This is a genomic window from Williamsia sp. Y712 (assembly GCF_059445525.1).
This window is the reverse complement of the sequence record NZ_JCAIUN010000004.1, coordinates 1-57671: the sequence shown is the minus strand read 5'-3', so window position 1 is coordinate 57671 and position 57671 is coordinate 1. Positions and strand designations below refer to the sequence as shown.

Genomic DNA, 57671 nt, shown 5'->3' with positions numbered 1-57671 from the left:
CGGATGTGGGAGGCATGGGCCAGAATGTTACAGATATTCCAGTTCTTGTAAAGTGTGTATGTGGCGATTGATGTGCATGGCGACAGCGACTCGAGCCGGGCGCGGATCCTTCGGGCGACGGCGACGGTGCTTGCCCGGATGGGTCCGAGTCGGTTGAACATGTCCGAGGTCGCGACGGCTGCGAAGGTATCGCGGCCCACGCTCTACCGGTACTTCCCATCGAAGGAAGCGCTGCTCGATGCGCTCGGTCAGCACGAGCAGGAGCGGGTACGTGCAGCCGTGGCGGCCGCGGTGGACGGATTGAGCGGCCGCGAACGACTCGAGGCGCTGTTGCGGTACATGGTCGAGTCCCACAACTCCTATCCGCTCCGAAACCTCATCCTCATCGAGCCCGAGCATGAGTTGGGCGAGATCGAACGGGTGTTACCTGTTGTGCAGCAATGGATTGCACCGGAGTTCCCGGGCGCCGATGGTGCCACGATCGCAGGCGCGATCGCGCGTATCGCGATTTGCCACTACCTTTTTCCCTCCGACGACAACGGTGTGTCGTTTCTCGCCCAGCTGCGTCAGGTCGCCGGACTCGGCAACTGAGACCGCAGACCAGCGCGGCTCATGCGTCAGATGTGGTCAGAGCCAATGATTTCTGCGGAACGTGCGCCATAGGGCGGTGCAGACGCCGACGAGGAAGGCCAGCACGATGAAGTAACTGTATTTCCACTGCAGCTCGGGGATGTTCTCGAAGTTCATCCCGTAGATGCCTGCGACCATCGTCGGCACCGATGCGATCGCAACCCAGGCCGATATCTTGCGCATGTCGGTGTTCTGCTGGATGCCGACCTTGGCCCCGGCCGCATCGATGAGCGACGTCAGCACCTCGTCGTAGCTGGCGATCTGTTCGTTGACGCTGCTGTGGTGATCTTGGACATCGCGGAAGTATCGGCGCACTTCCTTGGGCACCAGCTTGTCCTCGGAGCCGGTCAGGCGGCGCAGTGCCACGTCGAGTGGATCGACCGCCCGCCGCAGTTCCATCACCTCCCGCTTGAGGAGATACACCGGTTCGATCTCGACCCGGCGGCCGGGCGAGAAGATGGTCTCTTCCATTGCGTCGACGTCGACCTCGATGCGTGCCGTGACGTCGATATAGGTGTCGATCACGTGGTCGGCCACCGCGTGCATCACCGCGCTGGGTCCCAGTACGAGCAGTTCGGGACGCGCTTCGAGATGTTTGCGGACCCCAGCCAATCCGGTGTGATCGCCGTGGCGGACCGTGATGACGAAGTCGGGGCCCGATATCACCATGATCTCGCCCGTTTCGACGACTTCGTTGGAGACCTGAAGTGTTTCGTGTTCAAGATATTTCACGGTTTTGAGCACCAGGAACAGGATGTTGTCGTACTGCTCCAGTTTGGGGCGCTGGTGCGCCAGGACCGCATCTTCCACAACGAGTTCGTGAAGCCCGAAAGCCTCTGCAACACTTTCCATCTGGCGGTTGTCGGGAGCGTGCAGGCCGACCCAGACATAGCCTCGACCGGTTGTCCGGACCTCTTTGAGGGCGCCGGAGAAGGTGCGCATACCGGGCAGGCGGTGACCGTCCACGTACACCGCGCAGTCGACGACCGCGCGAGATGGTGGAATCGGCACCGGCGCCGAGACTTTCGGTTCGACGACGCCGGGGCGAAGATGTGGCCGCGAGGGCATGACAGCCTCCTTCGTTGCTGGTGTCGAACCCGATTCGACCCCCCGAAGATCGTACGCCCTCCACACCACCGGGCATCGCCACCGGCCAAGGGTTACGAATCAGGTCAGAGACTGTGGGCCCCGGGCTTCGACACCACGCTCCACCTGGCGATGTCGAATACGCTCGTGGCGATCGCGGATCCGTCCGGACAGGTGTCGCCGTTGCACTCGCCGGTCGGTCATCGTTCGCCGACGATGCCGGCTGGCAGGCGCCGGTGCCGCTCGGGGCCCGCGGCTCGCCGGATTCCGTGCGCGACCTCATCGTCGCAGGCCGGTGACTTGAATCGATCGAAATGTTGCCTGATGCTCACGATCCGGAGGTCCTGGGGTGTGAGCCCGGTCATCTGAAGTAGCGTTGTCGCCGTGACCGAGCCCCGGGGCGTCGAATCGCCCGTAAATGATGACAGTGCAGCAACAACGATCACCCGCGAGGAGATCTTTGCCGGCCATGAAGGCGGCAAATTGTCGGTGAACATCACCGCACCTCTCGATTCGAAGAAGGCGTTGTCCATTGCGTACACACCCGGCGTCGCCGAGGTGTCGCGTGCGATTGCGGCCGACCCCGAATTGGCGCGCCGCTACACCTGGACCAACCGCCTGGTGGCAGTGGTCAGTGATGGCAGCGCCGTACTCGGGCTCGGTGACATCGGCCCGCTGGCCTCGTTGCCCGTGATGGAGGGCAAGTCTGCCCTGTTCAAGAACTTCGCAGGCCTCGATTCGATCCCGCTGGTGCTGAGCACGAACGACCCCGACGAAATCGTCGAAACCCTGGTTCGGTTGCGGCATTCATTCGGCGCGGTGAACCTCGAGGACATCTCTGCGCCCCGCTGCTTCGAGATCGAGAAGCGGGTCATCGAGGCTCTCGACTGCCCGGTGATGCACGACGATCAGCACGGCACCGCGATTGTGGTCCTGGCCGCGCTCAAGGCTGCGACCAAGCTGCTCGGCAAGCCCCGTGGCTCGCTGAAGATCGTGATCTCCGGTGCCGGTGCTGCCGGTGTGGCCTGCACCAACATACTGCTGGCCGACGGCATAGCCGACGTCACCGTGATCGACAGCAAGGGCATCGTGCACGCCGGACGCACCGACCTCAACGACGTGAAGGCCGAGCTGGCCTCGCGTACCAATCCGGATCGGCGCACCGGATCGTTGTCGGATGCGTTGGTCGGTGCCGATGTCTTCGTGGGCGTCAGCGCGGGCAAGGTGCCCGAAGCCGCGCTGGCCACCATGAACTCCGACGCGATCATCTTCGCCCTGTCGAACCCCGATCCCGAGGTCCATCCCGAGATCGCGGCGAAATATGCGGCGGTGGTGGCCACCGGTCGCAGCGACTTCCCCAACCAGATCAACAACGTGCTTGCGTTCCCCGGCGTGTTCCGGGGTGCGCTCGATGCCGGTGCCCGGCGTATCACCGAGGCGATGAAACTCGCTGCCGCCGACGCGATCGTCGAGGTGCTCGGCGACGATCTGTCGGCGCAGATGATCGTGCCCAGCCCGCTGGATCCACGGGTCGCACCGGCAGTCGCCGCCGCAGTTGCCCGGGTCGCCGCTGAGTGAGTGCTCTCATGAACCGCAGGGTTCGGCGGATGTTGCCGGCGTTGGTGCTGGCAGGTGCGCTGATCCTCGCGGGATGTTCAGAACCCGGCCCGACGGCGCAGCCTTTGGTCACCGGGTCGACCCCGGACACGCCGAGCCGCGTGGTGACCGCCATCTATGCCGGGGCTCTGCAGAACGCGGGCGCCGACGTCTCCGACGATCATCCGGTGGGTGATTACGCTGAGCTGTTGGCCGGGATGGACGAGCGTTCGGTCGACCTGATGCCGGCCTGGTCGGGGGAGTTGCTCGGCCAACTCAATCCCGGTGCCACCGGTCGCAGTACCGAAGACGTTTACAACGAGTTGAATCAGGCACTACCGCAGGGTGTTTCGGTGGGTGATGCGACGTCGGTGCAGGACAAGACGCTCGTGTACGTCTCGGCGGAACTGGCCACCACGGCCGACGTCGACGAACTCTCCGATTGTGGTCGGCTCCCGGCCGGTCTGCCGCTGGTGGCCGTGACCGAGCCCGACCCGGTCACGCTGACCGAGTTGGGCAGTGCCGGTTGTGCTTTCACATCACCGGTGGTGCTCGGTGTCGAGGCGGCCATCGCGGAGGTCGCGGCAGGCCGGGCTGCGGGACTGTTCTCGGCGCTGGGCGTCGTCGGCGACGATTCCGGGCTGCAGGCTCTGGCCGATACCACCGACACGTTGCGCGCCCAGGATCTGGTGCCGGTCTTCCGAACCGCGGCCCTGGACCGCGACCTGTTCCGCGCGATGAACAAGGTTGCCGGAGAGCTGACCACCGCCGACCTCACCACGATGGCGGAGCAGGTCGACGGCGGCGCCGAGGTGTCGGCTGTCGCCGGTCGCTGGCTGGCCGAACACAGCAGCTGACCCCGACCGCTATATCTCGACGTCCGCACTGGTCCGGGTCAGGTGCCTGGCCAGGAAGTCGCCGAGGTCGGCGACGGCTGCTGCGGCAGCGGGCATCAGGGGCGCGGCCACGTGACCGACGTGCCAGAGCCGGCCCAGATCGCTCAGCGTTGTATCGACGCCGGCGGCCTCGAGATCGGCGGCGAACTCGGTGACCTGCTGCAGCAACATCTCCGGCCTGCCGACCTGGATCAGCGTCGGCGGTAGCTGCGTGAGGTCGCCGCGCGCCGGTGCATACCTGGGATCGGCGGGATCGCCGTCGCCGAGGTACATTTCGGCGCTTCGGCTGGCCCAGGCGGCATTGACGACGATGTCGGTGCCGTTGTCGTCCTGCCGTGCCGCGGGATCAACCCACGGCGAGATCAATCCCAGCGCGGCCGGACGTAGTCCGTGCTCGTCGATCAGCACTCGTGCGGTCGCCACGCTCAATCCGCCGCCTGCGGAGTCGCCTGCGATGGCGATGGACTCGGGTTCGTATCCGCGCGTCACCAGATCGCGGAATGCAGCCACCGCGTCGTCGACTGCTGCCGGGCACGGATGTTCCGGCGCCAGGCGGTAGTCCAGGACATAGACCTCGGCCCGGACGGCCGCCGCCAAACTGGTTGTCAGGCCGCGATGGGACCTCGGCGAGCCGGTGACGTAGGCCCCGCCGTGGAGGTAGAGGATCGCCTGGGCGTGCTGGGTGGGCCCGACGGTGATCCGCTCGGCAGGCAGGCCGCCCAGAACGATCTTGCGGATCACCTGATCGGCGACCGGAGGTATCAGCAATGCGCTGGCATCGAGCATCCGTCGTTGAACGGTGGGCGTCAACCGTGCATTCAAGGCCAGTCGGAAGACGGGTTTGAACAGACGTTCGCTGAGTGGAATCGACAGGGCCAGAGAAGGACTCATCGCTCGATCACAGCACCGACGACGGGTCGTGCGGGACCTTTTCCGGCTTCGGTGCAACCCGGCCTGCGAACTTGGAGATCACCACTTCGTACAGTGAACCGCCGGTACGGACCAGGACGTCGATGATTTTCGCATCGGCACCGACCAGCACGCGGGGACGGTTCTTCTCGATCGCGGCGATGATGATCTCGGCGGCGCGCGGTGAGGTGGTCCGGGCCAACTTCTTGTCGAAGAACTCGGCGGCAGTGCGCTGATCGTGACCCTCGGACACCGTCGAGTTGCGCGCGATGGCGGTCTTGATGCCGCCGGGATGCACGCACGTGACCTGCACCGGATGCCCGGCGATCCGCATCTCCTGGTAGAGCGACTCGGTGAATCCGCGTACCGCGAACTTTGCTGCGTTGTAGGCGCTTTGGCCCGGCATCGCCAGGATCCCGAACAATGACGAGGTGTTCACGATGTGGCCGTCGCCCGACGCGATGAGGTGGGGTAGGAACGCCTTGGTGCCGTTGACCACGCCCCAGAAGTCGATGTCCATCACGCGTTCGTACTGCTTGAACTCGGTGATCTCCACTTCGCCGTGATGGGCGATGCCAGCGTTGTTGATGACCAGGTTTACCTTGCCGAAATGCGCCGCGACGGTATCGGCGTATTCGAGGACGGCCTCACGTTCGGCGACATTGAGCAGCTGCGAATGAACCTGCGCGCCGCGAGCTTTCAGGAGCTGTTCGGTCTCATCGAGTCCGGACGGGTTGACGTCGCTGATCGCCACGAGCGCGCCCTTGGCCGCCAGTTGCAGCGCCAGGTCTCGGCCCATGCCTGATCCGGCCCCGGTCACCACGGCAACCTTGCCTTTGAAGTCCTTCACGATGTCACCGTTTCTGTTGCGGGTCGGGAGGGTTCGGCCACTGCTCCGGTGTGAGCCCCGGTGGCGACACTGGAAGTGTCGTATGCGGCCAGATCGAACTTACGCGTGATGCGGCGGTAGTTGAACGTGAATCCCGGCCACAGCGTGGTGATGTTGCCGAAGGCGTCCTTGTACCAACTGGCGCAACCGCCGGTCTCCCAGACGCTGGACTTCAGGTTCTTCTGGATGCCGACGTTGTAGTCGTGCTGTACATCGGATCGGACCTCGACGCGGGCGATGTCGTACTTGCGTTGCAGCTTGAGGTAGTCGACGAGATAGTTCAGCTGCGACTCGATCATGTAGACCATCGAGGTGTGGCCCAGGCCCGTCGAGGGACCCACCATCAAGAACAGGTTGGGGAACCCGTGCACGGTGGTGCCCTTGTACGCATTCATCCCGGTCGCATCCCAGACCTCGGTGAGGCTGGCGCCGTCCTTGCCGATGATGTGCTCGAAGGCGGGGGAGTCCGTGACATGGAAGCCGGTCGCGACGACAATCGCGTCGACGTCCCTGGCGACCCCGTCGGCGGTGATGATCCCGGTGGCGGTGACCTCTTTGATCGGGTCGGTGACCAGGTCGACGTTCTTCTGGCCCAGCGCCGGGTAATAGGTGTTCGACAGCAGGATGCGCTTGCATCCGACCTTCCAGTCCGGCGTCACCGCGGCGCGTAATTTTCGGTCGGAGATCCCACGCGCGATGTTCCGCTTGCCGATGATCTTGGCAGGGGCGAGCACGTTGGGGGCATGTGTCAGGCCGAAGGAGACCAGCTCGTGCGAGGCGTAGATGCCGCCCCTGGCGGCCTTCTGGAACCCGGGAATGTGCTTGAACGCCCAGTTCTCGGCGCCCGAGTACGGGCGATCCGCGCGCGGCAGCACCCATGGCGCGGTGCGTTGGTAGACGTCGAGTCGGCCGACCTCCTTGGCCAATTCCGGAATGATCTGGATGGCCGAGGCGCCGGTACCGATGACCGCGACCCTTTTGCCCGCGAGGTCGTAATCGTGGTTCCACTGCGCGGAGTGGAAGACCTCGCCGGTGAAGTCGGCGATGCCCTTGATGTCTGGGAGTTTGGGTTCGCAGAGCGGTCCGACGCCGGCGATCACAAACGTCGCGCGGTATTCACCGGAGGAGGTGGTGATGGCCCACTGGCCGGCCGGCTCGTCCCAGGTGATGCTGGTGACCTCGGTGTTCCAATGCGTGTTCGGTTCCAGGTTGTGTTCGGCTGCGACCGCGTTGATGTAGCGGTGGATCTCGGGCTGCCGGGAGAACGAGCGGCTCCACGTCGGATTGAGTGCAAACGAGTACGAGTAGAGGTGTGAGGGCACATCGCAGGCGGCACCGGGGTAGGTGTTGTCGCGCCAGGTGCCGCCGAAATTGCTTCCGCGATCGAGGATCACGAAGTCGTCGATACCCTGTTGCCGCAGCTTGATCGCGGCGCCGAGTCCGGAGAAGCCCGCGCCGATGATGGCGATCTTTACAACGTTCATGGGTACGAACTTACCCACTACTGACCAAGTGTCAATAGGGACGGGGCCAGATGATGGCGCTTATTGACGATAAGTCAGTAAGATGAGGACTCATGACCACCGCCCGCCGCACCCGAATGAGTCCGCAGGCCCGACGCGATCAACTGATCGAACACGGATTGCAGATGCTCTCCGACCGAGCGCTGGACCAGGTGTCGGTCGAGGAGGTGGCCGAGGCCGCCGGCGTCTCGCGGGCCCTGTTGTTCCACTATTTCGAGTCCAAACAGGATTTCCTGGTGGCGCTGACGACCACGCAGAGTCAGCGGATGCTCGAACGTACCGAACCGGATCTGAGCCTGGGAGATCCTGTCGCGATCGCCCGCGCATCCCTCGCCGCGTTCATCGACTACGTCTCGGCGAACAGGTCGGCCTATCTGGCGATCCTGCAAGGTGTCGGCGCCTCGGATCCGGCGATGCGCAAGGTTGCCGACGACACCCGTGCGGTCATGGCCGAGCGTGTTCTCGGTTTGGCCGACCTGCTGGAGTTGCAGCGCACACCGATCCTCGAATTGGCGGTGCACGGCTGGGTCACGTTCAGTGAACAGGTCACCGTTCGCTGGCTACTCGATGACACCGGGGTCACCCGCGAGACCCTCATCGAACTGATCACGCAAGCCCTGCCGCTTCTGGCGATGACTGCCGGAACCCTGGACACTGTCGGCGACCAGCCCCAGATACCCACCCCCGGATACCAATAATGTGCCCTTCTGGCGACTGAAAGCCCTGGTGGGCGCCGCCAAAAGGGCACATTATCGGGGGTTGGATCAGGCGAACGCGGTATCCACGATCTCCTGCTGCTCGACGGCATGGACCTTCGACGAGCCCGATGACGGTGCGGACATCGCGCGACGTGAGACGCGACGCAATCCGCTGAAGTACTCAGGCAGCATCTCCGGCAGCGTCAGGCCGAAGTACGGCCACGCACCCTGGTTCTTCGGCTCTTCCTGGACCCAGAACACTTCCTTCATGTTCGGGTACTGCTCGAGCGCGTTCTTGAGGCGCTTGTGCGGAACCGGGTAGAGCTGCTCGATCCGGACGATCGCGATGTCGTCGCGATTGTCCTTGGCCTTGCGTGCGGCCAGCTCGTAGTAGAGCTTGCCCGACACCAGCAACACCCGCTCGACCTTGCTGCGATCGCCGCCGCCGTCGAAGGCCGGATCGTCGATGACCGAGCGGAACTTGCCGTCCGTGAACTCGGAGATCGGGGAGACCGCTGCCTTGTTGCGCAGCATCGACTTCGGGGTGAAGACGACCAGTGGCCTGCTGATCCCGTCGAGGACGTGGCGCCGCAACAGGTGGAAGTAGCTGGCCGGAGTCGACGGCAGTGCGACGGTCATCGAACCCTCGGCGCACAACTGTAGGAACCGCTCGATGCGGCCCGAGGTGTGGTCTGGACCCTGACCCTCGTGGCCGTGCGGGAGCAGCAGGACCACGTCGGAGGTCTGGCCCCACTTGGCCTCACCTGACGAGATGAACTCGTCGATGATCGACTGCGCGCCGTTCACGAAGTCACCGAACTGGGCTTCCCACAGCACAAGTGCGTCGGGATCGCCAACGGAGTAGCCGTATTCGAATCCGACGACCGCGTACTCACTCAGCGAGGAGTCGTAGACGAGGAACTGGCCGGGGTTGTCCGGGTTGGTCTCGGCGACCGTACGCAGTGGCGTGTACTCGTCGCCGGTCTCCCGGTCGATGAGCACCGAGTGCCGCTGGGTGAACGTGCCACGACGGGAATCCTGGCCCGACAGGCGGACCGTGCGGCCCTCCTCGACGAGTGAACCGAAGGCGAGCAGTTCGCCGAACGCCCAGTCGACGTTGCCGTTGCGCGACATGTCCTGGCGCTTCTTGAGCACCGGCTGGACCCTCTGATGGACGGTGAAGCCCTCGGGCACGTTGGCGAAGGCGTCGCCGATCCGTTCCACGGTCTCTTTGCTGACCTTGGTCTCCAGTTTCACCGGGAGAGCCTGATCGGATTCGACGGACGGGCTCGGCGTGGCCTGGTACTTCTCGAGTTCGCGAACCTCGTTGAAGACCCGTTCGAGCTGACCCTGGTAGTCGCGCAGGGCGTCTTCGGCCTCTTTGAGCGAGATGTCACCGCGACCGATGAGAGCTTCGGTGTAGCTCTTGCGGACGCTGCGCTTGGTGTCGATCACGTCGTACATGGCCGGTTGGGTCATCGAGGGATCGTCACCCTCGTTGTGACCGCGGCGGCGGTAGCACACGAGGTCGATGATGACGTCCTTGTTGAACTTCTGCCGGTAGTCGACGGCCAGCTTGGCCACCCACACGCAGGCTTCGGGGTCGTCGCCGTTGACGTGGAAGATCGGCGCACCGATCATCTTCGCGACGTCGGTGCAGTACTCCGACGAACGCGACGATTCCGGTGCGGTGGTGAAGCCGACCTGGTTGTTGACCACGATGTGGATCGTGCCGCCGGTGCGGTACCCGGGGAGCATGGCCAGGTTGAGGGTCTCGGCGACCACACCCTGGCCTGCGAACGCGGCATCACCGTGCAGCATCAGGGGCAGAACGGTGAACTCTTCTTCGCCGCCCTTGTTGTGCAGGTCCTGCTTGGCGCGGACCAGTCCCTCGAGCACCGGGTCGACGGCCTCGAGATGTGACGGGTTGGCGGTCAGCGAGACGAGGATCTCGTTGTCGCCGAACATCTGGTAGTACTTGCCCTCGGCACCGAGGTGGTACTTCACGTCGCCCGAACCGTGGGCCTGTGACGGATTCAGGTTGCCCTCGAACTCGGTGAAGATCTTCGAGTACGGCTTGCCGACGATGTTGGCCAGCACGTTCAGACGGCCGCGGTGCGGCATGCCGACGACGACCTCGTCGAGCGCGTACTCGGCGCTCTGGTCGATGACACCGTCCATCATCGGGATGACGGCTTCGGCACCTTCCAGTGAGAAGCGCTTCTGACCGACGTACTTGGTCTGAAGGAACGTCTCGAAAGCCTCGGCGGCATTGAGCTTCGACAGGATGTACTTCTGCTCGGCCACCGGCGGCTTGACGTGCTTGATCTCGACCCGGTCCTGCAGCCACTGCTGCTGTTCGGGTTCGAGGATGTGCGTGTACTCGACTCCGACGTGGCGGCAGTACGAATCGCGCAGGATCGACAAGATGTCGCGCAGCTTCATCTTGTTCTCGCCGTGGAATCCGCCGACCTTGAAGCTGCGATCGAGATCCCACAGCGTCAGGCCGTAGGTCAGGACGTTCAGGTCGGGGTGGGAGGCGCGCGCATCCGAATCGAGCATCAGCGGATCGATGTCGGCCATCAGGTGGCCCCGATTGCGGTATGCCGCAATCAGTTCCAGTACCCGTGCATTCTTGTCGACTTCACCTTCGGAGATGTCGCGACGCCACCGGATCGGCTCGTACGGGATGTGCAGCGTCGTGAAGATCTCGTCGAAGAAATCGTCGGACAGCAGCAACTGGTGGATCGTCCGCAAGAAGTCGCCGGACTCGGCGCCCTGGATGATGCGGTGATCGTAGGTCGAGGTCAGCGTCATCAGCTTGCCGACGCCCATCTCGGCGATGCGCTCGTCGCTGGCGCCCTGGAACTCGGCGGGGTACTCCATCGCGCCTGCGCCGATGATGGCGCCCTGGCCCTTCATCAAACGGGGGACCGAATGCACGGTGCCGATGGTGCCGGGGTTGGTGAGCGAGATGGTCACTCCGGCGAAGTCGTCGCCGGCGAGTTTGCCTTCGCGGGCGCGGCGGACGATGTCCTCATACGCGGCATGGAACTCGGCGAAGTTCATGTTCTCGCAGCGCTTGATGGCAGCAACCACCAGCATGCGCGACCCGCCCTTGCCGGGTAGATCGATGGCCAGGCCGAGGTTGGTATTCGCGGGTGAGACGATGTTCGGCTTGCCGTCGACCTCGGCGAAGTGCCGGTTCAGGTTGGGGAACGACTTGATGGCCTGCACGATCGCATAACCCAGGATGTGGGTGAACGAGATCTTGCCGCCGCGGGTACGGGCGAGATGGTTGTTGATGACCGTCCGGTTGTCGATCATCAGCTTCGCCGGAATCGCACGCACACTGGTGGCGGTCGGGATCTGCAACGACGCCGACATGTTCTTGGCAACGGTGGCCGCTGCGCCGCGCAACACCTGAGAGGAAACCTCGGTGGTGGCCGGGGCGGTCGGCTTCTTCGCGGTGGTCTTCTTCGAGACGGTCGCGTCCTTGGTTGGCGTAGGTGACTTCGCCTTGGCCGGAGCCTTGGTCGCGTCTGCCTTTGCCGCAGGCGCGGGGGTGGCCTTTGCCGTAGATGCGGTGGTGGCGTTGGATCCGTCGCGGCTGGTCTCTGACTGACCTGCCGCGGCCTTGCTCGCGGGCGTCGAATCGACTGCCGGCTTACCCGAGCCCGATCCTTCGGATGCGGAGGTGTCGGATGCGGTGGCGGGCGTGGCCTTCGCCGTGTCACCGGTGTTTGTCTTTGTTCCGTTGGCCTCGGCTGCATAGTTCGTCAAGAACTCATGCCAGCTCGGATCAACCGAGGTCGGGTCTTTTTGGAAGCGCTGGTACATTTCCTCAACCAGCCACTCGTTCTGTCCGAAGTCTGAAATCGAACTGCTGCTCACGGCAGTATCTCGCCTCAATTCGTTGATTGGCCGGCGTGCGTTTCCGACCTACGTGCGTTTGCGAAGTCCCAGATAACAAGGTTAGACCCCACTGGTCTGCGAGGCTATGCCGGTTGGCTGCCTTCGTGGCGTGGGTCACTTCGTCCGATCTCATCCGGTGTGATACCAGCGGTCCACAGAGCCCTGTACTGCCCGTTCAACAACAGCAGATCCCGATGTGTTCCGAGCTCTACGATCTGACCGCCGGACACCACCGCGATGCGATCCGCGCGAGCCGCGGTGGCCAACCGGTGGGCGACGATCACCGACGTCCGAGACCCGGTGAGGTGTCGCCCCGCGGCCAGTACCCGGCGTTCGGTCGACTGGTCGAGGGTGGCGGTGGCCTCGTCGAGCAGCAGCAGGTCGGGATCGACCAGCTCGGCGCGGGCCAGCGCGATCAGCTGTCGCTGACCTGACGACAGGCCCTTTCCGCGTTCCCCGATCGGATGGTTCATCGCCCCCGGCAGACCCGCGATCATCGACAGTGCGCCGACGGCCGCGGCCGCCGCGGCGATCTCGTCATGGGTCGCATCGGGTTTGCCATAGGCGATGTTGTCGGCAACGGTCCCGGTGAACAGGTGCGGCTCCTGCGGCACCACGCCGAGCCGGGACCGGTAGTAGCTCAGCCGGAAGTCCCGGATGTCGGTGCCGTCCATCCGGACCGAACCGGTGGTGGGGTCGTAGAAGCGGGCGAGCAATTTGACGATGGTGGATTTACCCGCGCCGGTCTCACCGACCAGTGCCAGTGACGTCCCGGCCGGTAGATCGAGGTCGACCCTCGACAGGGCGTCACGTGTTGCACCGGCATAGCGGAACGTCACTCCTCGCAGTTCGGTGTGGCCCTCGAAGCCGCCGGGCGGTGGTGGGATCGTCTCGGCTGGTCCGCCGTCACGTGACCCGAAGCTGTCCGGACACTGCACACTGCTGCGGGTCGCCAGCAGATCGGAAATTCGGCGGAGGCCGACCAATGCCTGCTGATAGCCGTCGAACACCTGGGACAACTGCTGAACGGGACCGAACAACATGCCGAGGTAAAGGACAAACGCGACAAGGGTGCCGGGGCTGGTCTCGCCGCGTGCCACCTGATGTGCTCCGACCGCGATGACGCCTGCGGTGGCCAGGTCCGCCATCAGCGTGATGAACGGGAAGTAGATCGAGATCGCTTGCTGCGAGACCATCCGGGCCCGCACATAGGTTGCCGCCCGGGTGGTGAACCGGGCCATCGCGAAGCCCTCGTGGCGGTAGGCCTGCGTGGTGCGAACGCCGCCCACGTTCTCCTGGAAATCGGCGTTGACCTCGCTGATCAGCTCCCGGGATCGGGTATACGCACGGGAGCTGATCCGGCGGAAGACGATCGTCGCGATGATGATCGGCGGGAAGACCACCAGCATGAGCAGGCCCAGCGACAGGTCGGTGAGCACAACCGCCACCCCGACCCCGACGATCGTCAGGGTGCTCACGATCGCCGACGACAGTCCGGTCTGCAGGAACGTCGAGAGCGCGTCGACGTCGGTGGTCATCCGCGTCATGATGCGCCCGGACAACTCCCGCTCGTAGTAGTCCAGTCCGAGGCGCTGCAGGTGGGCGTAACTGCGGACGCGCAGCGCGTAGAGGACACGCTCGCCACTGCGTGCGGTGATCACGGTCATCACCGCGGCGGCGACAAATCCGACGGCGACCGCACCGAGCCCAAGGCCGGTGGCAATCCAGATCCGGCTTGACTGATCGTCCGTTGCGCCGTCGATCCCGAACCGGGCGATCGTCGGGAACGCCAGGCCGATCAGGGTGTCGACCGAGATGCAGACCACCACCGCGGCCAGCAGCCATCGAACCGGCCGCAACAACTGGCGAAGCGAGAAGTCGGGACGGTCCCGGCGGATCTCGGCGTCGTCGGTGGGCGGCGATTCGTCCGCGGGCGGCAATGCGGCCACGGAATCGAGGAGTTCGGGTGTGGCGGGCATGGCGCCGAGCGCGCCCGCGATTCCGCCGCCGCCGCCGCGACCCCGGCCGCCGATCGCGTTGGTGACGGTGCGGGTCGGTTCGAGCGCATCCGGCGCGTCGGCCGGCCATAGGGCCGCGGTGTCGACGGTGGGATCGTCGAACGCAGGACCGTCGAGCGCGGGATCGGCGGGATCCGTGTCGGTCGCGAGCTCACCGTCGAGGGTGTCGAGGTCGGTGGTCATCAAAGCCCGGAACTCGGGGCACCGCTGTGTCAGTTCGGCGTCGGTGCCGATGTCGATGATCCGGCCACCGTCGAGCACCGCCACCCGGTCGGCCAGGGACAGGGTCGATCGTCGGTGGGCCAGCAGCAGCATGGTCCGGGTGGAGGTGCGCAGATGGGCAAAGATCTTTGCCTCGGTCTGGGCGTCGACCGCTGACGTGGCGTCGTCGAGGATCAGGACGCGGGGATCGGCATACAGGGCACGGGCCAACGCGATCCGCTGCCGCTGGCCACCGGACAAGGTGAGGCCGCGTTCACCGACGATGCTCCGGAAACCGTCTTCGAGTGCAGTAACGAAACCGGTGGCCTGTGCCTGTGAAGCGGCGTCGACGATGCCCGCCGGTATGGGACCGTCCTCGTCGAACTTGCCGACGTGGGCGTTCGGCGCGATGTTCGCGGCAACGGTGTCGGAATACAGGAAGGGTTCGTCGAACACCACGCCGACCGCACCCCGTAGTTCCTCGGTCGCGATGGTGTCGAGGTCGTAGGCGCTGGGCAACCGGGGGATATGGGACCCTCCGGTCCCGGGGTGCGATGTCAGTTCCACCGAACCCGAGTCGGGTCGGTAGAACCGGTCGGCGAGCATGGCCAGCGTCGATTTGCCGGAGCCCGGGGCCCCGACCACCGCGACGACCTCGCCGGGCGCGATGGTCAGATCGAGATCACGCAGGACCGGTTGGGTGGCGCCGGGATAGGTGAATGTGACGTCGCGGAGCTCGAGTCCGAGTGTGCCCTCCGGCAGCAGACCGGTTGCCGCCAAGCCGGGATCTGCCGGCTGATCGATCACGCCGTACACCCGCTCGACGGCCGCGCGGGCCAGCTGTGCGGAGACGATGAGGGACGTCAGGACGCGGGCCAATCCGGTCATGGTCGTGACGTAGGTGGCAAACGCCAGGAAGGTGCCGATCGAGATGGACCCGGTCATCGTCAGGTAGCCACCGAGCGCGATGATCGCGACCATGCCCAGCTGTGGCACCGCGGCCAACGCCGGCGCGAAACGGGCGTTGATCTTCGCGGCCCGCAGGCGCAGCGAGTAGAGGCGCCGCCCGTATCCGACGAGTTCGTCGACGGCGCGATCCTCTTGACCGAAACCCTTCACCACCCGCACGCCGGTGACCGTCTCTTCGACATGCTGCGCCAGATCCGCGGCGGCCTGCTGCGCCGACCACGTCGCCGCGAACATCCGTTTGCGGCTGTTGAAGGCGATGACGGCGACGCAAGGGATGACCAGGAGCGCGACAACGGTCAGCAGCGGCGACAGATAGAACATCACACCGATGGCAAGGACCACCTGGAGTGCGGCTCCCAGCGACAGCGGGACCATCGCGAGCAGACCCTGCACGAGTTGTAGGTCGGTGATGGACCGGGACACGACCTGGCCGGTGCGGATCTGGTCCTGTGCGCCACCATCGGTCCGCAGCACCGAATCCAGGACCGAGAGCCGCAGCGAGTTCTGCACCTTCAACGACAGCTTGCCTGCGGTCAGCCTGCGGCCGTACTGGCATCCGTACCGGACAAATGCCAGGACCACCATCACCAGTGCGATCGCGCCGATCGTGTAGCCGTGATGGGCGACCCCGGTTGCCTCGTCGATCGCAGCCCTCGTCAACAGCGGGAGAGCGAGATCGATCATGACGGCCAGTGCGGTGACGGCCAGGGTGATCGCAACGAGCCGTCGGTGGCGGCCGCACTCGCCGGTCAGACGTCGGATCCAACCGGACCCGGGGGATGCAGTGTGTGGTCGGGTCAACTAGCGCTCGGCCCATCGCCGGAGGCCGGGAACTGGGGAGTGCCCACGGCGTTCTGGGGATTGCCCACGGCGTACAGGGGGACATTGGGATCGCGAACCGGCCAGTAGGGCGGTGGTGGCCCGAAGACCTGCCGTGAGTTGTTCACGATGATCCTGCCCAGTGCACGGTTGCCCACGCCGCCGACGAGCGCACCCAGGCCGGCGGGGAGCAGTTTGCCTGCCGCCAGCGGCAGCTTCTGGAGTGCGTACTTCTTGAAGTAGGTGCGGATCAGCTTCTGATTGAGCGTGCGCAGCACCGGCGCGGGGATGAATCCGCCGAACACCCTGGCCATGGTTCCCGACTTGGCGCCCAGCGAATCCCGGACCACCGCGAGTCCGGACTCGCCAAGGGCCACGGTCAACACCAGGGCCTTGCGGCGTTCCCGATCATCGATCGGGACCCCGTGAACCTCGGCGATCGCCAGCGACAACAGCGCTGACGCCTCGATGAAGAAGGCGGTTTCGGCGCCGAGTGAGGCGAGGGACACCATCGTTCCGATGCCGGGGAACGCGGCGGCCGCACCCACCGCACCACCGGATCCGGTGACCGCGAGCAGGAATCGGTTTTCGAGACGCTCGATGATCTGCGCGGGTGACTCCTGTGGATGCTCGCGCCGAAGGTGATGGATGTATTTCGTGACCGCCGGTGCCTGTAGGTGCTGGGCGTGATCGACGAGGGAGTCGATCATGCCCTCGGTCTTGCGGGTTGCGCCGATCGCGTTGCCGTTGCCGATCGACGAAAGTTGTTTCTTTGCCACGTCTTTTCAGGCTCCTTGTCCGGCGGGAACGCGTTCGGTGGCCAGGGGCGGTGGTGGCGGGGTGCCATCACCGAACGGGCGACCACCGAGTTGTTCGCGGTGATGACTGCTTCGCCAGCCGGACAGGTCGGGCCCGCGAGGCACGATCCGGCTGGGATTGATGTCGCTGTGGACGATGTAGTAGTGCTGCTTTATCTGGGTGAAGTCGACGGTGTCTCCGAAACCGGGGGTCTGGAACAGGTCGCGGGCGTACGCCCAGAGCACCGGCATCTCGCTGAGCTTGGAGCGGTTGCACTTGAAATGGCCGTGGTAGACGGAGTCGAAGCGGACGAGTGTCGTGAACAGTCGGATGTCGGCCTCGGTGATGGTCTCGCCCACCAGATAACGCTGTCCGCGCAGGCGCTCCGACAAGTCGTCGAGGCGTGCGAACAACTGGTCGTAGGCCTTGTCGTAGCTGTCCTGGCTGCCGGCGAATCCGGCCCGGTACACCCCGTTGTTCACGTCGGTGAAGATCACGTCGATCACCTCGTCGATCTCGGCGCGCAGGTTCACCGGATACAGGTCGGGTGCACCTTCGCGGTGGAAATCGACCCACTCGGTGGAGAAGTCGAGCGTCATCTGCCGATACTCGTTGGTGACCACGGCCCCCGTCGGGATATCCACGATTGCGGGCACGGTGATACCACGCGGGTAATCGGGATAGCGGGTGAGATAGGCCTGCTTGAGGCGATGGATCTTCAGGACCGGATCGATGCCACCGGGGTCGAGATCGAACGTCCAACTGTCGGAGTCATGGGTGGGCCCGCACATGCCCATCGACAACGCCTGCTCCAATCCGAGCAGCCGGCGCACGATGATCGCACGATTGGCCCAGGGACAGGCGCGGGCGACGACCAGGCGATAGCGGCCGGCCTCGACCGGGTATGTCTTGCCCGCGGGTCCGATCCCATCGCGGGTGATCCGGTCGTCGATGTAGTTGGTGTCGCGCACGAACTCCTGGCCGGCGGTCACGTAGCCATCGCTCACGTGGCCATCGGGCACATTCCCGTCGGAGGAACTCTGATCGGAGGTACTCGCCTGAGTGCTCATCGTTTTCCAGACTAGCCGTCCGAAAAAGTCTGGGCACGAGCTCTCGGTCGCGGTATATTCCGCACGGAGTATTCGGCGCCGAATAATGGTCTGGGGTATCTGTATGGACGCGCGACCAGGGGTGGCAACCGCCGCGTTGACGCCGATGGGTGTCATGGTCCTCGGGCTCCTCGTCGAACAACCGATGCACCCCTATGAGATGTTGCAGACGCTTCGGGCGCGCAAGGAAGAACGGTTCGCAAAACTGCGGCCGGGTTCGCTCTACCACACCGTTGATCGGCTCTGCTGTCGAAACCTGTTGCAGGTCAGCGATGTTCATCGAGACGGGAACCGGCCGCAGCGAACGGTCTACGCGATAACGGGGGAGGGGCGGAAGGCGTTGGAGAGTGCGCTGGCATCCATGCTGCGCACTCCGGTCGAGGAGTATCCCGCGCTCTATCTGGCTCTGTCAGAAGCCCACACCCTGGGCCGGGACGAGGTTGTGGCGCTGCTCGACGAACGTCTGACGATCATGCGTACCGAGCTGTCGGACACCGCGGCAGCAATGTCCGAAGCTCTCGGACAGGGGCACCCAGAGATGTTCCTGCTCGACGTCGGGTGCCGACGAGCAGTCCTCGATGCCCAGATCGGCTGGCTGGAGCAGCTGCGCACGCGGCTCGCGACCGGTGAATTGATGTGGCTGCCGGAGTACTTGGAACTGCGAAACGCCGACCCGCAGCAGGGTCACACAGATATCACCGGGCTGATCGCCCGGTCAGGGAACGAGGTAAGCAGTGAGTAGTCCCACCGCGGAGACCGACGCGCCGATCACCACCAGGCCATGGCTGGCGCTGGGCGCGTTGTGCATCGGTTTCTTCATGATCTTGGTCGACATGACCATCGTTGCCGTTGCCCAGCCGGCCATTCAGCAGGCCCTGGACACCGACGTCAACGGCGTCATCTGGGTCTCGAGCGCCTATCTGCTTACCTATGCGGTGCCCATGCTCCTCGCCGGCCGACTCGGTGATCGCTTCGGACCCAAGCGGATCTACCAGCTCGGGCTGATCGTCTTCACGCTGGCGAGCATCCTGTGTGGCCTGGCGCAGTCGATCGAGGTCTTGATCATCGCCCGCGGGCTCCAAGGCGTGGGAGCGGCGCTGATCACCCCGCAGACCATGGCCCTGATCACCCGGATGTTCCCGGCCGACAAACGCGGTGCGGCGATGGGCGTGTGGGGCACGGTGGCAGGCGTGGCGACGCTGGTCGGCCCACTCGCAGGCGGAATCCTGGTCGATGGTCTGGGCTGGGAGTGGATCTTCTTCGTCAATGTGCCGGTCGGCGCGATCGGATTGGTGCTGGCCTGGAAGCTGGTGCCCACGGTGCCGACCAGCAAACGCAACTTCGATCTGATCGGTGTCGGACTCAGCGGTGTGGGTCTGGCTGCTCTGGTGTTCGCGATCCAGGACGGCGAAAAGTACGACTGGGCCGGGTGGATCTGTGCCCTGATCGGCGTCGGTCTGGTGTTGATCGCCTTGTTTGTCTACTGGCAGCACAAGATGGTGACGCTCCGACCTGGCTCCCAACCGCTGGTCCCGCTGAATCTCTTCCGTGATCGCAATTTCTCGCTGGCGAGTCTGGGCATCGCGACGATGGGCTTCGCGACCGCGGGCATGATGGTCCCGCTGATGTACTACTTGCAGCTCGTCGGTGGTCTGTCCCCGACCGAATCGGCGGTGTTGACGATTCCGATGGCGGTCCTGACCGGTGTTCTGGCCCCGATCGTCGGGCAACAGGTCGACCGGATCCATCCCCGGTACATCATCACCACGGCCTTCCTTCTCAACGCGATCGCGATCGGCTGGATCGCCGTCCTCGCGACCCCGACCACCCCGATCTGGCAGTTGCTGCTGCCGGTGAGCCTGATGGGTATCGCGAGCTCCGGTATCTGGGCGCCGCTGGCTGCAACCGCCACTCGGAATCTGCCGATGAGCAGTGCCGGAGCAGGTTCCGGCGTCTACAACACCACGCGCCTGATCGGTTCGGTGCTCGGCAGTGCGGCTGTGGGAGCCCTGATCCAGACGCGTCTGGCAGCGGAACTGCCGCAGTTCGGTGGCAACTCGATGGATGACGTGACCGGGCGTCTGCCCGAGCAGGTGCGCGATGGTTTCGCGACCGCCATGGGCCAGACCCTGTTGCTGCCCGCGGCCGCATTGCTTCTGGGTGTGGTCGCGGCGCTGTTCTTTGCCCGACCTCGGCATATGAGCGCAGCGGGCATTCCGGATCCGACCCCGCCGACGCAGGGTGAGGCAAAGCTGGCCGACATCCCCGCGAGCGATGGCGTTTGACGGAGTTGCGCGGGCGGGATGTACTGGGCGACATGCACAGTGACGTCCCGGGTCCGCGCCGTCTGTCCGTCGAGGATCGCCGCGCACAGTTGGTGGAGAGCGCCCTGGCACTGGCCGATCGCGGTGGAATGAGCGCGGTGACCGTGCGCGGTGTCGCCGAAGAGGCCAAAGTCTCACTGGGCGTTGTGCATTACTGTTTCGACGACAAAGAGCAGCTGGTCGCGGCGATGATCGAGAAGGTGATCACCGAACAACTCGCAGCGCTGATCGGTTCGATTCCGACCGGCAACCTCGAGACCGGCCGAGATGCGTTGCGCACCTGGGTCGAGGAGGCGCTCACCGGGGTGTGGCGTCGCGCCGCGGAGTTTCCGGATCGCTGGCTGCTGATGATCGAATCGATGCTGTTCTCGCTGCGTCAGCCGAGCGGTTCGGCGTCCGCGGGTCAGGCGTTGGTACAACATCAGACCGCCGAGAAGTACGGCCGCGCTTATCTATCGGAGATCGGCGAGCGCTGTCAGATGAAGTGGGACATCGACGAGCGAACCCTGGTTCGGTCTGCATTGCAGATGCTTTTCGGAACCGTCCAATGGTGGCTGGTCGATCGCGACGATGCCGCTGCGCGCAGGTCACTCTCGCTCGTGGCCGGCCTGATAGCCGATTCCGCATCACCCAGATAGGACATACGGCAACAAAAGACGTATGACATCACGGTGGTCAGCCAGCCACCGACACCGCGATGGTGTGCAGGCCGGTGGCGCCGTCCGGAACCGAAGGCGTTTTGGCTTCGATCTGCGGCTGCCCGTCACCGTCGACGGCGCGGACGGTCAGTTGATGTTTGCCGGGTTCGGCGTTCCAGTCCCACTTCCACAGCCGCCAGGCGTCGATCAGGTCCGGCGCCAATACCTCGGCATCGTTCCAGGGGCCGTCGTCGACCCGGACCTGGACGGCGCTGATACCCCGGCCCTGTGCCCAGGCGACGCCGCCAACCGTCACCGGGCCGGCCGCCACCGATGAGTTGGGCCGAGGAACGTCGATGCGCGAACTTGTTTTGATCGGACCCTTTTCGGCCCAACCGAGGGTTGTCCAGTAGGACCTGGCCCGGTCGAATCGTGTCACCTCGAGCGAGACCACCCATTTGGTCGCCGAGACGTATCCATAAAGTCCCGGGACGACCATGCGCACCGGGTAACCTTGCTCCACCGGAAGCGGTTGGCCGTTCATACCGACCGCGAGCATCGCGTCTCGGTTGTCGGTCAGTGCGGTCAGGGGTGTTCCGGCCGTCCATCCGTCCGCACTGGTGGACAGAACCATGTCGGCGTCGTCCGCCGGTCCGGCCAGGGTCAGCAGATCGCGGATGCGGTAACCGGTCCAGGTGGCGTTGCCGACCAGATCTCCACCAACGCTGTTCGACACACATGTCAGCGTCACCACGGCGTCGAACGGGGTGTGGTCGCGGCGCAGTTGATCGAGATCGATGCGGACCTCGCGGTCGACCATCCCGTGAATCCGCAGTGACCACGAATCGCTCTTCACCTGGGGCACCGTGAGCGCGGTGTCGATCCGATAGAAGTCCTTGTTGGGCGTGATGAACGGGGTGACGTCCTTGAGTTCCGGGGCGAGGGTGGTCACCGTGTTGGTGGCCGACGGCACCTCGAATGCAGCACGATCGGCGCCGACCGAGCCCGTGCTGCGCCACAACGCCGCGCCGCCGAGGCCGGTGACCGCGACCGCACCACCCACGACGGAGGCGCCGACGAGGAACTGGCGCCGTTCGAGGTCCCGTGCTTCGACTTCCGGTGGTTCAACCGCCGCCGGGTCGAGATGTGAACGGGTGTCGGTCGACTGATCGAACTGGGGCGCCTGCGCTGTTGCGGCGCTGTTGATGCCGGGTTGAATGCGGTTCATGAGGACATGCAGCCCGACCATCCCGACAGCAACGCCGACCAGTGTGGGCAGCGCCCAGGTCCACACCGCGGTCGGCCGGTCCAGCGCGGCGCCGATCCCGATCGCGCCGATCACACCGAAGATCACCAGTCCGGTAGGCGGCCGCCTCGACTCTGCGAACCCGGCGAGCGCCGCGATGATCGCCATGATCACGGCGATCGAGACGAGGAGCACCGGTTTGTCGGCGGTACCGAATGTGTCGATGGCCCATTCACGCATCGACGCAGGCGCGTCGTCGATGACGGCGGAACCGACTGCGTGAAGCGGCGCGGCGCCGCGGTCGACCGCGAGCGCGCACAGGTAGCCGACGCCGACGCCGAGGGCGGCGCACAGGACTCCGCTGACCATCGCTGCGAGCGCACGTTCACGTGGTGAGAAGGGCATGCCGATCAGTATCCTCGCGCCGATCCCCGTCTGTCGCCGACGAATTGCATCGCTGGGTTCGAACAACGCCTCGAAGACCTGGAATTGCTGACGACTGTCGTACGATATGGCCTTTGCTTCGGGGGCTTGTAGGGGAGGAACGCTTATGTTGCCAGGGGTGGTTCCCACGCGGGCCGATCGAATACGTGACGTCATCGCGGTGGTTGCGCTGCTGGTGTCATTGGTTCTGGACTGGAACGCGGACTCGATCGCGTTGCTCCGGGTGGATGCGGCGCTCATCACCGGGATCTCGATGTTGTCGTTGTTGTTGCCGGCGGCGAGCCGGCGGGGTCTGTTCGGGCCCACCTGGTCGCCGGCTCGGTTGCGCGTGGCGAAATTGATCGCCGGTGTGCCGTATCTGGCGCTGGTCGCGGTGTACCTGTTCTGGGACACCTCCAGTCGGTGGATCGAAGTGTCCTACGGCAGTACGGGTTTGGGGCCCGCAGTGTGGGTCGGTTTGGCGGGAGCGGTGTTGGCGGCTCAACCGCGAGAGTCGGATCTGTTCGATGTGTGTCCCGGCTCGCCCTCGCGGGTGGGTCTGCACGCCCGGTTGCTGCTGATCTGTCTCGGGGTTCTGTTCGCCATCTCGTCCGTCGCAGGCGCGGCGACGTCGGTGTTCCGTTTCGTCGACGGTATCGATGCGGTCGCCGGATTCCGCGTCGGCGTGCTGAACCCGCTCGTCGATGCGATTGCGGCGCTGGTCTGGCTGGTCATCATCGGGCGGTTGATCTGGTCTGCTGCGGTGGGTAAACCGGCTGCCGGACTGGCACTTTTGCTACCGGCCTGGGCGGTCGCCGGATGGGCGGTGATGGTCTCACTGCCGGGTCTGCCATATCTGTCGGTGGATACCGTGCAGTTGAGTTACCTCGGGTTGGGCCTGCTCGGCGGGATCGGTGCCGCGGCGCTGTCACCGTCGCTGCCCACCCGCCCGGCGGTGACCCAGGCGCAGTATTATTTGCCGCCGCTGGGGTTGGTTGCCGCGATCTCGGCGTTGTGGATTGCTCTGTCGGTGGTTCGGCTGACGCTGTATTCCGCGTCGGCCGCGACCCTCGGCGCACTGTTGTTCTTCACGATTGCACTAGCCGGCGCGGTGCTCACCCGAGATCGATTGGCGAGCAACGCCGCCGACCAGCGCAATACGCTGCTGGTGCTGGCGGCAACCCTGTTCGTGTGTGGTCTCGCAGTCTTGCTGCTGATGAGCCTTCGGGTCGACTGGAACCAGCCCGCGCCGATGGCGTTGTGGCTCAACGCGTTTGTCGTACCGGCATTCATCATCTGGCGAGAAGTGCTCGCGCCTGCGATGGTGGGCCCTGGTGACAACGTCAACGAAGACGTCGACGAAGACGTCGGCGAACGTGCACGCGAACACTCGGGAAGCGTCTGACAGGTTCGGCCGCGCTCCGGACCCTCGCCTCGGGTATCAACGACGAACCCGGTTCAGAGCGGATCACAGTACGGGTACGAGGTGACCGGTGGCACCCGTGTCATCGTGTTGTCGGTGGCAGGGAAGGTGACGGTAGAGGGATGCGCGCTGGTGATCGGTCGGTGACGCACCGCGGTAGGTCCAAGGCTCTGTCGTAGTGCCCTCGTAGGATCGTCGCAGTTGCCGACGAACCGAGAGGAGTCACCTGTGAGTGTCGCGCTTCCACTGTTCGAGCCCGCCACCGAGGTGACGTTCATCCATACCGCCGACTGGCAGTTGGGCATGACCCGGCATTTCCTCAAGGGTGATGCGCAGGCGCGGTACACCGCTGCGCGCCAAGAGGCGATCGGCCGTATCGGGCAGTTGGCGTCGCAACACAATGCTGAGTTCGTCCTGGTGTGCGGTGATGTGTTCGAGGACCGGCAGGTCTCGTCCCGCGTGATCCGGCAGAGCCTCGACGAACTGTCGCAGGTGCCCGTCCCGGTGTATCTGCTGCCGGGCAACCACGATCCGATGGATGCATCGAGTATCTACAGCTCCAGGGTCTTCACCGAGCACCTGCCACCCAACGTGCACGTGTTGGGGACGCCCGGCCCGGTGCAGGTACGGCCCGGGATCCGGATCATCGCGGCGCCCTGGACCACCAAGGTGCCCTTGTCGGATCTGCTGGCCAGGCAGGTGGGCGGATTGACGCCCAGCGACGACATCCGAATTGTCGCCGGGCACGGTCGCGTCGACTACTTCGCACCCGACTCCGACGACCCCACCCTCATCGGTGTGGCCGACCTAGAGCGGGCGATCGACGACGGACTGATCGACTATGTGGCACTGGGGGATCGGCACTCGGCCACCGATGTGGGCCGGACCGGTCGCATCTGGTACTCCGGTGCCCAAGAGGTCACCAACTACGACCACAGGGAGACCGATCCCGGGCAGGCGCTCGTGGTGACGCTCAGTCGCGGCGCCGGTCTGCCCGGCCACGACCCCGACGCCGGCCCGCAATCGGTGACGGTGACGCCACACCCGGTGGGGCAATGGTCTTTTCGGACGATCGAGCACGACGTGAACGGTGCCGACGACATCGCCGACCTGCGTCGCCGGCTGGACGCGATCGACAACAAGACGCGCACCGTTGTCCAACTGGCACTGTGTGGTGCGGTCACCATCACGCAGCGAGCTGAACTCGACGAGATGCTCGAGCAGTTCGCCGACCGTTTTGCCGCCCAGACATTCTGGGCGTTGAAACACGACCTGGTGATCCGGCCCGCGCCGGACGATTTCGACCAGCTGGCACTGAGCGGGTTCATCGGCGACGCCGTTGCCGAATTGTCGAGCGCTGCCGGCGGCACCGATCCGGACGCGGTCACAGCGCAAGAGGCCCTGGCTTTGCTTTTCCGGTTGGCCGGGGATCGACGGTGAAGCTGCATCGGCTGCGGCTCAGCAACTTTCGCGGCATCACCGATCGTGAAATCCACTTCGCCGCCGTGGGTGTGACGGTGGTCGAGGGCGCCAACGAGGCAGGCAAGTCATCGATGATCGAGGCGTTGGACCTGTTGCTGGAGATTCGTTCGGACAGCAAGAGCACCCGGGTGCGTGCGGTCGCTCCGGCCGGTGTCGATGCCGGCAGCCTCGTGGAGGCCGATATCAGCTGTGGCCCTTACCGATTCACGTACACCAAACAATACAACCGGGCAGCCCGTACCGAGCTGGTCATCCACGAACCGGCGCCGGAGCAACTCAGCGGACGGACCGCTCACGACAAGGTGTCCGAAATCCTTGATGGTGCCGTCGACATGGGATTGTTCAAGGCACTGCGGCTGATGCAGGCCGCCGATCCGAGTGTCGGTGATCTCAGTGGGAGTTCGGCGTTGTCGCGCGCACTCGATGCCGCCGGTGGTTCGCCCGGTTCCGACGTGGACGGCAGCGACGACAACTCGATCCTGATCGAGCGGGTACGCACCGAATACGAACGATACTTCACCGCCGCGCAAGGGCGGCCGTCCCGCGAATTGGCCGCAGCGACTGCGGATCTGGAGGTCGCAGAGGTTCGGCACGCCGAAATGGTCGCGGTGATGGCCGAGATCGCCAAGGATGCGGGCCGGCTCGACTCGCTCACCGACTCTCGCCGGGAGGTCGCCAACGCCGTCGAACTGGCAACGGTCGAGTTGGCGGCGCTCAGTGCCGAACGCGAGCAGGCCGCCGGACTACAGGACCGCCAGCACGATGCGCAACAGACGGTGCGTCTGGTCGGCCAAGAACTCGCGCTACTCGACCGTGACCTGGCGGCCCGTGCCGAGATCGATCGGCAGATCGCCGACCGCGACAGCGGGATCGAGGAGTCCGACCGGGCGCTCGAAGGTCTGCGCGAGAAGCTTGCCGACTGCGTCCGCGAGGTCGAGGTGACGGATGGGCGTCTCGATGCCGCCCGCCGCCGTGACGTGGAGGCGACCGAGCACGTGGCCGCTGCCCGTGCGAGCGCCCGCCTCGAGAGCGCACGTGCGCGCCACCGTGAACTCATCGGAATCCTGGAACGCGTGGACCAGGTGCACGCCGGATTGGCGCGCTGTCGCCGCGACGTGGCCGCGGTGGCGTACGGCAGCAACGAGATACCGGTTGCCGAGTCGCTCGCAAGCGACGTCACCGTTGCTCGCGCGAACGCAGAGCTCGCTGCCGCGACGATGTCGGTGACCCGGCTGGGCGAGGCTGTCGTCGATGTCGTCGGGCATGCAGATCCCAACGGCCAGGGCACTGTCGATACCGAGTTCGCGGTCACCGGCGAGACCGTTGTCGAAGTGGCCGGTGTGGTCCGGGTGGTGGTCTCGCCCGCAGCCGGGTCCGCGACGCTCTCGCATCGCGTGACCCAGGCCGAGCGGGCGCTGGCGGGGTTCTTGTCCGAGCGCGGTGTCGAAGACGTGGCGGAGTTACGGGCGCTTGTACGGCGACGTGAGCGGGCAGAGAGCGCCGCCGAGGCTCAGCAGGCGCAGCTTGCCGGGATCCTCGGCGACCGTGATGAAGTGGCCCTGCGCGCCGAATGCGCCGAACTCGGCGAGCGTGTGGGTGCGTCCAGTGGTGGATCCGATGATGTTCTCGACGTGACAGAGGTCGAGCAGGCATCGAATCTGGCAGCTGCCGCTGTGTCCCGGTTGTCCGAGACGGCCTCCGAGTTACGCAGCCGCCGAGGCGGTCTCGACGCCGAACTGCGCAGGCTGGGGGACAACGCATCAGAACTCCGCAGGCAACGTGACGAACTGCAGACGCAGCGCGCCGAGCTCAGTGATGCCGCAGATGATGCAGACCTGTCGCGCAGGCGCGCCGATCTCGTCGATCGGTTGGCCGACGCGAAGCAGGTGCTGGTGCAGATCGACGCGCAGATCGCGGAAGCCGATCTGGAGAGCCTCGAGATGCAGTACTCGAACAAGGCTGCGGTGGTCGAGCAGGGCAGGCCCAAGCTCAGAGCGTTGGGCGACGAGATCAATGAGCTCCGGGCCCGCATCGATATCCGGCGCGACGACGGCAAGCTCGATCAGTTGCACCGCGCTGCAACCGAATTGGAGAGCGCGCAGGCCGAACACCAACGCGTCTGGGCGCGGGCAAGTGCCGTCGCCCTGCTGATGCAGACATTGGAACGGCACCGCGACAACACGCGGCGCCGGTACGTTGCCCCATTTGCCGATCAGATCCTGCGGCTCGGAAAAGTGGTGTTCGGCCCGACATTGCAGATAGGTGTGGACGAGGATCTGCGCATCACCACGCGGACCCTCGATGGTGTGACCGTCGACCATGAGTCGTTGTCCGGGGGAGCGAAGGAGCAACTCGGCATCATCAGTCGTCTTGCCTGCGCGATGCTGGTCGATCCGGTCGACGGCGTACCGGTGATCATCGACGACGCGCTCGGATACACAGATCCCGGCCGCTTGGCGGGCATGGCCGCAGTGCTCGGGTATGCCGGCAAGCAGACCCAGGTCATCGTCCTGACCTGCACGCCTGCCCGCTACTCCGGAGTTGGCGGTGCGCAACTGGTGGCGGTCTGAGACGCACACGTCCTGGCGTTTTGGGTTGGCCGAGTCTGATGCGCTACGCTGATCCTCGCCCGATGAGCCCCCGTAGCTCAGGGGATAGAGCGTCCGCCTCCGGAGCGGAAGGCCGCAGGTTCGAATCCTGCCGGGGGCACTTATTTTCGTTCAGGCAAGACTCCGGGTTCTTTCAAGCCGAGATGTCGCCTTCCAGATAGCGCGTGAATAGCGTTGCGGCTCAGTGGAAGTCCTGGGTCCGGTGGCGCATCAACCGAATTCATCTGCTTTCCCGCTCAGTAGCGCTCAGCCCTTGCCCTTTTCTTTCGTTGGTGTGGCAACCGGCAATGTGCCGTTGTCCTGGCAATGAGTTCTGTGCCAGTCCACGTTCGCAGGCATTGCATCAACTCCTTCGTGGACATATAGTTAGTGCGATAACTATGTTGGCACGATCAAAGAGGTGCGATGTCTGAGGAGCTGTTGATCGAGGGCGACCCGTTGGCTCTCGAACGGCAGGTCTGCTTTGCGCTGGCCGTGGCCAACCGGACGGTACTCGGTGTGTATCGGCCGCTGTTGGAGCCGTTGGGTCTGACGCATCCGCAGTACCTGGTGATGCTGGCGTTGTGGGAACGGGCGCCGATGTCGGTGCGTGAGATCGCCGAAGCCCTGCGGCTCGATTCGCCGACACTCTCGCCGTTGCTCAAACGGCTCGAGGCGGCCGGATTGATCACCCGCACACGCAGTGTCACCGATGAGCGGCAACTGGTCGTCGAACTCACAGAAGCCGGAGTCGACCTCCGGACCGAGGCCGAGAAGATCCCGTTCGCGGTCGTCCGGACGCTCGGCGTCGATCTTGCGGTTCTCGAAGAGCTGCACCGGGTCCTGGGCACCGTCAACCAGGCGGCGGAAGCGGCCATCGCCACCGGCTCGATCACCCTGGAACCGTAGGGTTCCAATGCAATTCAGGAGTAGCAAGATGACGCAGCGCAAACGGCCGAATCCATGGCAGTGGATCACCTACAGCTGGGGGCGCAAGCTGCCCGACGAGTTGCAGGATTGGGTCCGGCAGGACTTGACGGGCCGCTGGCGGGTTCCGCGGCACCTCGTGCGCGGCATGATCCCGTTCCTGCCCGTGTTCGCGCTGTTCCTGCTCTTCCCGGGGCCGATCTACCTGCGGCTGGCGATGGTCCTGCTCGGACTCATCCTGGCGCTGTTCTACTGCAGTGCCTACATGCAGATGAACCGTGAACACCGGCTCGAACTCCATGGGCTGCCCGCCGACCTCGAGAGCCCGGAACAGACGCGCAAACATGATGCGAACCGGGTCGCCTACGAGAAGATCCACGGCCGCAGCGTCCCGGTGCAACAACGGCGCCACTTGAACTGATCACCTCTGCATCGAACAACCAAAAAGCCCCTGTCCGACTTCGGACAGGGGCTTTTTGTGTGTTGATCAGTTGTTGGTCTGATCAGTTCATCGGAAGTGGTGCAGCGCCGCGGCTCTCGAGCATCTTCGTCATGGTCTCCGACTCGGAACTCTGAACGTTCATCATCTGCTGGGCCAGTTCGCGGACGTAGTCCTCGCTGACGTGGTCGGGCTCGACCGCGTACTCCATCATTCCGATGCCGCCCTGGTGGTGGCGCAACATCAGTTGCAGGAAGTAGAGGTCGAGCTCGCTGCCCTGCAGGGATCGCAGCTTGTTCATCTCTTCGGTGGTGGCCATCCCCGGCATCGGTACGCCGGAGTTCGACATGTCCATGCCGGACCCGGTGGATCCCGCTTCTGCCGAACCCCCGTGCCCGTGCCCGGAGCCGTCGTCGGTCATCCAGGCCATGGGTGCGCCGGGATTGCCCAGCGGGTAGTCCCAGCGGGTCAGCCACGACTGCATCTGACCGATCTGGTTGACCTGTGTCGTCAGGATGTCGTAGGCCAGGCTGCGCACCTGCGGATCACTGCCGCCGTACAGCTCCAAGGTCGCCATCTCGACGCCCTGCTGGTGATGTGCGCTCATGTCCTGCGCGAACCCGACCGCAGCCGAGTCCCCCGCGGGCCGGTTGCTGCCGTCATCGCCGTCGAACGTGGTGCGGAGCAGCAGTCCGACGACAACTCCGACAAGCAGAACTGCGATGGCACCGAGCACGAGCACCGCGGTCTGTTGGCTCCGGTGACCGCGCGGTACGTCCCGCGCGATGGCGGTCCGATCGGTGCCACCGCGAGGGTCCTCGCCAGGTGCGCTCATCAGCCTGCTGGGTTCGGCGTCGGAACCATGCCGCCTTCGTCGGCGGCCTGCGTCGTGCCTGCGCCATCCATCTGGATCGCGTCGGCCGGAAGCGGACCGACATCGGCGGCCGGTGGGTTGCTCGGATCGAAGGAACCGGGGATTGCCGCACACTGCGCGCCGACCTCGGGATAGGCGGTCGCGTCCGGGTAGTCCGCGTAGACCCCGGTGTTGCTGTTCTGGCGCAGCGCCTCGATGAACTGGTCGATGCGGGGGTCGCCTGCGGAGTCCAGCTTCAGCTGGTGGCCCCAGGACTGCAGCGAGATCGGCCGGTCCAGCGTCGGGTACGGCGAGAGCAGCATGTACTGCTCGTCTTCGACCTTCGACTTGAGGATGTCGAGGTCGCCGGGGGCGATGGTCTCGGGGTTGTACGCAATCCAGACCGCACCGTGCTCGAGCGAGTGGACCGCGTTTTCGGTGCGCAACTCGTTCGGGTAGACGATGCCGGTACACGTGGCCCACACGGCGTCATGCGGCCCGCCGAAGGGCGGCGACTGGTCGTAGGCGACCCGCTGGGTCGGTTCGACGTGCTGACCGGCCGGATAATAGATCTTGGTGACGCCCTCGATCTTGTCCGAAGGATCTGGATTCGAGGAGGACGGCGTGTACTGCGCGACCTCCTGCTTGTCCTCGTATTTGGGGATCAGATAGACGGCCAGTCCGGCGATGATGAGCAGGACCACCACCACTCCACCGATGGTGCCCCACGGGAACTGGCGTCCACCGCCGGCCTTGACCACCGGTATCTGACCAGATTTCTTCTTCCCGGAGCCCGCAGGCTTCTTCGGGATGTTGCCTTTGTTCTTGGCGTCAGCCATGGATCTCTTTCGGTGCAATTCTATGGAGAGCGGACGTCGCACTGCCGACTTGTTCACCGGCGATACGAGAGTCTACGTGGGCCCCTTCACGCCGCCGAGTGTTGACAAGATCCCGCCGAGCGCTCCGGCGGTGACCGGTGTCAAGTCAGTGCGATTGTCTTTGATCATCGGTCGGCCAATAGGATGGTGCATCGTGACCCCCGCCGACCTCGCGGTACTCCTGCATGCCGCCACCTCCACAGTGCTCACCGACCACGGACTCGATGCGTCCGCGCTGCCGGAGTCTGTTGTCGTGGAACGCCCACGAAATCCTGAGCATGGCGATTACGCCACCAACATTGCGCTCCAACTCGGCAAGAAGGTCGGGGCGAATCCCCGTGAGCTGGCCGGATGGCTCGCGACCGAACTCATCTCGCGCGACGGTATCGCCACCGCGGACATCGCCGGGCCCGGGTTCGTGAACATCCGGCTCGCTGCCGATGCACAGAACGCGGTCGTCGCCGATGTTCTGACCGGCGGAGATGCCTACGGCACCAGTGAGCTCTATGACGGTCTGAAGGTGAACCTCGAGTTCGTCTCGGCCAACCCGACCGGACCCATCCATCTCGGTGGTACCCGCTGGGCCGCCGTCGGCGACGCCCTCGGCCGGGTTTTGTCGGCCGCCGGTGCCGCGGTGACCCGCGAGTACTACTTCAACGATCACGGCGCCCAGATCGACCGGTTCGCGCGATCACTGCAGGCCGCTGCGCTGGGTGAACCGACTCCCGACGACGGCTACTCCGGCGCGTACATCAACGACATCGCGGCACAGATCGTCGCCGAGGTGCCCGACGTGCTCAGTCGCCCGGACGCCGAGCGCCTCGAGACGTTCCGCTCGCACGGTGTGGACCTGATGTTCGGGCAGATCAAGAAGAATCTCCACGAGTTCGGCACCGACTTCGACGTCTACACCCACGAGAACAAGATGTTCGAGTCCGGTCAGGTCGAGAAGGCGATCGCCGAACTGAAGGCCAACGGCAATCTGTACGAGAACGACGGTGCGTGGTGGCTGCGGTCAACCGCCTTCGGCGATGACAAAGACCGCGTGGTCATCAAGAGTGATGGCGAAGCTGCGTACATCGCGGGCGACATCGCCTACTTCAAGGACAAGCGTGATCGCGGCTTCGACCTCTGCATCTACATGTTGGGCGCCGATCACCACGGCTACGTGGTGCGTCTGAAGGCCGCCGCGGCCGCCCTCGGTGACGACCCGGACCGGTTGGAAGTTCTGATCGGCCAAATGGTCAACCTGGTCAAGGACGGGCAACCGGTACGGATGAGCAAGCGTGCCGGAACCGTGATCACCCTCGACGATCTGGTCGAGGCCGTCGGTGTCGACGCCGCCCGCTATTCGCTGATCCGCTCCTCGGTGGACGTCAACATCGACATCGACCTGAACCTGCTCGTCAGTCAGTCGAACGAGAACCCGGTCTACTACGTGCAATACGCACACGCCCGGCTCTGCGCGATCGCCCGCAACGCGGCGGCACTGGGTCTGGTCGCCTCCACCGATCACCTCGAGCTGCTGGTCGATCCGGCTGAAGGCGACTTGATCCGCACGCTCGGCGACTTCCCGGCAGTGGTCGACACGGCCGCGCAATTGCGTGAGCCGCACCGCGTTTGCCGCTACCTCGAGGCGCTGGCCAGCACGTACCACAAGTTCTACGATCGGTGCCGCGTGTTGCCGCAGGGTGACGAAGAACCGGCCGACATCCATGCCGCACGGTTGGCATTGTGCGGTGCCACCCAGCAGGTCATCGCCAACGGTTTGGCGATGGTCGGCGTCAGCGCACCGGAGCGAATGTGAGCGCCAACCCCGTCGGCCCGCTTCACGCGGAGCTTCTCGCCGAACCCCGGCTTGCCGAACGTCCCAACAGCGCAGCCGATCTGGCGCAGCTGCCGGCCAGCGTCTATCCGCAGGGCACCGACCGAGACAGCAACGATGTCGCCCGGATCGGTGGCATTCCGGTCACCGAATTGGCGCAGACGTACGGCACGCCACTGTTCGTCATCAACGAGGACGATTTCCGGGCCCGTTGCGCCGCGATGGCCAAGGCCTTCGGCTCCGCGGAGCGCGTGCACTACGCATCCAAGGCGTTCCTGTCGTCGGAGATCGCCCGCTGGGTGAATTCCGAGGGGCTCTCGCTGGACGTCTGTTCGGTGGGGGAGCTGACCGTCGCCCTGCGCGCGGGTTTCCCGGCTGACCGAATTGCATTGCACGGCAACAACAAGTCGGTTCCGGAACTCGAGCTGGCCGCGTCGTCCGGTGTGGAACACGTGGTGCTGGACTCGATGATCGAGATCGAGCGCCTCGATGAGATCGCCGGCCGCCTCGGTGTCGTGCAGGACGTTCTCATCCGGCTCACGGTCGGCGTCGAGGCGCACACCCACGAGTTCATCTCGACTGCGCACGAAGATCAGAAGTTCGGATTTTCGCTGGCCGGTGGCCTGGCCATGGCCGCGGTTCGCCGCGTCTTCGCAACCGAGCATCTCCGCCTGGTGGGGCTGCACAGCCACATCGGATCACAGATCTTCGACGTCGACGGATTCGAATTGGCGGCACGCCGTGTGCTGTCGCTGGTGCGCGATGTCGTCGCCGAATTCGGCCTCGACAAGGCCGCCCAGCTGTCGATTCTGGATCTTGGTGGTGGGCTGGGTATTTCGTACCTACCGTCGGATGATCCGCCACCGGTCGAAGAGGTTGCCGACAAGCTCGCCAGTATTGTCGAAATCGAGTCGGCGGCCATGGGGCTGCCCACACCGACCATCGTGGTCGAACCGGGTCGCGCGATCGCCGGACCGGCCGGTGTCACGCTCTACACCGTCGGCACGGTCAAAGACGTCCAGATCTCACCGGGTGGGGCGCATCGCCGTTACGTGTCGGTCGACGGCGGGATGAGCGACAACATCCGGGCCGCGCTGTACCAGGCGGAATACGATGTGCGCCTGGCCTCCCGGATCTCGACCGCCGACGCGGTGGTCAGCCGCGTGGTCGGAAAGCACTGCGAGAGCGGCGACATCGTCGTCAAGGACTGTTGGCTGCCCGGCGACGTCGGCCCCGGCGATGTTCTGATGGTTGGTGCAACCGGCGCATACTGCTACACGATGTCGAGCCGGTACAACATGGTGACCCGACCCGCTGTGGTCGCAGTTCAGGGCGGCGCATCGCGAGTGATGTTGCGGCGTGAAACCGTTGAAGATTTGTTGAGCCTGGAGGTGAACGAATGACGGAAACCGGCACGCGCGCCATTGGTGTTGCGGTACTCGGAATGGGCAACGTCGGTACCGAGGTGGTGCGTATCCTCACCGACAACGCGGCAGACCTGAAGGCCCGCGTCGGTGCACCGCTGGAGATTCGTGGCGTGGCGGTCCGGGATCTGGCCAAGCCGCGCGGTATCGACCCGGCGCTGCTCACCGACAAGCCCGAAGAATTGGTCGCCCGCGACGACGTCGACATCGTGGTCGAGCTGATGGGCGGTATCGACCCGCCGCGCATGCTCATTCGTGAGGCACTGCAGAGTGGCAAGTCGGTGGTGACCGCCAACAAGGCGCTGTTGGCCGACTACACCGGCGAGCTGGCAACGGCCGCGGCAACGGCAAAGGTCGACCTCTATTTCGAGGCGGCCGTGGCCGGAGCGATCCCGGTGATCCGCCCGCTGATGCAGTCGCTGGCCGGTGACACGGTGACCAAGGTGGCCGGAATCGTCAACGGCACCACCAACTTCATCCTCTCGTCGATGGATGCCGACGGCAGCGACTACAGCGAGACCCTCGCCGAGGCAGGCCGACTGGGTTATGCCGAAGCCGACCCGACGGCCGACGTCGAAGGGTATGACGCCGCGGCGAAGGCGGCCATCCTGGCGTCGATCGCGTTCCATTCGCGGGTGACCGCCCTGAACGTCTATCGCGAGGGCATCTCGAATATCACCGCTGACGATCTCGCTTCGGCGCACGCACTCGATTGCACGATCAAGTTGTTGTCGATCTGCGAGCGCGTCGTGGATGAAGATGGCACCCAACGGATCTCGGCGCGCGTTTACCCCGCGCTTGTTCCGTTGGAACATCCGCTCGCCGGGGTGAACGGCGCTTTCAACGCAGTGGTGGTCGAGGCCGAGAACGCCGGTCGGCTGATGTTCTACGGCCAGGGTGCCGGCGGCGCTCCGACCGCATCTGCAGTGTTGGGGGATCTGGTCATGGCCGCACGGAACAAGGTCCACGGCGGACGCGGTCCGCTGGAATCGACATATGCGTCATTGCCGATCGCCCCGATGGGCGACGTGCGTACCCGCTATTACGTGTCGATGCGGGTCGCCGACAAACCCGGGGTTCTGGCAACGGTTGCCGGTGAGTTCTCCGCCCGCGACATCAGCATCTCCACGGTTCGTCAGGAAGGCGCCGGTGAGGATGCCCGGCTGGTTGTGGTCACCCATCGTGCGCCGGATGCCGCGCTGTCGGAAACCGTTGCGGCGCTGGAGAAGTTGGATGCGGTATTGAGTGTTTCGAGTGTTTTGCGACTGGAGGGTACCAATGAGTGAGTCAGCAGCTGTGCATCGTGCATGGCCGGGCCTGATCGAGGCCTACCGGGATCGACTCCCGGTCGGCGACGACTGGAAGGTCGTCACCCTCTTCGAAGGCGGCACCCCGCTGATCAGCGCCCCGCATCTGTCCGAGATCACGGGCTGCGAGGTCTATCTCAAGATCGAGGGCCTCAACCCGACCGGTTCCTTCAAGGACCGCGGGATGACGATGGCCGTCAGCAATGCCGTCAACAACGGCAAGACCGCGGTCCTGTGTGCATCGACCGGTAACACCTCGGCCTCTGCCGCGGCGTATGCGACCCGCGCCGGGATCACCTGCGCGGTGCTGATCCCGGAGGGCAAGATCGCCATGGGCAAGCTGGCCCAGGCGGTCATGCACGGCGCGAAAATCATTCAGGTGCAAGGCAATTTCGACGATTGCCTCGAGCTCGCCCGTAAGGCGACCGCAGAGTTCCCGCAGATCGAACTCGTCAACTCGGTGAATCCGGCGCGCATCGAGGGTCAGAAGACCGCAGCGTTCGAGATCATGGATGTGCTCGGCCGGGCTCCGGACGTGCACGCGCTACCTGTCGGCAACGCCGGAAACATCACCGCGTACTGGAAGGGCTACACCGAATACCATCGCGACGGCGTTGTCGATTCGACGCCGCGCATGTTGGGTGTCCAGGCTGCCGGTGCAGCGCCGCTGGTGACCGGTGCTCCGGTGAAGGATCCCGAAACCATCGCCACCGCAATCCGCATCGGCTCTCCGGCCAGCTGGAACCAGGCCGTGGCGGCCAAGGACGAATCGGGCGGCAAGTTCCTGGCGGCCACCGACGAGAAGCTTCTCGAGGCGTACCGGTTGATCGCAGGGCGCGAGGGCGTCTTCGTGGAGCCGGCGTCGGCCGCGAGTGTGGCAGGCCTGCTGGCCGCCCGCGCTGATGGCTGGATCTCCGCAGGCGAGCTGGTGGTCTGCACCGTCACCGGCAACGGTCTGAAGGATCCCGACACCGCGCTTGCGGGTATTCCGCCGGTCGAGGCCATCCCGGTCGACCCGGTGGCGGTCGCAGCTGCTCTGGGACTGAGCTGATGACCACCCCGGCGCATGTCGTGCCGAACGTCCTCGCGAGTTGATGGGCGCGGTATGAACCCTGTTCTGCCTGTTGGCCTGCAGGTGCGCGCTCGCGTGCCGGCATCGAGTGCCAACCTGGGGCCCGGCTTCGATTCGCTGGGTATCGCGTTGGGGATCTACGACGATGTCTCGGTGACCGTCTCCGGCCCCGGTCTGCGGATCACCGTGAGCGGGGAAGGTGCGCAAGGGGTTCCCCTGGACGAACGCCATCTGGTGGTGCGTGCGATCAACCGTGGGCTCGAGGCGGCCGGCGTCACGGCCGCGGGTCTGGATGTCGAGTGCCGCAACAGCATTCCGCACTCCCGTGGCCTGGGTTCGTCGGCTTCCGCGGTGGTCGGGGGACTGGCCGCGGCAGCCGGACTGGTTCGCGCGGCCGGTGTGGGCATCCCATTGTCGACCGACGCGCTCGTGCAGTTGGCCTCGGAGTTCGAGGGGCACCCCGACAACGCGTCGGCCAGTGTTCTCGGCTCGGCGGTGGTGTCGTGGTCGGAGGCGGCCTGCGGTGAGGTCCCGGCGGTGCTGGAGAACGGTGCGCCGCACGAGGTGAGCTATTTCGCCCGGAAACTGGATGTCCATCCGTCCATCCGGGCTTTTGTGATGATTCCGCAGGTCGAGTCGTCGACCGCCGTCACCCGCGGGCTTCTGCCCGACGCGGTCGCACGGGTGGACGCGGTCTTCAACGTCAGTCGTGTCGCGCTCGCGGTGGTGGCACTGACCACCGAACCGGGCCTTCTTTTCCCCGCAACCGAGGATCGGCTGCACCAGGACTACCGCGCCCCCGTCATGCCCGCCACCGCGGAAATGGTTCGTTGGTTGCGGGACCGACATGTTCCCGCCACCGTCTCCGGTGCCGGCCCCACCGTCCTTGCACTCACAGCGTCATCGTTGCCCGCCGGATCGCAGGAGAAGGCAGCTGAACTGGGATTTGTGCTCGACGAGGTAGAGATCGCGCCGGGAGTAGTCGTACACTGAAAAGCGGCCGGGTCAGCTGACTCATCCACTGTCAGGGAACACGCCGTCATCGCTGGGTGTTGCTCATACTGTTGAACGTGGTTAGCATGTACCCGTCCAGCCGCGAAAGTTTCACCACGCGTGCTTCTCACAAGAAATGTGAAATTCTACGGTCAGAGCCCGCGGGCGTCATTCCGTGAAATCGAAGCGCGGCATACGACACAAAGCCTAAAAGACCGCTCCAAATAGCGGCACCTCTCACCTGGTCTCCGGGTGCGAGAAACACTGCCCCCGCGAATCTACCGGCGGGGGAAGGAAAGGATATCCGTTGACGGATACGGACCTCATCACTGCACAGGGTGCGGAAAACACGCTTGACCTCGGCGGAGTCGACACTCCCAAAGCCGAACGTCGTCGTGGCACCGGACTGTCGGGGATGGTTCTCACCGAGTTGCGCGGCCTCGCCGGCGAGCTCGGCATCAAAGGCACGTCAGGTATGCGTAAGAGTGACCTGATCGCGGCCATCAAGGAGCGCCAGAGCGGTTCGACCGCCGCTGCTGCGCCTGCAAAGACCAAGACAGCCACCAAGGCGCCTGCCGAGAAGGCCAAGGCCGATGTTGCCGCGCCGAAGAACGCGGCCGAGGGTCAGTCGACCGAAACGAAGACCGAGCAGGCCACGAAGGCCGAAGCCGTGCAGGATGCCAAGAAGGCGCCGGTTGTCGAGGCCAAGGAAGAGTCGGCCCCGGTTCGCCGTGACCGGCGACGTGGCGCGTCCACCGACAACGCGGACCCGGCAGTCAAAGACGCCGGTTCCGAGACCTCCGCGCAGATCACCGCAGAATCAGGTGACGACAACGAGTCTGCCGACGGATCTGATGCGCGTCGTCAGCGTCGTCGCGGTCGCGATGGTCAAGACCGCACCGGAACGAACCGTGACGGCCAGGGCGCTCGGGACAACCAGGGCGCTCGCGACAACCAGGGCGGACGCGACAACCAGTCCGGTGGACAGGGCCGCGAAGGCGGACAGAACCGCGACCGGGGCAGCGAAACCCGGACCGCGGACCGCGACAACCGTGGTGATAACCGCGGTGATACCCGTGGTGGCGACAACCGTGGTGGCGACAACCGTGGTGGCGACAACCGGAACGCAGACCGCGACAACCGCGGTGGCGACAACCGGAACGCCGGCAACCAGAACAGCGGTCCGCGCAACAACAATCGTGACAACGGTCCCGACGATGACGGAGACGGTGACGGCCGCGGCCGTCGTGGACGTCGCTTCCGCGAGCGTCGCCGTGGACGCGATCGCACCGACGGTCCCGGTGGCAGCGGCGAGCCGCAGGTATCGGACGACGATGTGTTGCAGCCGGTCGCGGGCATCCTCGACGTCCTCGACAACTACGCGTTCGTGCGGACCTCCGGCTACCTGGCCGGTTCGAACGACGTCTACGTGTCGATGAACCTGATCCGCAAGAACGGTCTGCGTCGCGGTGACGCGATCACCGGCGCGGTTAAGGTGGCCCGTGAAGGCGACCAGTCCAATCAGCGTCAGAAGTTCAACCCGTTGGTCCGGCTCGATTCGGTGAACGGTGCCGACGTCGAAACCGCCAAGCGGCGACCGGAATTCAACAAGTTGACCCCGCTGTACCCGAACCAGCGACTGCGGTTGGAGACCACCAGCGATCAGATCTCGACCCGCGTCATCGACTTGGTCATGCCCATCGGCAAGGGCCAGCGTGCGCTGATCGTCTCGCCTCCCAAGGCGGGTAAGACCACGATCCTGCAGAACATCGCCAACGCGATCTCGATCAACAACCCCGAGTGCTACCTGATGGTCGTGCTGGTCGACGAGCGGCCTGAAGAGGTCACCGACATGCAGCGTTCGGTCAAGGGTGAGGTCATCGCCTCGACCTTCGACCGGCCGCCGTCAGATCACACGTCGGTCGCCGAGCTTGCCATCGAGCGGGCCAAGCGTCTCGTCGAAGACGGTAAAGATGTTGTGGTTCTGCTCGATTCGATCACCCGCCTGGGTCGCGCCTATAACAACGCGTCGCCGGCATCGGGCCGAATCCTGTCCGGTGGTGTCGATTCCACGGCGCTGTACCCGCCCAAGCGTTTCCTGGGAGCGGCTCGGAACATCGAGAACGGTGGCTCGTTGACGATCATCGCCTCGGCGCTGGTCGAGACCGGATCCACCGGTGACACCGTGATCTTCGAGGAGTTCAAGGGCACCGGCAACGCCGAGCTCAAACTGGACCGCAAGATCTCGGAGCGACGCGTGTTCCCGGCCGTGGACGTCAACCTGTCCAGCACGCGTAAGGACGAGCTGCTGCTGTCGCCGGAAGAGTTCTCGATCGTGCACAAGCTGCGCCGTGTGCTCTCCGGGTTGGACTCACAACAGGCCATCGACCTACTGGTCAGCCAGTTGAAGAAGACCAAGAACAACATGGAGTTCCTGATGCAGGTGCAGAAGACCGCACCGGGGAACATGAAGGACGACTGAATCGTCCCCGGCACCAACAACAAACCCACCTCTTCCGATTCAGGAAGAGGTGGGTTTGTTCGTCAGCTCTCGGGAACGGTGCCCTGTCCCGGATCGAAGGGTGGGGGATCGGCGGGGTCGAATCGTCCCGGCACCGTCGCGCACGTGGCGCCGGGTTCGGGATAGCCGGTCGCCGAGGGACTTTCGTCGTACACACCGGATTGCGTGTTCTGCCGGGTCGCGGTGATGAACTGGTCGATCCGCGGATCGTCGACGTCGGCGACCTTGAGTTGGTGTCCCCAGGATTGCAGCGAGATCGGCTGGTCCAGACCGGGATACGGGGACATCAGCATGTAGTTGAGGCCATCGACCCGCTGCTCGAGTTCGGCGATCTCGTCCGCATCGAGATCGTCGGGGTTGTAGGTGACCCACACGGCGCCGTGTTCGAGGGAGTGGACGGCGTTCTCTGTTCGGATGGCGGTGGGGTAGACCATGCCGGTGCAGGTGGCCCAGACCGAGTCGTGTCGCCCGCCCATGGGCGGCGAGTACGTGTATTTGACCTTCTGGTTGTCCAGGACGTGCTCGGCCGCCGGGTAGAAGACCTTCAGCACGCCGTCGATCTGATCGGTCGGATCGGGATTGGAGCTGCTGGGCACGAAGTCCCGGGTCGAACTGCCGCCGCTTGCGCCGGTGGTGGTCGCGGCCTGTGGGTCGCCCGTCTGGGACGAACTGCACGCACTCAGGCCGATGACCAGAAGTAGTCCGGTTGCGGCGAGCTTGACCACTGGTTTCACGTTCACACCTGTCTGATCGGCTTGATCGGGGCGTCGATCTGCTGGGCCATCATCCTGTCAGAAGCGGCTTCCGATGAGATGTCAGGTCTCGGGCACCGTGCCTGGTCCGGGCTCGAACGGTGGGGGATCGGCGGGATCGAAGGCATCCGGCACGGCGGTACAACTGGTACCCGGGGTCGGGTGGGCGGTGGCGGCCGGATCCTCGGGATACACGTTCGACTGCGCGTTCTGTTTGGTGGCGGTGATGAACTGGTCGATCCGCGGGTCGTCGGCGCTCGCGACCTTGAGTTGGTGTCCCCAGGATTGCACGGAGATCGGTTGGTCCAGACCCGGATACGGCGACATGAGCGTGTATTCCACATTCGCGACCCGCTCGGCAAGCGCGTCGACCGCAGCGACGTCGAGATCGGGGCTGTACGTGATCCAGACCGCCCCGTGTTCGAGCGAATGGACGGCTGTCTCGTTGCGGATCGCCACGGGGTACACCACTCCGGTGCATCCGGCCCAGGCCCAGTCGTGGGTTCCGCCGAACGGTGGCGAATACGTGTAGCGCACCTTTTCATCACGTTCGACGTGAGCCGGGGACGGGTAGTAGACCTTCAGCACGCCTTCGATCTGATCGGTCGGATCAGGATTGAGTCCGCTGGGGACGAAATCCAGGAGTGAGAGGCTGTCGGTGGCCGCCGGTGGCGTGCCCTCCGGGCGTCCCGAGGCATCGTCCGACTGTGTTGAACTGCAGGCGGTCAACCCGATGAGCAGTGCAAATACGGTCGTTGCGAAGCGTGCGGCGTGTGTCAACGTCAAACCTGCCTGGCCGGAATGAACTCGGGCGCGTTGTTGTTGGGATTATCGTGCCGCAAGAACTAGGGCAGCTACTCAACTGGTACCAGCGATTGGCAGGTCGGGAGGCTGTTCTGGCATACTGAGCGGTCGAGTCCGGTTCCGGTTCACACCTTCGATCCGCGCAGGTGACCCGGCGACCATGAAAGGGACACCAGAAATGAAGCAGGGAATTCACCCCGAATACGTCGAGACCACTGTGGTCTGCGGCTGCGGGAACACTTTCCAGACCCATTCCACCCAGGTTTCGGGTCGGATCAACGTCGAGGTCTGCTCGCAGTGCCACCCGTTCTACACGGGCAAGCAGAAGATTCTCGACACCGGTGGCCGTGTTGCGCGCTTCGAGAAGCGCTACGGCAAGCGGGCCGCTGCAAAGAAAGACGCAGCAGACAACTAGCTTGTACGACCGGCGTCTGACTCTGCCCTGCGGCAGGTCAGGCGCCGGTTTCTTTTTTCTTCCGCAGCCCAATCCGCTCGACCCACCGTCGGATCGGGTGCCGCAGCCACACCGTCAAGGAAACAGGTCATGAGCATCTCCGATCCGTCCGCGATCGACGACATCCTTGCCGAGCATGCCGGCTTGCAGAGCCAGATGTCCGATCCGTCGTTACACGACGATCCGACAGCCGCCCGGCGCGTGGGCAAACGATTCGCCGAACTCGCTCCGATCATGGCGACCTACACGAAACTTCAGGCCGCACAGGGCGATCTGGAAGCCGCGCGCGAACTCGCGGCCGACGACAGTGCTTTTGCCGCCGAGATCCCGGAGCTCGAGCAGACGGTCGCTGCCCTCGATCAAACGCTCACCGACCTGCTCTCCCCACGCGATCCGCACGATGGCGATGACGTGGTCCTGGAGGTCAAGTCCGGGGCCGGCGGTGAGGAATCGGCGCTGTTCGCCTCCGATCTCGCACGGATGTATCTCAAATACTGTGAGCGCCAGGGCTGGAAGGCGCAGATCCTGGGTCTGACCGAATCCGACCTGGGTGGATACAAGGACGCCACCATCTCGATCAAGTCGAAGGGCGACGGACCGGACGGCGTGTGGTCGCGGTTGAAGTTCGAGGGCGGTGTGCACCGCGTTCAGCGCGTGCCGGTCACCGAGTCGCAGGGCCGCATCCACACCTCGGCGGCCGGTGTCCTGATCTACCCGGAACCCGATGAGGTCGAACGGGTCCAGATCGACGAGTCCGATCTCCGGGTCGACGTATACCGCAGCTCCGGCAAGGGGGGACAGGGCGTCAACACCACCGACTCGGCGGTGCGGCTCACCCATCTGCCCACCGGGATCGTGGTGACCTGCCAGAACGAGCGTTCCCAGCTGCAGAACAAGGCGCGGGCGATGCAGGTCCTGGCCGCCCGGTTGCAGGCCGCCGCAGAAGAGGCCGCCAACGCCGAAGCGTCGCAGGGTCGGGCCGCACAGATCCGCACCGTCGACCGCTCCGAGCGAATCCGCACCTACAACTACCCGGAAAACCGCGTCACCGACCATCGCATCGGCTACAAAGCCCAGAATCTCGACGCGGTGCTCGCCGGTGACATGGATGCGCTCCTCGACGCGCTGCGGGCCGCGGATCGTCAGGCCCGCCTCGAGGCGGAGTGAACGCCAGAGATGTCCGCCGGGCTGCGGTCGCGCAGCTGATCGCGGCCGGAGTTCCGAATGCGCAGGTGGATGCCGGGCTGCTGCTGGCATTCGTGCTGAATCGGTCGGTCGGTGAACTGATCGCCGTCGATGAGCTGTCGGATACCGACGCTGCCCGCTATCGCGAACTCGTCGACCGCCGCGCGCAGCGCGAACCGCTGCAGCACATCATCGGGCGCGTCGCATTCGGGCCGATCGAGATCGAAGTCGGCCCGGGGGTCTTCATCCCACGAATGGAAACCGAACTGCTCCACGCGTGGGCGGTGACTCGGATCGAGGCGATGACAGATCCTGTGGTCGTCGATCTGTGCAGCGGAAGCGGCGCGCTGGCCCTGGCGTTGGCCGCCTCCCACCCCGGGGCGCGGGTCCACGCGGTCGAAATCGACGGCGGTGCCCATAAATGGTTGCGCCACAACTTGTCTCGTATGCCCGCCGACGTCCGGGACCGGGTCACCGTCCACCTGGGCGATGCGGCAGACCCGAACATCTTGCCCGACATCACTGCCGACTTGGTGGTGTCGAATCCGCCCTACATCCCGGTGGGCGCAGACCTGCCTGCCGAGGTGGCCGATCACGATCCGGCACTGGCGTTGTTCGGTGGTGCCGACGGGATGTCGGTGATCACACCGATGATCTCGGTGATTGCGCGGATCCTGCGACCGGGTTGCGCGGTGGGGATCGAGCATGACGACAGCACCGGTGACCTGGTGATGGATGCGCTCGAGGCCGACGGACACTTCGACTCGATCAACCAGAAACTCGATCTCGCCGGACGTCCGCGGTTCGTCACCGCCACGCGTCGCTGATCACACGCCGGCAACGTGCAAGGATGGACGCCGTGAGCACTACGTTCGATTGCAGCAATCCCGGATCTCGGTCCGCAGGCCTGCGCGCCGCGGTCGGCGCCGTCAAAGGTGGGCGCCTGATCGTCATGCCCACCGACACCCTCTACGGAATCGGTTGTGACGCTTTCGATTCCGAGTCGGTGAACAACCTGCTGGCCGCCAAGGGCCGCGGCCGTGACATGCCCGTGCCGGTCCTGGTCGGGTCGTGGACGACGATCGATGGCCTGGTGCTGTCGGTGTCACCGACCGCCCGCGAGCTGACCCGCGCGTTCTGGCCCGGTGGGCTGAGTCTGGTTGTGCACCAGGCGCCGTCACTCGCCTGGGATTTGGGCGACACCCGCGGCACCGTGATGCTGCGGATGCCCTTGCATCCGGTGGCGATCGAGGTGCTGCGTGAGGTGGGCCCGATGGCGGTTTCGAGCGCGAACGTCTCCGGCCGCCCTCCTGCGACCACGGTCGAGCAGGCCCGGGAGCAGTTGGGGGAGTCCGTTGCGGTCTATCTCGACGGTGGACCTGCGGCAAAGGCGGTGCCGTCGACGATCGTCGACCTCACCGATGTCACACCCAAGATCCTTCGGGAAGGTGCGATCAGCGCCGAAGAAATCGCCGAGGTCATCGGCACCGAGGTCGAGAGTCTTCGGGTCTGACCCGCATGCCCGCCCCCTGTAGCGTCCCTATCCGTGGCCTATTCGACAACGTTGAATGAGGGCAGTGGTGTGTTGATTGCCGCCCAGTCCGGCCTCACCAGCAGTGGTGCGGGTGTGCCGCTGCGCGAATTGATGCTGGTCGGGCTGTGCGCAGCGCTGATCACGTACCTGATCACCGGCCTGGTGCGAGTTGTCGCGACCCGCACCGGTGCGGTTGCGGTGCCGCGCAACCGGGACGTCCACGCGGTACCGACGCCCCGACTGGGTGGCGTCGGCATGTATATCGGTGTCCTCGCCGGAATGGTCCTGGCCGGTGAGCTGCCCGCGTTGACCCGGGGCTTCGACTACACCGACGACATGAACGCCGTCGTGGTGGCGGGCGGGGTCATCGTCCTGGTCGGCATCATCGATGACCGGTGGGGGATCGACGCGCTCACGAAGTTCGTCGGTCAGCTCACCGCTGCCGGTGTTCTGGTGATCATGGGGCTGAGCTGGACGGTGGTGGCGGTGCCGTTCGGGGACATCGGAACCGTTGTGCTCGATCCGCTGCAGTCGGGGCTGCTCACCGTTGCGGTCACCGTCGCGACCGTCAATGCAATGAACTTTGTCGACGGCCTCGACGGCCTGGCCGCCGGTCTGGCCCTGATCGCGGCGCTGGCGATCTGTGCCTTCTCGCTGGGTCTGCTGCACGATCAGGGTGGCGACGTCAGCTACTACCCGCCGGCCCTCATCGCGGCGATTCTCGCGGGCGCCTGTCTCGGGTTCCTCCCGCACAACTTCCAGCCCGCCCGCATCTTCATGGGCGACTCCGGTTCGATGCTCATCGGGCTGATGCTGGCCGCGGCGTCGACCAGTGCCTCCGGTCGGATCGCCGTCAACGCGTACGGTCCGGCAGATGTCTTCACGCTGCTCTCGCCGATCATCCTGGTGGCAGCGGTCATGTTCATCCCGATGCTCGACATGTTGCTCGCGGTCATCCGGCGTACCCGTGCAGGCGTCGGTTTCTATACACCGGACAAGATGCACCTGCACCACCGGTTGCTCGAGCTCGGTCACTCCCATCGCCGGGTGGTTCTGGTGATCTACCTCTGGGTGGGAGTGCTGGCATTCAGTGCTGCTGCCAGCACGCTCTTCTCGGCTTCTGTGGTGCTTCCGGTACTGGGTGGAGGACTGATCATCGCGATGCTCGCGACGATCGTTCCCCGGCTGCGGAACCGGCACCGAACGGGTGTGAGTATCAGCGGTTCGTGAACGACCCTTACCCTGGAGGGGTGAACGAAGCTTCTGAACCAGCACTGACCACCACAAACGACTCGAAACAGCTCACCCCATTGCAGAAGGCGATCCGCTACGGCGCGCTCGGACTTGTTGTACTGACCGTGATCAGCGTGGGTGTCTGGGCGTTGATCGACGGCACCGAGGGCTTGTGGGGCGCGCTGGTGGGCGCGGCGTTCGGCGGCGGATTCATCCTCTTCACGGTGATCGTTGTCGTGTTGACTGCCAATGTGTCGCCGACAACGGGCGGGGCCATCCTGATGGGCACCTGGCTACTCAAACTGTTGCTGGCCATGCTCGCCCTGGCGGCGCTGAGCAATGTCGATTCGCTCAACCATGTCGCCCTCGGGGTGACCGCCCTCATCGCGATGATCATCGTGCTGGCCTGCGAGACCTACGCGATCATGACCACCAAAGTGCCGTACGTCGATGTCGGGCCCGATGGCCACGTTGACGACGAGGACTGAATCCGGACATACTACACAGGGTAGTAATGGCCACTGGTAGATACCCGCACTATGAGGGTCACCTACGGTGTTGCTATCGTTGGCCCGCAGAAGAGAACCGGACTTGACCAGCCCGGTGCTCAGACTGCCGTGCCACGCGTGAAGGCGCAGAAATGCGACTTCGGCCCAGGGGAGACCGGGGGCGTGTACGGCACGAAATCTGAAAGAACTTTTTTGCCAGATCTGAACTTATGTCCGGTCGAACTGCAGGCATGCTGCCTGCGGCCAGAGCACGGGAGAGAGTGCTGAGCGTCTTGAACCTCGCGGCAGGCGACGGGGGTTACCACCCGCCCTCGCTGTCCGACTTTTACCCTGATGCAGTCCTTTTTGAAGGAACGATCTTCGAACTCGATCGTCTGATGCTGATCCGGCTGTTGATGGCCGGTGTTTGTGTCGTCTTCTTCTTGCTGGCCTTCCGGAGCCCGAAGCTGGTTCCCCGCGGCCTGCAGAACGCAGGCGAGATGGCGTTGGACTTCGTCCGTATCCAGATCGCAGAGAGTGTCCTCGGCAAAGAGAACGGGAAGCGTTTCCTCCCGATCTTGGTGACGATATTCTTCACGGTGTTGTTCCTGAACTTCTCCGGTGTGATCCCGCTCTTGAACATCTCCTCCAACGGTTTGATCGGTATGCCGATCGTGTTGGCTGCGCTGGCGTACATCGTTTTCAACTACGTCGGCATCAAGAAGTACGGCTTCTTCGGTTATGTGAAATCGAGCATCGTGGTGCCGGATGTGCCGCCCGCGCTGCACATCCTGCTGATCCCGATCGAGTTCCTCTCGACCTTCATTCTGCGGCCGTTCACGCTGACGGTCCGTCTGATGGCCAATATGCTTGCCGGTCACATCCTGTTGGTACTGTTTTTCAGCGCCACCCAGTACTTCTTCTTCACCACGGAGGCCTGGACCTGGATCTTCGGCTTGCCGGCATTGCTCGGCGGCATCGCATTCACTTTCTTCGAACTCTTGGTGATCGTGTTGCAGGCATACATCTTCGCCCTGCTGACTGCCGTCTATATCGACCTGGCTGAACACGCCGCCGACCACTGACCGAAGCTTCACCACCAGATTCATCTAGACCAACAAACTGGCCGCTGCGGCTAACCTCGCCCAGCGGATCAAGAAGAAAGGGATCCAACACCATGAGCAACCTCGCGCAAGTTTCCGGTGAGATCAGCGAACTCAACTTCGGCGCCATCGGATACGGTCTGGCTGCCATCGGCCCCGGTATCGGTATCGGTATCGTCGTCGGCAAGACCATCGAGGGCACCGCGCGTCAGCCGGAGCTCGCCGGCCAGCTGCGTACCACCATGTTCCTTGGTATCGCATTCACCGAAGCGCTGGCCTTGATCGGCTTGGTTGCCGGCTTCATCTTCTGATCCGATGAGTGCCAACTCCTTGATTCTCGCCGCCGAAGAGGAATCTCATAATCCTCTTCTGCCTGCGACCTACGACATCACCTGGTCCATCGTGGCCCTGGTGGTTGTGGGACTCGTCTTCTGGAAGCTCGTACTTCCACGTGCACAGAAGGTTCTCGAAGAGCGCACCGACGGCATCGTCGGTGGACTCAAGCGGGCCGCTGATGCACAACTCGAAGCCGACGCCCTGCTCAAGCAGCGTGAAGAGCAGCTGCTCGAAACCCGTGCAGTCGCCGCTCAGATTCGCGAGGACGCACGACTGCGCGGACAAGAAATCGTCGCCGAGCTTCGCGCTCAAGGCGAAGCCGAAAGTGCGCGCATCGTTGCTGCCGGACGCTCACAGCTGAAGGCCGAACGCGATCAGATCGTCACCGAACTCCGGTCGGACCTCGGTCGGACCGCCGTTGACCTGGCGGAGAAGATCGTCGGCGAGCACCTGGAAGAAAGCGCCAAGCGCGGACAGACCGTTGATCGGTTCCTGGCTGAGCTCGACGCGACTTCAGCGCAGAGGAAGTGAAGGCGATGTACGCAGCCAGCCGCGACGCTTTGAGCGGTACCCGGGCAATTCTGGCCGAGACGATTTCAGCAGCCGGCGGCAACGCCGCCACGGCCGCGCAGCAGATCGGATCCGATCTGTTCGCAGTTGTCGGGTTCCTCGACAGCGAGCGATCGTTGCGTACCGCGTTCGGCGACATCTCCGCACCTGTGGATGTTCGGCAGGGTCTGGCCCGCCAGTTGTTCGGCAGCCAGATCGGTGCCGACTCGCTGGCGGTGGTGGTCGAGGCAGTCGGCCGTGACTGGTCGAACACCTCCGATCTGCTGGACGGGCTTGAACTCCTCGGTCGCGAGGCGTACCTCAAGTCGGCGGCCGAAGCGGGAACACTTGACGCTGTCGAGGAAGAACTGTTCTTGCTCGGCCGGACGGTCGCGGCTCATCCCGAGCTCGAGATCATCCTCAAAGACAAGTCCCGTTCGGCCAAGGCACGCCAGGGACTGCTGGCGTCGCTGACGACCGGCAAGGTGTCTGCGGTCACCGAAGCACTCGCGTTGCAGTCGATCGCCCGGTTGTTCGATCAGAAGCCGGCCGACGCACTGGACGCGTTGTCGAACCTGGCCGCCGGACAGCGGGATCGTCTGGTTGCGAAGGTGCGGGCGTCCGTCGAGATGACGAGCTCGCAGGTGGAAGCCTTGACGTCCACGCTGACGCGCATCTACAACCAGCCGGTCATCACCCATGTTGTCGTCGATCAGGACCTGCTCTCGGGCTTGGTCGTCAAGATCGGTGACGAAGTGATCGACGGTTCGGGCGCCGGCCGACTGGCCACGATCCGCAAGTCGCTGGGCTGAGCCTCGCCGCAGACGACGCACCACACCGATTCCACAAAACTCACGACCACGCAGGAAGAGCAGGGCAAGAATATGGCGGAGTTGACGATCACCTCCGATGAGATCCGAAGTGCGATTGAAACGTACACCTCGAATTTCTCAACGGAAGTTGCACGTGACGAGGTCGGGTATGTCACTGATACCAGCGACGGAATCGCACACATCAGTGGACTGCCGTCCGCGATGTCGAACGAACTCCTCGAGTTCCCCGGCGGCGTCCTCGGCGTAGCGCTGAACCTCGACGAATCCGAGATCGGCGCAGTCATCCTCGGTGACTACAACACTCTCGAAGAAGGCCAGGAAGTCCGCCGCACCGGAGACGTGTTGTCTGTCCCCGTCGGCGACAACTTCCTCGGCCGCGTCGTGGACCCGCTCGGCAAGCCGATCGACGGCCGCGGCGAGATCGTGTCCTCGGAGAACCGTGTCCTCGAACTCCAGGCGGCTTCGGTGCTCGAACGCCAGCCCGTCGAGGAGTCACTGGCGACCGGTATCAAGGCCATCGACGCCATGACCGCAATCGGTCGTGGACAGCGTCAGCTGATCATCGGCGACCGCAAGACCGGCAAGACCGCGGTCTGCATCGACGCGATCCTGAACCAGAAGGCCAACTGGGAAACCGGTGACCCCAACAAGCAGGTTCGCTGCATCTACGTGGCAATCGGCCAGAAGGGTTCGACCATCGCGGGCGTCAAGACCGCTCTCGAAGAGTCGGGCGCGATGGCTTACACCACGATCGTTGCTGCTCCGGCTTCGGACTCCGCCGGCTTCAAGTGGCTCGCACCGTACACCGGTTCGGCCATCGGTCAGCACTGGATGTACGAGGGCAAGCACGTCCTCATCGTGTTCGACGATCTGTCGAAGCAGGCTGAGGCCTACCGCGCGATCTCGTTGCTGCTGCGTCGTCCGCCGGGCCGCGAGGCGTACCCCGGTGACGTCTTCTACTTGCACTCACGTCTGCTGGAGCGTTGCGCCAAGCTCTCGGACGAGATGGGTGGCGGTTCGATGACCGGTCTGCCGATCATCGAGACCAAGGCCAACGACGTCTCGGCGTTCATCCCGACCAACGTCATCTCGATCACCGACGGTCAGGTCTTCCTCGAGTCCGACCTCTTCAACAAGGGTGTTCGTCCGGCGATCAACGTCGGTACGTCCGTCTCCCGTGTTGGTGGCGCCGCACAGACCAAGGGCCTGAAGAAGGTTTCGGGTTCGCTGCGCCTGGAGCTCGCTCAGTTCCGTGAGCTGGAAGCCTTCTCGGCCTTCGCCTCGGACCTCGACGATGCCTCGAAGGCTCAGCTCGATCGTGGTGCCCGCTGGGTGGAGTTGCTCAAGCAGGATCAGTTCTCCCCGGTATCGGTCGAGGACCAGATCGTCTCGATCTACCTCGCCGGTGAAGGCCACTTCGACACGGTCCCCATCGAGGATGTCCGGCGGTACGAGGCGGAGCTGCTCAACGAGCTGCATCGCACTGCTTCCGGTGTCTACGAGACCATCGCAGGCGGCAAGGCACTGACCGACGAGGCCGCTCATGCTCTCGTGGCCGCTGCTGACAAGTACAAGGACAATTTCTTGGCCAGCGAGAAGTCTGACACCGTGAACGAAGCAGCTGCTTCGGCTCTCGCCGCAGACAAGGTCGAGGACGAAACCGTCAAAGTACGCAAGTAATAGGGAATCGTTTGATGATTGGTAAAGGTTTGACGGGCCGGGAAGGGCTGTGACAGTAGATGGCTAGCATTCGCGAGCTACGTTCGCGCATCCGGTCTGTGCAATCGACCAAGAAGATCACGAAGGCACAGGAGCTGATCGCGACTTCGCGCATCACCAAGGCTCAGGCTCGTGTGGCGGCCTCGAAGCCGTATTCGGAGGAGATCACTGCGGTCCTCTCTGAGTTGGCTTCGAGCGCCACCTCGCTGACGCATCCGTTGCTGACGGCGCGTCCCGAACCGAAACGTGCTGCGGTCCTGATCGTTACGAGCGACCGTGGCATGGCCGGCGGCTACAACTCGAATGTCCTGCGCGAGGCTCGCCGGCTCATCGAGTTGCTGACCGACGAGGGCAAGGACGTCGTTCTTTTTGTCACAGGGCAGAAGGGCACGACGTACTTCAACTTCCGGAAGATGCCGATCCAGGGCAGCTGGACCGGGTTCTCTCAGCAGCCGGCCTACGCCGATGCCTGGAACGCCTCTGAGCACCTGATCGAACTGTTCATGGCGGGTTCGGGCACCTCGGTCGAGTCGCCTGACGGCACTCAGACCGAGGGCGTCGATGAGTTCCACATCGTGTACACGCGCTTCGTCAGCATGCTGACGCAGACACCGGTTGTTCGTCGCGTCGCACCCCTGGTGGTGAGCGTGGACGAGAGCGGGGAGAGCACGGGAGCTTCTCGGAACTACGAGTTCGAGCCGGGTCCAGAAGCGCTGCTGTCGGCGTTGCTGCCGAAGTACGTGGCGACCCGCGTGTTCTCGGCGCTGCTCGACTCGGCTGCGTCGGAGTCGGCAGCTCGCCGTACCGCCATGAAGGCGGCTACGGACAACGCCGAAGAGTTGGTCACCAACTTGTCCCGTGAGGCGAACCAGCTCCGACAGGCCCAGATCACACAAGAGATCAGCGAGATCGTCGGCGGTGTGGATGCCCTTTCGTAGCAGGACTCGACACTTTTCAGGCAGCCGGCCGGTGGGGTCGCGGTTCGCGAAACATGCCAATGCCATCGTCACAGAGGAAGAGACATCATGACCACAACTGAAACCCAAACTTCCCGGAAGGGTTCCGCTGGGCTGACCGGCCGCGTCGTGCGTGTCATCGGTCCGGTCGTCGACGTGGAGTTCCCGCGCGGCGCCATTCCGCCACTGTTCAACGCACTGCACGCCGACATCGCACTGAAGTCGGTTGCCAAGAAGCTGACGCTCGAGGTTGCCCAGCACCTCGGCGACAACCTGGTTCGCACCATCTCGATGCAGCCGACCGACGGTCTGACCCGCGGCACCGAGGTGACCGACACCGACAAGCCGATCTCGGTTCCCGTCGGTGACGTCGTCAAGGGCCACGTGTTCAACGCACTCGGCGATTGCCTCGACGCACCGGGCACCGGTCGCGACGGCGAGCAGTGGGGCATCCACCGGAAGCCCCCGGCCTTCGATCAGCTCGAGGGCAAGACCGAGATCCTCGAGACCGGCATCAAGGTCATCGACCTGCTGACCCCGTACGTCAAGGGCGGCAAGATCGGTCTGTTCGGTGGTGCCGGTGTCGGCAAGACCGTTCTGATCCAGGAGATGATCACCCGTATCGCTCGCGAGTTCTCCGGCACCTCGGTGTTCGCAGGCGTCGGTGAGCGTACCCGTGAGGGCACCGACCTCCACCTCGAAATGGAGGAGATGGGCGTTCTGCAGGACACCGCGTTGGTGTTCGGCCAGATGGATGAGCCGCCGGGCACGCGTATGCGCGTCGCCCTGTCCGCGCTGACGATGGCGGAGTACTTCCGTGACGTCAAGCGTCAGGACGTGCTGCTGTTCATCGACAACATCTTCCGTTTCACGCAGGCCGGTTCCGAGGTCTCCACGCTGCTCGGCCGTATGCCGTCTGCCGTCGGTTACCAGCCGACGCTGGCTGACGAGATGGGCGAGCTGCAGGAGCGCATCACCTCGACGCGTGGCAACTCGATCACCTCGCTGCAGGCCATCTATGTGCCCGCCGACGACTACACCGACCCGGCGCCGGCGACCACGTTCGCCCACCTGGATGCCACCACGGAGCTCTCGCGTCCGATTTCACAGCTCGGTATCTACCCGGCTGTGGACCCTCTGACGTCGACTTCTCGGATCCTCGAGGCCTCGATCGTCGGTGACGAGCACTTCCGCGTCGCCAACGAGGTCAAGCGCATCCTGCAGAAGTACAAGGAACTCCAGGACATCATCGCGATTCTTGGTATGGATGAGCTCTCCGAGGAGGACAAGATCACCGTGCAGCGTGCACGGCGTATCCAGAAGTTCCTCGGACAGAACTTCATCGTTGCCGAGAAGTTCACCGGCCAGAAGGGTTCGGTTGTGCCGCTTGCCGACACGATCGAGGCTTTCGACAAGGTCGCCAAGGGTGAATACGATCATCTTCCCGAGCAGGCGTTCAACAGCTGTGGTGGACTCGACGACGTCGAGGCCGCCGCCAAGAAGATCACCGGAAAGTGATATCACCCGATGCCTGACACGCCATTTCACGTCGAGTTGGTCGCGGTTGAATCGCGTATTTACTCCGGCGAAGCAACGTTTGTAGTGGCTCAGACCACCGAGGGCGCTGTTGGTCTGTTGGCCAAACACGAGCCGATGCTGGGTCAGTTGGCACCGGGCGGATATGTCGCGATCGACGAGGTCGATGGCAAGCGCCGCGTGGCAGCTGTTCAGGGTGGTTTCATCTCGGTCACCGGTGAGGTCGTCACGATTCTCGCCGAGTCCGCCGAGTGGGCTCGCGACGTCGACGAGGCTGCCGAGCGTTCGGTTCTCTCCTCTGCCGAAAAGGGCAGTATCGAGTACCTGCGTGCCGAATCGCGTCTGCGCGCGGTGGAAGTACTGCAGCAAGTCAAATAAAGTGCCGCGCGAATGGCATCCTGTAGAGCAGGGGCCGTTCGAATGGCTAATTGTTCTACGGTCCCCGCAAACTTCAGACAAGTTTGCGGGGATCGTCGTATATGTGGCGGGGGCTGAAGGAGGTGTCGTCTGTGGACTGGAATCTGGCTGCCCTTGCGGTGATCGTGCTTGTTCTTGTGTTTGTGCTTTACATGCTTTATCGGATCAACGAGCTACGTGGTTCGGGTACCTCGGCTTTGTTGCGTGAGCTACCTGCAGATGACGGCCGGGCCTGGCGGCACGGGGTGGTCCGCTATGACGACAACGCGCTCGAGTACTTCCGCCTTCGCAGGGTGCTGCCCGGTCCGCAGCGTCTGGTGCTGCGGCAAGCCGTGACCGTGAGCGGTCGACGGTCGCCAACGGCATCGGAGGCCGATGTCATCGACAACGACATGGTCATCCTTGAGCTCGCCGATCGTGACGGCGAGTTCGAGCTCGCCCTCGACAGCGGTGGTGTCACCGCATTCCAGTCGTGGCTCGAGTCTCGGCCGTCACAGCGCGCAGAACGCCGCCGCCGCGACCACTAGCGCCCACCGATCACCAGCGCCGACGAGTGTCGTTCCGTCCGACAAAAGAGGCCCAGACCGAAACCGGTCTGGGCCTTTCTCGTGTCGTTTGCTCAGTCGTCCTTCGACCCGCCCGCGTTCGTCTCGGGCCGGGTCGTGTCACGTTCGGCGCGCTTGCGCTGCTCTCCTGGCTGCCACAGGATGTCGCCGCCGGGGTTCGCGATCCTCGACAGGATGAACAGCAGATCGGAGAGTCGGTTGAGATACTGCGCAGGCAGGGGACTGGTGTTGTCCGGGAAGGCCTCGATGGCCGCCCATGCCGTCCGCTCGGCGCGCCGCGTGACCGTTCGTGCGACGTGCAGGTACGCACTGAGCGGGCTACCGCCGGGCAGGATGAATGAATTGAGCGGCTCGAGCTTGTCGGTGTAGTGATCGCACCAGACCTCGAGGTCGTCGATGTAGCTCTGCAGGATGCGCAGCGGCGGGTATTTGGGATCCTCGACCACCGGAGTCGAGAGGTCGGCGCCTGCATCGAACAGGTCGTTCTGTACCCGTAACAGGATCTCGGCTACGTCGGAGGTCGGGTTGCCCATTGCCAGAGCAACACCGATCGCGGCATTGGCCTCGTCGCAATCGGCATAGGCCAGCACACGTGGATCGTTTTTGGATACGCGCGAGAAGTCGCTGAGTCCGGTGGTTCCCGCATCGCCGGTACGGGTGTAGATGCGGGTCAGATGAACAGCCATGAGAGCAAAGCTACCCGGTATCCTCGCAGTGGTAATGGCCGGTCAGGGCCGCGACCACTTCAACCGGGAGTCTCCGTTGGCGCCACAGCCTTACACCATCGAACGATCCATCACGATCGCCGCTCCGGCCGAGGCGATCTTCCCGTTGATCGTGGATTTCCACCAGTGGACGCTGTGGTCGCCCTGGGAGGGGTTGGATCCATCGCTCGAGCGGACGTATGGCGGACCGGCCGGTGCGGTGGGCGGTAGCTACGGTTGGAAGGGCAATCGGAAAGCGGGCCAGGGATCGATGACCGTGACCGATCTTGTTGCCCCGGAGTCGGTGTCGATGCAATTGGACTTCCTCAAGCCATTCAAGGCGTCCAATCTGGCGACCTTCACTCTCAGTGAGGATCTCGCGGCCGCAGGTACCGTCGTGAACTGGTCCATGACGGGCGAAAATGCCGGGGTGGCAAAGCTATTCGCCAAAATCGTGCCCACCGACAAACTGGTGGGCAACGATTTCGAGAAGGGACTCGCCTCGCTGAAGCTCGTAGTCGAGAACCGGTGAACACTATTGCGGGCCGTCGGTCGCCGCCGCGTTCCGGTCGCCTAGGCTACGTCCGTGGTTGATGATCGTTTTTTGGTGACCGGGGGCGCGCGACTGACCGGTGAGGTCGAAGTCGTGGGCGCCAAGAACAGTGTTCTCAAGTTGATGGCTGCGGCGTTACTCGCCGAGGGTAGGACGACCATCACGAATTGCCCGCAGATCCTGGATGTGCCGTTGATGGCCGACGTCCTGCGGGGCCTGGGCGCTGTGGTGAGCCATGACGGCGACACCGTGGTGATCGATACGCCTGCGGAACTGAAGTTTCACGCCGATTTCGACGCGGTGAAACAGTTCCGGGCATCGGTCTGTGTGCTCGGTCCACTGGTGGCGCGTTGCCGGCGGGCGGTGGTTGCTCTACCAGGTGGCGATGCGATCGGGTCGCGCCCGCTGGACATGCATCAGGCCGGTCTGCGGCTACTCGGCGCGCACAGCGTGATCGAACACGGGTGTGTGGTCGCCGAGGCCGACAAACTGATCGGTGCGCCGATCAGTCTGGAGTTCCCGTCCGTGGGTGCCACCGAGAACATCCTGATGGCGTCGGTGCTGGCCGAGGGTGTGACAACCATCGACAATGCCGCTCGCGAGCCCGAGATCGTCGATCTCTGCGTGATGTTGCAGCAGATGGGCGCGAAGATCAGCGGTGAAGGTACCTCGACCTTGACGGTCGAGGGTGTCGAGCGGTTACAGCCGGTGACCCATCGGGTGATCGGCGATCGGATTGTCGCCTCGACCTGGGCTATCGCCGCTGTCATGACGCGAGGCGATATCACGGTTCGCGGGGTCGATCCTCGCCATCTGCAGTTGGTGCTGTCCAAGCTCGTCGGCGCCGGGGCGTCGGTGTCCCAGTTCGAGGACGGCTTCCGCGTTGTCCAGGTGGGCAGGCCCGTGGCCGTCAACTATTCGACGCTGCCATTTCCCGGTTTCCCCACCGACCTACAGCCGATGGCCATCGGACTGGCCGCGATCAGCGAAGGCATGTCGGTGATCACCGAAAACGTCTTCGAGGCCCGCTTCCGGTTTGTCGAGGAGATGGTGCGGTTGGGTGCAGACGCTCGGACCGACGGCCATCACGCGGTGATCCGTGGCATCGAACAGCTGTCGAGCGCACCGGTGTGGAGTTCGGACATCCGGGCCGGCGCCGGGTTGGTTCTGGCCGGTCTGGTCGCCGACGGTGTGACCGAAGTGCACGACGTCTCGCATATCGACCGCGGCTATCCCGATTTCGTCGAGATCATGCGCAGCCTTGGTGGCGAGATCGTGCGTGTGACGCCGGATTCGACCCCGGGCACTGACCGGTAGGTTGTCAACGCAACGCGCCAGGAGCTGCCCGGTGGTGGTCATCACAAGGGCAACTTCGGGTGAAAGTTGCCGTCCGGTTACGTTGACGGCGGCGTCATGAGGCGACTGACCTGCGCGGATGCTGCTCGAAGGCCCTGCGCACCAGGCGATTTGACGCCGACGGACTTGTTCCCGTAACTTTCTTCAAGTCAGCGAGTGAGGCGCCGGAGAGCA

General features: G+C 64.4%; 51 protein-coding genes and 1 tRNA gene (1 of these 52 running past the window's edge). 36 read left to right on the top strand and 16 right to left on the bottom strand.

The window, feature by feature from the left end; all coding sequences use genetic code 11:
* A protein-coding gene (locus tag AC1D75_RS23455) for an LLM class flavin-dependent oxidoreductase (RefSeq protein ID WP_495517750.1) crosses the window boundary here: on the bottom strand, window positions 1-16 show its start. The gene continues 833 nt to the left of window position 1, outside the view; only the first 16 of its 849 coding nucleotides appear in the window; the start codon lies at window positions 14-16; its stop codon lies off the left edge, out of view.
* A 44-nt stretch (window positions 17-60) separates the two neighbouring features.
* Here AC1D75_RS23455 and AC1D75_RS23450 point away from each other — a divergent pair, with 44 nt between their 5' ends.
* Window positions 61-591 carry a TetR/AcrR family transcriptional regulator gene (locus tag AC1D75_RS23450; RefSeq protein WP_495517749.1) on the top strand — a complete coding sequence of 177 codons (531 nt, stop codon included), beginning with the start codon at window positions 61-63 and terminating at the stop codon, window positions 589-591.
* Between the two features lie 36 nt (window positions 592-627).
* On the opposite strand, the gene AC1D75_RS23445 is transcribed toward AC1D75_RS23450, so the two are convergent.
* The gene (locus AC1D75_RS23445) at window positions 628-1698 is read right to left on the bottom strand and encodes a magnesium and cobalt transport protein CorA (protein ID WP_495517748.1); all 1071 of its coding nucleotides are present in this window, start codon (window positions 1696-1698) and stop codon (window positions 628-630) included.
* 218 nt (window positions 1699-1916) lie between these two features.
* Entirely contained in the window at window positions 1917-2081 is a 165-nt protein-coding gene (locus tag AC1D75_RS23440; protein ID WP_495517747.1) for a hypothetical protein, read from the bottom strand.
* A 19-nt stretch (window positions 2082-2100) separates the two neighbouring features.
* On the opposite strand from AC1D75_RS23440, the gene AC1D75_RS23435 reads away from it, so the two are divergent.
* Window positions 2101-3294 carry an NAD(P)-dependent malic enzyme gene (locus AC1D75_RS23435; RefSeq protein WP_495517746.1) on the top strand — a complete coding sequence of 398 codons (1194 nt, stop codon included), beginning with the start codon at window positions 2101-2103 and terminating at the stop codon, window positions 3292-3294.
* Between the two features lie 8 nt (window positions 3295-3302).
* Window positions 3303-4169: a glycine betaine ABC transporter substrate-binding protein gene (locus AC1D75_RS23430; RefSeq protein WP_495517745.1), complete on the top strand. Its 867-nt coding sequence runs from the start codon at window positions 3303-3305 to the stop codon at window positions 4167-4169.
* 9 nt (window positions 4170-4178) lie between these two features.
* Here AC1D75_RS23430 and AC1D75_RS23425 read toward each other — a convergent pair whose 3' ends face one another.
* From AC1D75_RS23425 to AC1D75_RS23415, 3 genes are read right to left on the bottom strand one after another with little or no spacing between them, the layout of a single operon-like run.
* Entirely contained in the window at window positions 4179-5099 is a 921-nt protein-coding gene (locus AC1D75_RS23425; RefSeq protein ID WP_495517744.1) for an alpha/beta hydrolase, read from the bottom strand.
* A 7-nt stretch (window positions 5100-5106) separates the two neighbouring features.
* Complete coding sequence (locus AC1D75_RS23420; protein ID WP_495517743.1) at window positions 5107-5967, bottom strand: SDR family NAD(P)-dependent oxidoreductase; 861 nt, start codon at window positions 5965-5967, stop codon at window positions 5107-5109.
* On the bottom strand, window positions 5964-7490 hold the full coding sequence (locus tag AC1D75_RS23415) for a flavin-containing monooxygenase (RefSeq protein ID WP_495517742.1): 1527 nt from the start codon (window positions 7488-7490) through the stop codon (window positions 5964-5966). The genes AC1D75_RS23420 and AC1D75_RS23415 overlap by 4 nt, the downstream gene beginning before the upstream one ends.
* Before the next feature lie 92 nt (window positions 7491-7582).
* Between AC1D75_RS23415 and AC1D75_RS23410 the strand changes: the two genes are divergently transcribed.
* A complete protein-coding gene (locus AC1D75_RS23410) occupies window positions 7583-8227 on the top strand; it encodes a TetR/AcrR family transcriptional regulator (RefSeq protein ID WP_495517741.1) in 645 nt (214 codons plus the stop codon).
* 66 nt (window positions 8228-8293) lie between these two features.
* On the opposite strand, the gene AC1D75_RS23405 is transcribed toward AC1D75_RS23410, so the two are convergent.
* The 4 genes from AC1D75_RS23405 to AC1D75_RS23390 form a co-directional block, all read right to left on the bottom strand.
* The gene (locus AC1D75_RS23405) at window positions 8294-12121 is read right to left on the bottom strand and encodes a multifunctional oxoglutarate decarboxylase/oxoglutarate dehydrogenase thiamine pyrophosphate-binding subunit/dihydrolipoyllysine-residue succinyltransferase subunit (RefSeq protein ID WP_495517740.1); all 3828 of its coding nucleotides are present in this window, start codon (window positions 12119-12121) and stop codon (window positions 8294-8296) included.
* A 104-nt stretch (window positions 12122-12225) separates the two neighbouring features.
* The gene (locus AC1D75_RS23400; RefSeq protein WP_495517739.1) at window positions 12226-16131 is read right to left on the bottom strand and encodes an ABC transporter ATP-binding protein; all 3906 of its coding nucleotides are present in this window, start codon (window positions 16129-16131) and stop codon (window positions 12226-12228) included.
* Window positions 16128-16928 (bottom strand): hypothetical protein, encoded by an 801-nt coding sequence (locus tag AC1D75_RS23395; RefSeq protein ID WP_495517738.1) that lies wholly within the window; start codon window positions 16926-16928, stop codon window positions 16128-16130. The genes AC1D75_RS23400 and AC1D75_RS23395 overlap by 4 nt, the downstream gene beginning before the upstream one ends.
* A 6-nt stretch (window positions 16929-16934) precedes the next feature.
* A complete protein-coding gene (locus tag AC1D75_RS23390) occupies window positions 16935-18017 on the bottom strand; it encodes a glutathione S-transferase family protein (RefSeq protein ID WP_495517737.1) in 1083 nt (360 codons plus the stop codon).
* 103 nt (window positions 18018-18120) lie between these two features.
* Here AC1D75_RS23390 and AC1D75_RS23385 point away from each other — a divergent pair, with 103 nt between their 5' ends.
* Genes AC1D75_RS23385 through AC1D75_RS23375 form a run of 3 tightly spaced genes read left to right on the top strand, consistent with a single transcriptional unit; the run spans window position 18121 to window position 21018 of the window.
* Window positions 18121-18798 (top strand): PadR family transcriptional regulator, encoded by a 678-nt coding sequence (locus AC1D75_RS23385; RefSeq protein WP_495517736.1) that lies wholly within the window; start codon window positions 18121-18123, stop codon window positions 18796-18798.
* Window positions 18791-20341: a DHA2 family efflux MFS transporter permease subunit gene (locus AC1D75_RS23380; protein ID WP_495517735.1), complete on the top strand. Its 1551-nt coding sequence runs from the start codon at window positions 18791-18793 to the stop codon at window positions 20339-20341. The genes AC1D75_RS23385 and AC1D75_RS23380 overlap by 8 nt, the downstream gene beginning before the upstream one ends.
* A gap of 32 nt (window positions 20342-20373) precedes the next feature.
* Window positions 20374-21018, top strand: coding sequence for a TetR/AcrR family transcriptional regulator (locus AC1D75_RS23375; protein WP_495517734.1), 645 nt, complete (start codon window positions 20374-20376; stop codon window positions 21016-21018).
* A gap of 37 nt (window positions 21019-21055) precedes the next feature.
* Here AC1D75_RS23375 and AC1D75_RS23370 read toward each other — a convergent pair whose 3' ends face one another.
* Window positions 21056-22669 carry a molybdopterin-dependent oxidoreductase gene (locus AC1D75_RS23370; protein ID WP_495517733.1) on the bottom strand — a complete coding sequence of 538 codons (1614 nt, stop codon included), beginning with the start codon at window positions 22667-22669 and terminating at the stop codon, window positions 21056-21058.
* Between the two features lie 157 nt (window positions 22670-22826).
* Here AC1D75_RS23370 and AC1D75_RS23365 point away from each other — a divergent pair, with 157 nt between their 5' ends.
* The 6 genes from AC1D75_RS23365 to AC1D75_RS23340 all read left to right on the top strand — a co-directional run bounded on the left by AC1D75_RS23365 (window position 22827) and on the right by AC1D75_RS23340 (window position 29528).
* A complete protein-coding gene (locus tag AC1D75_RS23365; RefSeq protein WP_495517732.1) occupies window positions 22827-24092 on the top strand; it encodes a DUF7937 domain-containing protein in 1266 nt (421 codons plus the stop codon).
* Window positions 24093-24338: 246 nt separating this feature from the next.
* Window positions 24339-25550, top strand: a complete 1212-nt coding sequence (locus AC1D75_RS23360) for a metallophosphoesterase family protein (protein ID WP_495517731.1) — start codon at window positions 24339-24341, stop codon at window positions 25548-25550.
* The gene (locus tag AC1D75_RS23355) at window positions 25547-28162 is read left to right on the top strand and encodes an AAA family ATPase (protein WP_495517730.1); all 2616 of its coding nucleotides are present in this window, start codon (window positions 25547-25549) and stop codon (window positions 28160-28162) included. Before AC1D75_RS23360 ends, AC1D75_RS23355 begins: the two co-directional genes overlap by 4 nt.
* A gap of 66 nt (window positions 28163-28228) precedes the next feature.
* Window positions 28229-28301: transfer RNA gene (locus tag AC1D75_RS23350), tRNA-Arg, on the top strand.
* A 305-nt stretch (window positions 28302-28606) separates the two neighbouring features.
* Window positions 28607-29089, top strand: coding sequence for a MarR family winged helix-turn-helix transcriptional regulator (locus AC1D75_RS23345; RefSeq protein ID WP_495517729.1), 483 nt, complete (start codon window positions 28607-28609; stop codon window positions 29087-29089).
* Window positions 29090-29117: 28 nt separating this feature from the next.
* Window positions 29118-29528: a DUF5313 family protein gene (locus tag AC1D75_RS23340; RefSeq protein ID WP_495517728.1), complete on the top strand. Its 411-nt coding sequence runs from the start codon at window positions 29118-29120 to the stop codon at window positions 29526-29528.
* Window positions 29529-29610: 82 nt separating this feature from the next.
* Here AC1D75_RS23340 and AC1D75_RS23335 read toward each other — a convergent pair whose 3' ends face one another.
* Entirely contained in the window at window positions 29611-30381 is a 771-nt protein-coding gene (locus AC1D75_RS23335) for a DUF305 domain-containing protein (RefSeq protein WP_495517727.1), read from the bottom strand.
* Entirely contained in the window at window positions 30381-31238 is an 858-nt protein-coding gene (locus tag AC1D75_RS23330) for a thioredoxin-like domain-containing protein (protein WP_495517726.1), read from the bottom strand. Before AC1D75_RS23330 ends, AC1D75_RS23335 begins: the two co-directional genes overlap by 1 nt.
* Before the next feature lie 193 nt (window positions 31239-31431).
* On the opposite strand from AC1D75_RS23330, the gene argS reads away from it, so the two are divergent.
* From argS to rho, 6 genes are all read left to right on the top strand, one after another.
* Window positions 31432-33084, top strand: a complete 1653-nt coding sequence (gene argS / locus AC1D75_RS23325; RefSeq protein ID WP_495517725.1) for an arginine--tRNA ligase — start codon at window positions 31432-31434, stop codon at window positions 33082-33084.
* Window positions 33081-34505, top strand: a complete 1425-nt coding sequence (gene lysA, locus AC1D75_RS23320; RefSeq protein WP_495517724.1) for a diaminopimelate decarboxylase — start codon at window positions 33081-33083, stop codon at window positions 34503-34505. The genes argS and lysA overlap by 4 nt, the downstream gene beginning before the upstream one ends.
* Entirely contained in the window at window positions 34502-35812 is a 1311-nt protein-coding gene (locus tag AC1D75_RS23315) for a homoserine dehydrogenase (RefSeq protein WP_495517723.1), read from the top strand. The genes lysA and AC1D75_RS23315 overlap by 4 nt, the downstream gene beginning before the upstream one ends.
* Window positions 35805-36884, top strand: a complete 1080-nt coding sequence (thrC, locus tag AC1D75_RS23310) for a threonine synthase (protein ID WP_495517722.1) — start codon at window positions 35805-35807, stop codon at window positions 36882-36884. The genes AC1D75_RS23315 and thrC overlap by 8 nt, the downstream gene beginning before the upstream one ends.
* Window positions 36885-36938: 54 nt before the next feature.
* On the top strand, window positions 36939-37898 hold the full coding sequence (thrB, locus tag AC1D75_RS23305) for a homoserine kinase (RefSeq protein WP_495517721.1): 960 nt from the start codon (window positions 36939-36941) through the stop codon (window positions 37896-37898).
* A gap of 307 nt (window positions 37899-38205) precedes the next feature.
* The gene (gene rho, locus AC1D75_RS23300; RefSeq protein ID WP_495517720.1) at window positions 38206-40380 is read left to right on the top strand and encodes a transcription termination factor Rho; all 2175 of its coding nucleotides are present in this window, start codon (window positions 38206-38208) and stop codon (window positions 40378-40380) included.
* Between the two features lie 62 nt (window positions 40381-40442).
* On the opposite strand, the gene AC1D75_RS23295 is transcribed toward rho, so the two are convergent.
* Window positions 40443-41114 carry a thioredoxin-like domain-containing protein gene (locus AC1D75_RS23295; protein WP_495518389.1) on the bottom strand — a complete coding sequence of 224 codons (672 nt, stop codon included), beginning with the start codon at window positions 41112-41114 and terminating at the stop codon, window positions 40443-40445.
* 120 nt (window positions 41115-41234) lie between these two features.
* On the bottom strand, window positions 41235-41951 hold the full coding sequence (locus tag AC1D75_RS23290) for a thioredoxin-like domain-containing protein (protein WP_495517719.1): 717 nt from the start codon (window positions 41949-41951) through the stop codon (window positions 41235-41237).
* A gap of 202 nt (window positions 41952-42153) precedes the next feature.
* Here AC1D75_RS23290 and rpmE point away from each other — a divergent pair, with 202 nt between their 5' ends.
* The 15 genes from rpmE (at window position 42154) to AC1D75_RS23215 (ending at window position 54845) form a co-directional block, all read left to right on the top strand.
* On the top strand, window positions 42154-42390 hold the full coding sequence (gene rpmE / locus AC1D75_RS23285; protein ID WP_482138683.1) for a 50S ribosomal protein L31: 237 nt from the start codon (window positions 42154-42156) through the stop codon (window positions 42388-42390).
* 129 nt (window positions 42391-42519) lie between these two features.
* Window positions 42520-43596, top strand: a complete 1077-nt coding sequence (prfA, locus tag AC1D75_RS23280) for a peptide chain release factor 1 (protein ID WP_495517718.1) — start codon at window positions 42520-42522, stop codon at window positions 43594-43596.
* Window positions 43593-44441, top strand: coding sequence for a peptide chain release factor N(5)-glutamine methyltransferase (gene prmC, locus AC1D75_RS23275; protein ID WP_495517717.1), 849 nt, complete (start codon window positions 43593-43595; stop codon window positions 44439-44441). Before prfA ends, prmC begins: the two co-directional genes overlap by 4 nt.
* A gap of 32 nt (window positions 44442-44473) precedes the next feature.
* Window positions 44474-45127, top strand: a complete 654-nt coding sequence (locus tag AC1D75_RS23270; protein WP_495517716.1) for an L-threonylcarbamoyladenylate synthase — start codon at window positions 44474-44476, stop codon at window positions 45125-45127.
* Between the two features lie 33 nt (window positions 45128-45160).
* Window positions 45161-46378, top strand: coding sequence for a glycosyltransferase family 4 protein (locus AC1D75_RS23265; RefSeq protein ID WP_495517715.1), 1218 nt, complete (start codon window positions 45161-45163; stop codon window positions 46376-46378).
* A gap of 20 nt (window positions 46379-46398) precedes the next feature.
* Window positions 46399-46869, top strand: a complete 471-nt coding sequence (locus AC1D75_RS23260; protein WP_495517714.1) for a Cg1360 family ATP-synthase-associated protein — start codon at window positions 46399-46401, stop codon at window positions 46867-46869.
* 251 nt (window positions 46870-47120) lie between these two features.
* Window positions 47121-47954 (top strand): F0F1 ATP synthase subunit A, encoded by an 834-nt coding sequence (atpB, locus tag AC1D75_RS23255; RefSeq protein ID WP_495518388.1) that lies wholly within the window; start codon window positions 47121-47123, stop codon window positions 47952-47954.
* A 92-nt stretch (window positions 47955-48046) separates the two neighbouring features.
* On the top strand, window positions 48047-48283 hold the full coding sequence (locus AC1D75_RS23250; RefSeq protein ID WP_482138697.1) for an ATP synthase F0 subunit C: 237 nt from the start codon (window positions 48047-48049) through the stop codon (window positions 48281-48283).
* 4 nt (window positions 48284-48287) lie between these two features.
* On the top strand, window positions 48288-48839 hold the full coding sequence (locus AC1D75_RS23245; RefSeq protein WP_495517713.1) for a F0F1 ATP synthase subunit B: 552 nt from the start codon (window positions 48288-48290) through the stop codon (window positions 48837-48839).
* A 5-nt stretch (window positions 48840-48844) separates the two neighbouring features.
* On the top strand, window positions 48845-49669 hold the full coding sequence (locus AC1D75_RS23240; RefSeq protein ID WP_495517712.1) for a F0F1 ATP synthase subunit delta: 825 nt from the start codon (window positions 48845-48847) through the stop codon (window positions 49667-49669).
* A 72-nt stretch (window positions 49670-49741) separates the two neighbouring features.
* Window positions 49742-51370 (top strand): F0F1 ATP synthase subunit alpha, encoded by a 1629-nt coding sequence (atpA, locus tag AC1D75_RS23235; protein WP_495517711.1) that lies wholly within the window; start codon window positions 49742-49744, stop codon window positions 51368-51370.
* Window positions 51371-51429: 59 nt separating this feature from the next.
* On the top strand, window positions 51430-52347 hold the full coding sequence (locus AC1D75_RS23230) for a F0F1 ATP synthase subunit gamma (RefSeq protein WP_495517710.1): 918 nt from the start codon (window positions 51430-51432) through the stop codon (window positions 52345-52347).
* A gap of 87 nt (window positions 52348-52434) precedes the next feature.
* Window positions 52435-53883, top strand: a complete 1449-nt coding sequence (gene atpD, locus AC1D75_RS23225) for a F0F1 ATP synthase subunit beta (RefSeq protein WP_495517709.1) — start codon at window positions 52435-52437, stop codon at window positions 53881-53883.
* 9 nt (window positions 53884-53892) lie between these two features.
* Entirely contained in the window at window positions 53893-54279 is a 387-nt protein-coding gene (locus tag AC1D75_RS23220) for a F0F1 ATP synthase subunit epsilon (RefSeq protein WP_495517708.1), read from the top strand.
* 131 nt (window positions 54280-54410) lie between these two features.
* Window positions 54411-54845 carry a DUF2550 domain-containing protein gene (locus tag AC1D75_RS23215; protein ID WP_495517707.1) on the top strand — a complete coding sequence of 145 codons (435 nt, stop codon included), beginning with the start codon at window positions 54411-54413 and terminating at the stop codon, window positions 54843-54845.
* 92 nt (window positions 54846-54937) lie between these two features.
* On the opposite strand, the gene AC1D75_RS23210 is transcribed toward AC1D75_RS23215, so the two are convergent.
* Entirely contained in the window at window positions 54938-55570 is a 633-nt protein-coding gene (locus AC1D75_RS23210) for a cob(I)yrinic acid a,c-diamide adenosyltransferase (protein WP_495517706.1), read from the bottom strand.
* On the opposite strand from AC1D75_RS23210, the gene AC1D75_RS23205 reads away from it, so the two are divergent.
* Both AC1D75_RS23205 and murA read left to right on the top strand, forming a co-directional pair.
* Entirely contained in the window at window positions 55569-56120 is a 552-nt protein-coding gene (locus AC1D75_RS23205; protein WP_495517705.1) for an SRPBCC family protein, read from the top strand. The two genes, AC1D75_RS23210 and AC1D75_RS23205, sit on opposite strands and share 2 nt — an antisense overlap.
* A gap of 54 nt (window positions 56121-56174) precedes the next feature.
* Window positions 56175-57458 (top strand): UDP-N-acetylglucosamine 1-carboxyvinyltransferase, encoded by a 1284-nt coding sequence (gene murA, locus AC1D75_RS23200; RefSeq protein ID WP_495517704.1) that lies wholly within the window; start codon window positions 56175-56177, stop codon window positions 57456-57458.
* The last annotated feature ends 213 nt before the right edge of the window (window positions 57459-57671 follow it).

Excerpts from the sequence above, each read along its gene's own strand:
- AC1D75_RS23345 (WP_495517729.1), top strand. The coding sequence starts at position 28,607 with ATGTCTGAGGAGCTGTTGATCGAGGGCGACCCGTTGGCTCTCGAACGG.
- AC1D75_RS23335 (WP_495517727.1), bottom strand. The coding sequence starts at position 30,381 with ATGAGCGCACCTGGCGAGGACCCTCGCGGTGGCACCGATCGGACCGCC.
- rpmE (WP_482138683.1), top strand. The coding sequence starts at position 42,154 with ATGAAGCAGGGAATTCACCCCGAATACGTCGAGACCACTGTGGTCTGC.
- prfA (WP_495517718.1), top strand. The coding sequence starts at position 42,520 with ATGAGCATCTCCGATCCGTCCGCGATCGACGACATCCTTGCCGAGCAT.
- AC1D75_RS23330 (WP_495517726.1), bottom strand. The coding sequence starts at position 31,238 with ATGGCTGACGCCAAGAACAAAGGCAACATCCCGAAGAAGCCTGCGGGC.
- AC1D75_RS23445 (WP_495517748.1), bottom strand. The coding sequence starts at position 1,698 with ATGCCCTCGCGGCCACATCTTCGCCCCGGCGTCGTCGAACCGAAAGTC.
- thrB (WP_495517721.1), top strand. The coding sequence starts at position 36,939 with ATGAACCCTGTTCTGCCTGTTGGCCTGCAGGTGCGCGCTCGCGTGCCG.
- AC1D75_RS23205 (WP_495517705.1), top strand. The coding sequence starts at position 55,569 with ATGAGAGCAAAGCTACCCGGTATCCTCGCAGTGGTAATGGCCGGTCAG.
- AC1D75_RS23385 (WP_495517736.1), top strand. The coding sequence starts at position 18,121 with ATGGACGCGCGACCAGGGGTGGCAACCGCCGCGTTGACGCCGATGGGT.
- AC1D75_RS23440 (WP_495517747.1), bottom strand. The coding sequence starts at position 2,081 with ATGACCGGGCTCACACCCCAGGACCTCCGGATCGTGAGCATCAGGCAA.
- AC1D75_RS23250 (WP_482138697.1), top strand. The coding sequence starts at position 48,047 with ATGAGCAACCTCGCGCAAGTTTCCGGTGAGATCAGCGAACTCAACTTC.
- AC1D75_RS23240 (WP_495517712.1), top strand. The coding sequence starts at position 48,845 with ATGTACGCAGCCAGCCGCGACGCTTTGAGCGGTACCCGGGCAATTCTG.
- AC1D75_RS23375 (WP_495517734.1), top strand. The coding sequence starts at position 20,374 with ATGCACAGTGACGTCCCGGGTCCGCGCCGTCTGTCCGTCGAGGATCGC.
- thrC (WP_495517722.1), top strand. The coding sequence starts at position 35,805 with ATGAGTGAGTCAGCAGCTGTGCATCGTGCATGGCCGGGCCTGATCGAG.
- atpA (WP_495517711.1), top strand. The coding sequence starts at position 49,742 with ATGGCGGAGTTGACGATCACCTCCGATGAGATCCGAAGTGCGATTGAA.
- AC1D75_RS23425 (WP_495517744.1), bottom strand. The coding sequence starts at position 5,099 with ATGAGTCCTTCTCTGGCCCTGTCGATTCCACTCAGCGAACGTCTGTTC.
- AC1D75_RS23230 (WP_495517710.1), top strand. The coding sequence starts at position 51,430 with ATGGCTAGCATTCGCGAGCTACGTTCGCGCATCCGGTCTGTGCAATCG.
- atpB (WP_495518388.1), top strand. The coding sequence starts at position 47,121 with ATGCTGCCTGCGGCCAGAGCACGGGAGAGAGTGCTGAGCGTCTTGAAC.
- AC1D75_RS23245 (WP_495517713.1), top strand. The coding sequence starts at position 48,288 with ATGAGTGCCAACTCCTTGATTCTCGCCGCCGAAGAGGAATCTCATAAT.
- AC1D75_RS23370 (WP_495517733.1), bottom strand. The coding sequence starts at position 22,669 with ATGCCCTTCTCACCACGTGAACGTGCGCTCGCAGCGATGGTCAGCGGA.
- atpD (WP_495517709.1), top strand. The coding sequence starts at position 52,435 with ATGACCACAACTGAAACCCAAACTTCCCGGAAGGGTTCCGCTGGGCTG.
- AC1D75_RS23340 (WP_495517728.1), top strand. The coding sequence starts at position 29,118 with ATGACGCAGCGCAAACGGCCGAATCCATGGCAGTGGATCACCTACAGC.
- AC1D75_RS23390 (WP_495517737.1), bottom strand. The coding sequence starts at position 18,017 with ATGAGCACTCAGGCGAGTACCTCCGATCAGAGTTCCTCCGACGGGAAT.
- AC1D75_RS23430 (WP_495517745.1), top strand. The coding sequence starts at position 3,303 with ATGAACCGCAGGGTTCGGCGGATGTTGCCGGCGTTGGTGCTGGCAGGT.
- AC1D75_RS23410 (WP_495517741.1), top strand. The coding sequence starts at position 7,583 with ATGACCACCGCCCGCCGCACCCGAATGAGTCCGCAGGCCCGACGCGAT.
- AC1D75_RS23415 (WP_495517742.1), bottom strand. The coding sequence starts at position 7,490 with ATGAACGTTGTAAAGATCGCCATCATCGGCGCGGGCTTCTCCGGACTC.
- AC1D75_RS23220 (WP_495517708.1), top strand. The coding sequence starts at position 53,893 with ATGCCTGACACGCCATTTCACGTCGAGTTGGTCGCGGTTGAATCGCGT.
- AC1D75_RS23315 (WP_495517723.1), top strand. The coding sequence starts at position 34,502 with ATGACGGAAACCGGCACGCGCGCCATTGGTGTTGCGGTACTCGGAATG.
- AC1D75_RS23210 (WP_495517706.1), bottom strand. The coding sequence starts at position 55,570 with ATGGCTGTTCATCTGACCCGCATCTACACCCGTACCGGCGATGCGGGA.